Below are 57671 nucleotides of genomic sequence, written 5' to 3' on the forward strand. Positions count from 1 at the left end.
GGAATCCAGCAGCAATGCCAGAGCGCGTTTGGCAACCCGCGGCATCGCCAGCAGAGGGGCGACGAGCGCTTGCATCGGCATTAAGAACCATCCTGAGCGCGGCGTCTCAGTGGGGGTATTTTCGGGCATTGCTTACCAGCGTCTCGCGGATCAATCAGACAACCACCTTCTTGTCATTTTCTGCAACGAGCGCAACTGAAATAATCGGAAAGTAAGGTCCCCCGCCCCGCTTATCTATCAGAAGTAGGTAGCTTAATGCCTTATTCCCTTGCGGCGGATGACCTTCTCGGCCGTCATAAACAGGATGCTTATGTCGAAGCCGAACGAGCGGCGTTCGAGATATTCGACATCGAATTTTACCTTCTCCGGAATCGGCAATTCGTCCCGGCCATTGATCTGCGCCCATCCCGTCAGTCCGGGCAGGAGCTTGTCGACACCATGGGCCGTCCGCAACTCTATCAGATCATATTGATTGTAGAGTGCCGGCCGCGGGCCGACGAAACTCATCTTCCCCTCGAGAATGCACCAGAGCTGCGGCAGTTCGTCGAGGCTGGATTTGCGCAGAAACGTACCGATCGGTGTCAGAAAGCGATCCGGATCTTCGAGCAGATGCGTGGCAACCGTCGGTGTGTCGACGCGCATGCTGCGAAATTTCGGCATCAGGAAGATCTGATTGAAACGGCCGACACGTTTTGACCAATAGAGGATCGGTCCCGGCGAGGTAAGGCGAACACAAAGAGCGACGACAAGGATTGGAACGAGCAGGATCGCCGCCGCAATCAAAGCCAAGAAAAAGTCCACCGCCCGTTTCAAACCCATGCTCCGCAGTTCTTCCGCTCCACCGGCAATCATCCGCCATTTGTGCTATCGCCTTGCCGTATCGTCAAAAAACGTTTCGCGTCAACTGTCAGGACGTGGTGTTTTCTTCATCAACCGACGTGGTCGCCCACCCACTTGCGAGTGCCCCTTCGTCTCGCAGGTTTTCGTCAAACTCCTAACCCTCTGATCTGACAGTGAGAAGCTTCCAATCAGAAGTTATCTTGGCCTTCGTTTCCGTCACGCTTCGTTAACCATAACAATTTGCGCCAGGAAGACCACGAAGCGAATTTCATCCTGTCTTCCGACTTATCGGCGAATTGGTGCGGGCAAGGGCCATCAGCATCGGTCCGATGGCGAATTCCCCTCTCTCGGCGCGCCGTGTCAGATCGCGCAGGTAACCGCCGGCGGAGGTGATGTGCCCTGCCCTTTCGAGGACGCAGGCCATGACGGTGGCCGCATTTTCAGGTCCCATGATGTCGCAGGCCTGCTCATAGGCCGATGGGCTGACGCCCAGCATCGAACGAACGACCACAGCCGCGGCCATCAGCTCGCGCCACGTGCCGACCGAGCCCTGCGGTCCATAGGCTGCGATTTCCGGGCAGGCCTGCAGCACCAGCCCCAGTGGGAAGGATTTGAGCGCGGCGTTGGCAGCGGGGGCAGAACTTGTGGCCGGCACACGCCCGTTCTCCTCTTCATCTTTCTGTATTCGGACTGTCGGTTCGGCCCGACCCGCCGATCGATCGTCCGCCATTGCGCCCTGCTTCATTTCGGAAGCTGGTTCAAATTCAGTAATGGATTGTGGATTTGAATTCTGTATGTGCCGCTCATAATGTTGGGCATTGCCGCTATGATTTTGAGTTTTAACCTGCATTTCCAACTGATTGGTGATTTCTTCACGCAGCAGCTCCAATTCGTCGAGTGCGGCGGCGACCTGTTCGGCGGAAGGCGACCGTGGCAGCCGCTCGACGACATCGCGAAAATGCAGATGAATCCGGCTCCAATCGCCCGCGGCACCCTCCTCCAATGCCATCTCGATGAGCTTGGCGACATCGCGCCGGCAAAGCGTCAGGCGTTCTCTGAGCCGCTGCAGGTGCAACCGTTCCGCAACCACCTCCGCCGCCAACCGCTCGATCTCCTCAGCGCGCACCAGTAGCGGCGCCAGCGAAAAACCGAATGCCTCGCGGATCTCCCCACCCTGCTCCTTGCGGGCGTAGCGCTTGCCGTTCGGGCTGTCCTTGCGGATCAGCAGCCCGGCCTCGATCAGGCTCGCCAGGTGGCGACGGATCGTCTGCTCCGCCATCCCATGTGCGCGCAGCGAGAGCTGTGCATTGGAAGGGAACACCACGAGCCCGTTTTCCTCAGAGAGCTCCCCCTTGGGATAAAAGCTCAGCAAGGCGTTCAGAATAGCGAGCGCCCGGTCGGTGATGCCGAGCAGCGGCTTGGCCTCGCACAGGGCACGATAGAGTTTCCACTTGTCGATAGATTGGCCGGGCTCGATTTCTCGAGCAGCCGCCTGGCTTGCTAACATGCCAAGCGTCATCGGCCGCCGCCCGAAGGGCGTCGTCACATTTCCGCTTTCCATTTTCTTCGCCTTCTTCAAGGCAAAAGATCGCAGCTCACCAAATTCGGTGCCAAAGACTCTTGACTATGATTCGCGGAAATGTGATTCTCTGGGTGTCTAGATCAGAGAGGGCTTCCGCGACGGCAACGTTCGGGGGCCTTTTCTTTTGCTTATTGATCTCCGTTCTTGGTCAAATCCTGTGTCTTCTCGAACGCCTCGTAGAGGCGATCCAGATTGCTGGCGATGTAGGCTCCAAAGGCAGACGCCTTCTCCGCCTTCTCCGCCTTCAACGCGATGGTGAACTGTTTCCCGTCATCCTTGATCTTCGCCTTGACCGCGCCGTCCTTGCGCTGCCAGGCGTGAGCGGTGGGCTGAAGCGCCGCTATGGATGAGGCCTGTTGTTGCCTCCTGCTGATGAAGGCAACCAGCATATCGAATCGGGCATCCGGCTCCACCGCCTCGAATTCCGCCGATCTGGTGAACTCTATCGCTCGTGCGGCGATGTTTTCGGCCTCGAATTTCACGGACAGATCGTGCCACCGATCACGGCCGGTGGTCTTGGCCGCACCGATCGCGGTCAGGATTTCGGCTGGAATCCGCTTGGTAACGGACAGCATCTTGGAAACCGTCGTCTTGTCGGCGCTGAGCGCGGACATGATCGTTTCCCTGTCGAAGCCCAACGTGTCGAGTTTGTCGGCAAACATCGTCCTCTCGATGAAGGAGAGATCGGCGCGCGCCGAATTCTCCTGGCCCTGCGCAATGACATGGTCGCGATCGTCGAGTTTCTTGACCACGGCGCGGACAGGTCGGCCGAGTTCCTTGGCGGCCCGGGCGCGACGGTGGCCGAAGGCGATCTGATATCGGCCGTCCTTCTCAGGATGCGGCCGGACGAGGATCGGCGAATCCTGACCGCGCAACCGGATCGCCTCGACCAATTCGCGAAACTGTTCGTCGGTATGCGCCAGCCGGTCGGTCACGAAAGAATCTTCGATCAGGGCAGGGTCGAGATCAATCACCGTTTCACCGGTCGCCAGCTTCTCCTCGATCGCTTTGGCCGCATCGGCCTTGGCAGCCAGCGCATCGATACTGCGTGTCACGGCACCGAGAGCGCCGATCCCCTTATAGGTGAGCTGCTGCTTCTCGTCCCTGTGGAGTGGTTCGTCCTCATTGTTTACCGCAGTAAACTTCTTGGAATCGTCCATCAGGCCGGAGAGGAGATTCTTACGCGCCATCAGCCAGCTCCTCGCCCCAGTTTACCGCAGTAAACTTCTCGGTCATTTCCGCCCCCAAGCCTTGTGGATGAGATCGGCGATCTCGGTGTTGACGGAATCCATCGCCTCCATCGCGCGGTCATAGGTCGCGCGGGTAAACTGGTTCCGTTCGACCTCGTAAAGCGTCTGATTGGTCATCGCCGCATCGGAGATCGCGACGCTGCGCAACATCGGATTGGTGAGCACATGGTTCTTGAACATCGAACGCATGAAGGCGACCATTTGCGTCTGCGGCCCGTCCTGCGGATCGTAGCGGGTGACGAGATAACGCAACCAGTCGAGGTTCATGTTGCCGCCGGCACCTTTCAGCGTGTTCAGCACCTCGCCGAGCATCTGCAGGAATTGGCACATCGACATGACGTCGAGCATCTGAGGATGTACGGTGATCAGAACTGCCGTTGCCCCGCAAATGGCGCTCATGGTCAAAAAGCCGAGCTGGGGAGGGCAGTCGATGATGACGACGTCGTAATCGTCGGCGACGGAGGACAGCGCCTCGTCCAGCCGCGCGAAGAAGACGCGTCCATAGTCGCCCGCCTTGCCCTGAGCAAGGACGCGCGGCGTATCGTGCTCGAATTCCATCAGTTCGAGATTGCCCGGCACCAGATGAAGGTTCGGGAAATTCGTCGGACGGATGATCTCTCTCAGCGGACGCCGCTGATCGTCATAACGAATGGCGGCGTAGAGCGTCTCATTTTCGTCGACGTCGAACTCCGGCTGAAAACCGTGGATGGCGGAGAGAGAGGCCTGCGGATCGAGGTCGACGGCAAGGACACGGTGACCCGTCAAGGCAAGATGCTGGGCAAGGTGTGCTGCACTCGTCGTCTTGCCGCTGCCACCTTTGAAGTTGACGACGGCAACGACCTGCAGATGTTCGTTGCCGCGGCGATGACGCATATAATGCGTTCCGGCGCGGGCATTGTGCTCCAAGAAGCTGCGCATCTCTTCCATTTGCTCCGCCGTATAGGATCGACGGCCCGACGGCGTGACCTGGGGAAGGGCGCCTTTGCCTTCCAGCGACAGGTTGCGAAGATAGCCGCTGGTGACACCGAGGAAACGCGCCGCCTCGGCAAGCTGAAATTCCCTCAAACCCTTCAATGCACGCGGCGGAAACATCTCGAGCCGATGCTGCTTCAGCTTATCGGACAGTTCCTGCGCCTGGCCAATAATCAGCTGGTCGACATCAGAAATTGCTTTTTCTATCTGCGGTGCCATATTCATGGAAATCTCGAAAATGCGATTTAAAAGCCCTGGGCGCTGTGAAACCGCATTTAGCGCCGATTCTGGAGGGGTGGCAAGGCAAATAGGGTTAACAAGACCCTACCGCGAGGTTGTCCAATCTTTTTCAAAGGCTTGAACAGGCCGCCCGGTGCCGCTGTCCAGCGTGGCAATCGCGCATTCACTGACCGAATCGCAAGAGCAAGGCTGCACAACCGGCATCATAGCCGATCGGATACTTCGGAAGCGAGATATCGAGCGTGCACGGCTCTTTGAAGTACGTCCGCAATGGGTCCGCAGTGGGCAAGCACCTGGACAGTCAGTAGCTGTTCAGTGCCGCCGTGGCAGAGAACCGTCCTGATATCTGCCTGGGGGAGGGGACACGGCGCTTCTGTCGCGGTCCTGCAGCAGAGCGCCCAGCGCAAGATCCAGGCGATAGGCGGAGAATTCAGCGCCCAGCTCGGCGCCGTCCCTCAGATAGCGATCCGGCAAATGCCAAATCGCAAGCAGACCCTTTCGGGAAATGCCATTGATTGGCCGGTCGGCTCGCCAGGCGCAACGCTGCGATACCCGCCTATTCTCCGAGCGGAAGGGTGATATCCGCTACGGAGGCTCCCAATGTCAGACCTCGACTTTCCGCCTGCGCCATCGCCTTCACCAGCGCGATGACCGTTTCGCGGATATTGCTGTCGGCGATCTTTAGAAAGGCGCGATTGAGCACCAATCCCTCTTTCGTTCGCAGGAATTCAGCGACCGGGTCCATATTCGCGGATAGATCCAGCCCTTGCAGCGTCAACGGCTCGGAATTCTCCTGTTCGAAGAAGAAGCTCGGCGACGTGTGTAGCACCTCGGCGATCCGCTGCAGCCGGCTCGCGCCGATGCGGTTGATGCCCTTCTCGTATTTCTGAACCTGCTGAAAGGTCACGCCGATCTGCTCGGCAAGCCGTTCCTGGCTCATCCCGAGCAACTGCCGGCGCAATCTAATGCGCGCTCCGACATAGCTGTCTATCGCATTCGCTGTCTTGACATTCATCGTGTGTTTTCAGCCTCGATCGCATTTTCAATCGGTGCAGCTGTAGTATCCCCTGCATGGCTTTTCCATGGTTGTTTTCACATAGCCCACTGGATATGTGATCATCGCTGCTGACTGTGATATGAAAGCCCTCGCCCGGAAAGACGTGAAATCACGCAGAAATCACTCGGCGGAAGCGCAAATCGAACAAAAGCCGTACCAATACGGATAAAACTGGGCTGTAATTGCGTCCCGGCTTACGCTAAATGCAGTTCAGCGACCGTCGCACGAGAGTCTTCCCAGCCCCGATCGCCCGAAAATCCATCGAACAAAAGCGACGTGGCATGGCACCGGCCGTGCCTGTGCAGGAGAAGTATTGATGGCAACCGTTGCCGAGAGCCCGCCTCGTTTCGAAAAGACGACGATGTCTATCCTCATGGCGGTCAGCTTCTGCCACATGCTGAACGACATCATGCAGTCGCTGCTCGCCTCGCTTTATCCGCTGTTCAAGGCGAACTACGATCTCGATTTCGTGCAGATCGGTCTCCTCACTATGACTTTCCAGGTCACGGCTTCGCTGCTGCAGCCGCTCGTCGGCATCGTCACCGACCGCTGGCCGATGCCCTATTCGCTGCCGGTCGGTATGGCGAGTACCTTTTGCGGCCTCATTCTGCTCGGCAATGCCGGCAGTTTCACCCTGCTGCTGGTTGCCGCAAGCCTGATCGGCTTCGGCTCGGCGGTCTTCCACCCGGAATCTTCGCGTGTTGCCCGTCTTGCCTCTGGCGGCCGCCACGGTTTCGCGCAATCCTTCTTCCAGGTTGGTGGCAATGCCGGCCAGGCGATCGGCCCGCTGCTTGCCGCCTTCATCGTGCTGCCGCTCGGTCAGCACAGCGTCTCATGGTTCGCCGCCATCGCCATGGTCGGCATGGTCGTGCTGAGCTGGGTCGGCAACTGGTACATCAGCCACAGGCGCCAGAATGCCAGCAAGCCGGCAATAAGCCGGACCCTGCCGCTGCCGCAGAACAGGGTCGTCTGGGCGCTGCTCATCCTCGTGCTGCTGACGGCAACGAAGAATGTCTACATGGCCAGCGTATCGAGCTACTTCACCTTCTATGTCATCGACAAGTTTGCCCTCAGCGTGCAGCAGGCACAGCTGATGCTCTTCCTGTTCCTCGGTTCGGTCGCCGTCGGCACCTTCCTCGGCGGGCCGATCGGTGACCGCTTCGGCGCGCGTTTCGTCATCTGGTTCTCGATCCTCGGCGTCATTCCCTTCGCGCTCCTGCTTCCCTATGCCAACCTCTTCTGGACGGGTGTGCTCAGCGTCGTCATCGGCCTGATCTTCGCTTCGGCCTTCTCTGCAATCGTCGTCTTCGCGCAAGAACTGGTGCCCGGGCGCGTCGGGCTGATTGCCGGGGTCTTCTTCGGCTTCGCATTCGGGGCAGGGGGGCTTGGTGCAGCCCTGCTCGGCAGTTTCGCCGACACCCATGGCATCGATTTCGTCTACCGCATCTGCTCCTACCTGCCGCTGCTCGGTCTCCTCACGGTCTTCCTGCCGCGTATTCCCAAGCAGAAACCAGTTTGACGCGACATCGCTTATGGACAATCGATGGAGCCGGAATGTCACCGACACTCCGGCCCGGTTCATCATGCAGTTTCGCACGTCGCCTTCGCCCATAGGCCCGAACGTATTTTTCTCCTCCTATGGGGAAGAGGGATCACCATTCCTTTAATCCACTATTTTTATAGATAATATTCGTCCCAATAATGACGTCGGTCTCGGCACGATATTGGAAGGAAATGGCATGTCTGCTCACAAATTGGTCGGCCTTGCGGGTAGCTTCAACCGCCCCTCGAAGACATTTGCACTTGTTGAAAACGTTGCCGGTCTCGCCGGTGAGAAATACGGCTTCGACAACACCATCTACGATCTGACCGATGTCGGCCCCTCGCTTGGCCAGGCGCTGCGCCGTGACGATCTCGACAGTCGCGCCAGGGAAGTCATCGACGACATCGTCAATGCCGATGTGCTGGTCATCGGAGCGCCGACCTACAAGGGCAGCTATCCCGGTCTCTTCAAGCATCTGATCGACCTGATCGACCCGCATGAGCTGCGCGCCAAGCCAATCATCATCACTGCGACCGGCGGCGGTGACCGCCATGCGCTGATGGTCGAGCACCAGCTCCGGCCGCTCTTCGGTTTTTTCATGTCTCACACGCTGCCGACCGCGGTTTATGCATCCGACCGCGACTTCACCGATTACCGCGTCTCATCCGATCCACTTTCCAAGCGGATCGGGGAAGTCATCGGCGAGCTCGAGGCCTTCTTTCCCAGCCGGAGTCAGGCACTTATCGCTGCCGAGTGAAGAGCGTCGGGATAGGCTTGAAACGGCGCCACGGAGGCGCCGTTTTCATTTTTGCAACATGCTCACGAGCCGCAATTAATCCACAAAATTGATGGAAATTTATCCTGCCGATATCGATGGCAGGGCAAGAGTTTTTCCGGCCCTCCCTCCACATCAGACATTCGTGCTTCGCTCGCGATCCGCCCATTTGCCATGATCAGCCTGCTCGGGGCGTTCGGCCTCATTCAGTCAGACGGGATATACAATGACCAAGAACAAAAATCTTCACGGCTTCCACCTTTCGCGCCGCGCGGCTCTTGCCGCCGTGGTCGTTTCCGCTGCCGCGCTCTTCGCCTTTGCAGCACCCCACCCTTCCTTTGCCGAGGACAAGTCGATCAAGGTCGGCATCATGGCCGGCGAGGATGAGGATGTGTGGCGTGTCGTCACGAGCGAGGCGGGCAAGAAAGGTCTCAAGATCGAGACCGTCATCTTCAACGATTACACCCAGCCGAATGAAGCGCTGGAGCGCGGCGAAATCGATGCCAACGCTTTCCAGCACCAGCCCTATCTCGACAACCAGATCCAGCAGCACGGCTATCACATCGTTCGCGTCGGTTATACCGGGGTCTGGCCGATCGGCCTTTACACCAAGAAACACAAGTCCGTCGCAGAGATCCCGGAAGGTGCCGTCATCGGCGTGCCGAACGATCCCTCGAACGAAGGCCGTGCGCTGCGCGTTCTCCAGAATGAAGGCCTGATCAAACTGAAGGACGGCACCGGTATTCTCGCGACCGTCGCCGACGTCACCGACAATCCGAAGAAGATCGAGATCAAGGAACTCGACGCCGGCATCGTCGGCCGTTCGATCGACGATCTGGATGCCGGTATCGTCAACACCGACTGGGCGTTGAAAAGCGGTCTTTCGCCGGCCGAACGCATTGCCCAAGAGCCGATCGCCGACAATCCGTACCGCAACTTCATCGCCGTCAAGGACGACAACAAGGATGCCGAATGGGTCAAGACGCTTGTTTCTTCTTATCAGAACGACACCGTGAAGGCCGAGTTCGAAAAGGTCTATAAGGGAACGGGTCTCAGCGCCTATTGATCCGAGGCAGGGCTGGGGTTAAGGCCTGCCGAGAGGCGGTCCGGGCGTTCTCTGCCCGGACCGCCTTCAGTATTTGTAAGGAAAACCACATGAATTCCCTTGTTTCCACCACGGCGATCGAGGCACAGTCTCAAGCGGCGGCTTCCGAAGAGGTGGTGAGACTGACCGACGTGAAGCGACGGTTCGGAACCACTGCAGCCCTCGACGGCATTTCGCTGACGGTGAAGAGAGGCGAGATCCTTGGCATCATCGGCCGCAGCGGCGCCGGCAAATCGACGCTGATCCGCTGCCTGAACGGCCTGGAGCGCGCCGATAGCGGCGAGATCCTCATCGAAGGCCGAGACATCACCGGACTTTCAGAACAGGACCTGCAGCCGCTGCGCCGCCGCATCGGCATGATCTTTCAGCATTTCAATCTGCTTTCTGCCAAAACCGTCGAGGAAAACGTCGCGCTGCCCCTGAAGATCGAGGGTCTTGCAAAGGGCGAGCGCCTGAAACGAGCGCATGAGCTGCTCGAACTCGTCGGCCTTGCAGACAAGGCGAAGGCTTATCCCGCATCGCTGTCCGGCGGCCAGAAACAACGCGTCGGCATCGCCCGGGCGCTGGCGGCACGCCCGGCACTGCTGTTGTCCGACGAGGCGACATCGGCGCTCGATCCGGAAACGACCCGGTCGATCCTGGCATTGCTGAAAGACATAAACCGTAAGCTCGGACTGACCATTCTGCTCATCACCCACGAGATGGAAGTGGTCCGCGGCATTGCCGATCGCGTCGCGGTCATCGATGCCGGGCGGATCGTCGAGGAAGGGCAGGTCTGGTCGGTCTTCGCCAATCCGCAGGCTGATATCACCGGGAGCCTGCTCGGCGGCATCCGCCCGCAGCTTCCTGAACATATCGCCGGTCGGCTGTCGGCGACGGCCGGCAGGGAGGTCATTCTCAGCGTCGATCTCGCCGGGCCGCAGGCGCAGGGCGCGCTGTTTGCCGAACTCTCGGCGGCATTGCCGCATTGCTTCCGCCTCGTCCATGGCGGCATCGACCATATCCAGAACCAGCCGGTGGCGCGGTTCTTCATCGCCGTTCCCGCACGCGACCCCGCGCTTGCCGGAAAGGTCGAAAAATTCCTGACGGCCCGGTCCGCCCGGGTGGAGGTGCTTGGTTATGACACCGATCATGCTTGAACTGCTTATTCGCTCCCTTTGGGAGACGATCCTGATGACCCTCGCCTCGGGATTGATCTCGCTCGTCGCCGGCCTGCCATTCGGCCTTGCACTGGTCGCGACGGCGCGCGGTGGCATCGCCGAAAACCTCTGGATCAATCGCGTGCTCGGCGCAGTCATCAACGGCTTTCGCTCAGTGCCTTTCATCATCCTGCTGGTAGCGCTGATCCCGCTGACGCGGCTGATCGTCGGCACCGCGCTCGGCACCTGGGCGGCCATCGTGCCGCTCGCCATCGCCGCAACGCCCTATTACGCCCGTATCGCCGAAGTATCGCTGCGCGAGGTCGACCGCGGGCTGATCGACGCCGTGCGCGCCATGGGCGGCAATCGCTGGACGATCATCCGCGAGGTGCTGGTGCCTGAAGCGCTGCCAGGCATCGTCGCCGGTTTCACCGTCACGCTGGTGACGCTGATCGGCGCCTCGGCCATGGCGGGCGCGATCGGCGCCGGCGGCCTCGGCGATCTCGCCATCCGCTACGGCTATCAGCGTTTCGAAACCAGTGTGATGATCGCGGTGGTGGCCGTCCTCATCGTGCTCGTCTGCGGCATCCAGTGGCTTGGCGACCGGCTGGTTGCCGGGCTGGACCACCGATAAGTCAGCGCCGGAACTGGGCGGCGGGGTGAGCGGCGGGCAACCTGCCGTTCCCGCCGCCGAAAAGCTTCTGCCGCAAGGGTCCTGCAGCATAGTCCGCCTTGAAGACGCCGCGCTCCTGCAGCACCGGCACCACCAGGTCGACGAAATCGCGCAGGCTTTCCGGCGCCACTGTTCGCGCCAGATTGAAGCCGTCGATGCCACCCTCTTCTATCCATGTCGCGAGATGATCGGCGATCTGTTCCGGCGAACCCACTATCGGCCTCATCCGGCTGCCGAGCACCATCTGGTCGATGATGACACGCAGCGTCACTGGCTTTGGCGCCTGTTTCGTGATGGCCGCAAGTGCCGATTGATTGGCGTTGGTCGAGCTCTGGTCGATGACGTCGTCCAATCCATACTTCGAAAAGTCGATGCCTGTCGAAGCGGAGTAATGCGCAAGCGAAGCCTCGACGCTCGCATGGCGGCGATAGTCCTCCAGCTTGTCCCGTGCTTCCTTCTCCGTCCGCCCGACGACGACGGTGATCAGGCTGAGGATCTTCAATGCGTCGGCGCCGCGGCCGAATTCCGTCGCCTTCGCCCGCAGCGCATCGACAGTCGGCTTGGCCGCCTTGGGATTCGGCCCGGCAATGAAGACGCATTCGGCGTGGCGTGCGGCGAAATCCTGCCCGCGTGCCGAGGCGCCGGCCTGGAAGAGCAGGGGCGTGCGCTGCGGCGAGGGCTCGGAGAGATGGATGCCTTCCATCCGGTAATATTTGCCGTCGTAACCGACAGAGCGCACTTTGGAGGGATCGGCATAGACGCCGCCCGCCTTGTCGCGCACCACCGCATCGTCGTCCCAGCTCCCTTCCCAGAGCTTGTAGAGAATTTCGAGATATTCTTCGGCTGCGTCGTAACGCGCATCATGTTCCGGCAGCTTGTCGAAACCCATGCTGCGAGCCGCACTGTCGAGATAACCGGTGACGATGTTCCAGCCGATCCGTCCCTTGGTCAGGTGGTCGAGGGTCGACATCCGCCGCGCCAGCAGGAAGGGTGGCTCATAGGTGGTGTTGACGGTCACGCCGAAACCCAGATGTTTCGTCACATAGGCCATCGCCGAAATCGGGATCATCGGATCATTGACCGGGATCTGCGCGCCCGTCTCAATCACCGGCGAAGGGCTATCCCTGTAGACATCGTAGACACCGACGATGTCGGCCAGGAAAATGCCGTCCAGCTTGCCGCGTTCCGCGGTCTTGGCAAACTCCGTCCAGTAGTCGAGATCGGTATAGTGCGCTGAGCGGTCGCGCGGATGCGTCCACAGACCGTGGTTGATGTGCCCGACGCAGTTCATGTCGAAGGCATAGATCTGCATTGTCTTCATGAGGCGGGTCCCAAAGTCGGCAATAGAAATCAAGGATTTGCCGCATTAATTATCCAAAAGCATGATGCCGAAAAGTGTGAGCGGTTTTCGGACGACATCATGCTCTAACTATATAATGTAGAATAGGATTCAGATTTTAGCCGGCTCGGCCTAAAATCATCCTGTTCGGGCTCTATCGCACGAGGAGCCTGTGAAATGGTAGGGTGGGGATGAAAAAAGCCGGAGGAAACGCATGACGAAGAAGACGCTGTCGGATTGGGCGGAACTTGCGCAAAAGGAACTGCGCACCTCGCCCGAGAAGCTGACCTGGCAGACGCCGGAAGGCATTGCCGTCAAGCCGCTCTATACGGCCGAGGATCTCGACGGCGCCGGGCACCTTGGTTCGCTTCCCGGCTTTTCGCCTTTCACCCGCGGGCCCCGCGCGACGATGTATGCCGGCCGGCCTTGGACGATCCGCCAATATGCCGGCTTCTCCACGGCAGAAGAATCGAACGCCTTTTATCGCCGCAATCTCGCCGCCGGCCAGAAGGGCCTGTCGGTCGCCTTCGATCTTGCCACCCACCGCGGTTATGACAGCGATCATCCGCGCGTCGAGGGCGATGTCGGCAAGGCGGGTGTGGCAATCGACAGCGTCGAGGACATGAAGATCCTGTTCGACGGCATTCCACTCGGCGAAATGTCGGTGTCGATGACCATGAACGGCGCCGTCATCCCGATCCTTGCCTCCTTCATCGTGGCCGGCGAGGAGCAGGGCGTTCCACGAGCCGACCTTTCGGGGACCATCCAGAACGACATCCTCAAGGAGTTCATGGTCCGCAACACCTATATCTATCCGCCCGAACCCTCGATGCGGATCGTTGCCGACATCATCGAATATACGGCCAAGGAGATGCCAAAATTCAATTCGATCTCGATCTCCGGCTATCACATGCAAGAGGCCGGCGCGACGCTGGTGCAGGAACTTGCCTTCACGTTGGCCGACGGTCGCGAATATGTCAGGGCGGCGATTGCCAAGGGCCTAAATGTCGATGATTTCGCCGGCAGGCTCTCCTTCTTCTTCGCGATCGGCATGAACTTCTTCATGGAGGCGGCAAAGCTTCGCGCCGCCCGGCTGCTCTGGACCCGCATCATGGAGGAATTCCAGCCGAAGAAGACCTCTTCGCTGATGCTGCGCACCCATTGCCAGACCTCCGGCGTCTCGCTGCAGGAACAGGACCCCTATAACAACATCATCCGCACCGCTTTCGAGGCGATGTCGGCCGTGCTCGGCGGCACGCAGTCGCTGCATACCAACTCCTTCGACGAGGCAATCGCGCTGCCGACGGAATTTTCCGCCCGCATCGCCCGCAACACGCAGCTGATCCTGAGCCACGAAACCGGCGTCACCAAGGTGGTCGATCCGCTGGCGGGCTCCTATTACGTCGAGAGCCTGACGAAGGAGCTTGCCGACAAAGCCTGGGCGCTGATCGAGGAGGTGGAAGCTCTCGGCGGCATGACGAAGGCCGTCAATGACGGCCTGCCAAAGCGGCTGATCGAGGAAGCGGCCGCGCGCCGCCAGGCAGCCGTCGACAAGGGCGAGGAGGTCATCGTCGGCGTCAACCGCTACAGGCTCGACAACGAACAGCCGATCGACATTCTGGAGATCGACAATAGCGCGGTGCGCAAAGCGCAGATCAGACGTATCGAGGAAACCAAGAGGCGGCGCGATGGCCGAGCCGCGCGCGACACGCTGGCGGCCCTGGCCGAGATCGCACAGAGCGGCAAGGGCAATCTGCTCGAAGCCGCCATTGAGGCGGCGCGGGCCCGCGCCACGGTCGGCGAGATATCGGATGCGATGCGCGATGCCTTCGGCGATCATGCCGCCACGCCTGTGGTGATCAAGGGCGTCTATGGCCAAGCGTATGAAAATGAGCCGGAACTCGCCGTGCTCAAGACTCGCATGACCGAGGTGACGGAAGCCATGGGGCACCGGCCGAAGATCATGGTCGCCAAGCTCGGCCAGGACGGACACGACCGAGGCGCCAAGGTGATCGCCTCGGCCTTCGGCGATATCGGCTTCGATGTGCTCGCCGGTCCCCTTTTCCAGACACCGGAGGAAGCCGCCGGCGTCGCGCTCAGCGAAAAGGTCAATGTCGTCGGCGTCTCGTCATTGGCGGCCGGTCACAGGACGCTGCTACCGCAGTTGATCGACAGGCTGAGGGAACAGGGCGGTGGTGATATCATCGTCGTCTGCGGCGGTGTCATCCCGCGCCAGGACTATGAATTCCTGCATGAACACGGCGTCGCAGCCGTGTTTGGCCCGGGGACAAACGTTCTCGAGGCGGCAAACTCCGTTCTCGACCTGCTGCAGGGCAGGCGACGGAATCAGTAATTTAGAGAAGACCGCGCTTTGCCAGATTGCTCATCAGCGCCGAAATACCGAAGGTCCAGGGCGGGCATTCGGTGGAGAGCCGCACGGTGTTGACGAGCGCACCGAGGCCTGCCGAGGAAATCTCGACGACATCGCCGATCTTGTGGGTGAAGCCTTGCTTCGGCGCGTCCCGGTCCTGCGTCGGCGCAAACAGCGTGCCGAGGAAAAGCATGAAACCATCGGGATATTGATGATGGGCGCCGACCGTCTGTTTGACGAGATCGGTTGGATCGCGGCTGATCTGCGACATCGAACTCTTGCCGTGCATCACGAAGCCGTCCTCGCCTGACACCTTCAGGTCGAGTTCGGCCTTGCGGACGTCATCCAGGCTGTAGCCGGCATCGAACAGGCGGATGAAAGGACCGATCGAGCAGGAGGCGTTGTTGTCCTTGGCCTTGCCGAGCAGCAGTGCCGAACGGCCCTCGACATCGCGCAGGTTGACGTCGTTGCCGAGTGTCGCCCCCTTGATCTCGCCGCGGCTGTTGACCGCAAGCACGATTTCCGGCTCCGGATTGTTCCAGGTCGAGATCGGATGCAGGCCGACATCGGCACCCCAGCCGACGGAGGAGAGCACCGGCGCCTTGGTGAAGACTTCGGCATCAGGCCCGATGCCGACCTCGAGATATTGCGACCACATGCCCTCGTCGATCAATGCCTGCTTGACCTTGGCGGCCTCCGGCGAACCGGCCTTCAGATTGGTGAGGCTGCCGCCGATCAGCGTGCTGACACGCTCGCGGATCGAGGCGGCGCGTTCCGGACTGCCGGCGGCCTTCTCCTCGATGACGCGCTCGATCATCGACTGCGCAAAGGTAACGCCGCAGGCCTTGACTGCCTGCAGGTCGACGGGCGCAAGGAGATAAGGGCGCGTTTGATCCGGAGCTCCGGTACTGTTGGCGGCGATGTCCGCCAGCGAGCCAACCGCCTTGCCACTTGCTGCGCGGACAAAGCCGGCGGCATCTGACCTCTCCAGGAGAGCGCTCAGCGTCGGCGCCTCGCGCGACGTGATGTCGACCAGCATACCCTCGCGTAACATCACAATGCTCGGTCCCTGCACTTCGGGATTCCAGATGCGACCGACAAAAAGACCATCCGAAGCGGCGACATCGAGCAGAGGTTGAGACATGGTGATCTTCCGTCACAGGCGAGCGGGGAGCGCTCTTTAAAAACATTGCGGGGTGTTGCCGCCCTCCAGCCCGGCGGCAGCCGAAATCGATCACATTCACGGAGACGGGGCAAGATGCGTCGGGGAAAAAGACTTTCGCCTGATCGGCTCGGGCGGCGGGCTTCCTCTGGAATCCAATTGCAAAAGCCCACAAAATAACTATTTAGATACAAAATAACTGTTGAATTTCAAATATTTAAATACAGGCCGCGACGATTTTGCCCTCCATCTCGCCTTGACAGGAGCCGGCTTTCGTTATCTGTTTTGCCCAACATGGAGGAGGCTGGCATCGGCCGGCCGCACGAAAATCCCAGGAGGATATTGCAGCAATGTTGAGATTTGCCGTCGTCGGAATCGACCATGGGCATACGTTCGATCACGTGAAGGGATTGCTTGCTTCAGGCGGCGAGTTCGTCGGCTATTGCCCGCAGACCTCGGTGCCGGCACTGCGCGAGGCCTTTGAGAAGACCTATCCTGACGCGCCGCAGATCGATCGGGAAAAGCTGTTCGACGATCCGTCGATCGATGTCATCTGCATTTCCGCAATCCCCCGCGACCGCGCCGGACTTGCCATCCGCGCGATGAGATCGGGCAAGGATGTGATGACCGACAAGCCTGGCGTGACGACCTTCGCCCAGCTCGAGGAGGTCAGGCGCACCGTTGCCGAGACCGGCAAGATCTTCTCGATCTGCTTTTCCGAGCGCCACTGCGTGCGCTCCGCCGTCAAGGCCGGCAAGCTCGTCGCCGAAGGCGCAATCGGCAAGGTGATCCAGACGCTCGGCGTCGGCCCGCACCGGCTGCAGCTGCCAACCCGGCCGGACTGGTTCTTCGATCCCGAAGCCTTCGGCGGCATCATCGTCGATATCGCCTCGCACCAGGTCGACCAGTTCCTGTTCTATACCGGCTCGACCACAGGTGAGGTCATTGCAAGCTCGATCGGCAATTTCGGCATGCCCGACAAGCCCGCCTTCGAGGATTTCGGCGAGGTGCTTCTGCGTTCCGACAAGGCGGCGGGCTATGTCCGTGTCGACTGGTTCACGCCGGAGGCGCTGCCGACCTGGGGCGACGGGCGCCTGACCATTCTCGGCACCGAAGGCTACATCGAACTGCGCAAATATATCGATATCGCCGGCCGGCCGGGCAAGGATCACCTCTTCCTGGTCAATGGCAAGGAAATGACCCATATCGATTGCAGCGGCGAAAAGCTCGATTATTTCGACGCTTTCACCGCCGACGTCGGCAACCGCACGCAGACGGCGATGACCCAGGATCACGTTTTTGAAGTCTGCCGTCTTTCGCTCGAAGCCCAGGCGAAAGCCGCGCGCATCGGCGCTCGCTGAGGAGGATATCATGACCAGGAAATTGCGCGTCGGCGTCATCGGCGCAGGCATCGCTGCGCGGCATCTGGCCGGCTTCGGTTGGAACAAGGAGCTTTTCGAAGTTCCCGTGCTCTGCTCGCTCGATGAGGAGCGCGGCAGAGCGCTGTGCGAGGAGTACGGCATTGGCGAATACACGCAGGATGCGGATTCGCTGTTTGCCCGCGACGATCTCGACATCATCGACATTTCGACGCCGCCGAGTTCGCATTTCGAACTGTGCCGCAAGGGCATCGAGTCTGGCAAGCACGTGATCTGCGAGAAGCCGCTCTTCGGCTCGATCGCCGAGGTCGACGAGATGGGGCGCATCCTTGCCCGCTTCCCCAGCAAGAAGCTGATGCCGATCTTCCAGTATCGCTATGGTTCCGGCCTGCAGAAGCTGAAGCTGCTGATCGAACGCGGCCTGGCCGGCAAGCCGTTCCTGACCACGATCGAAACCCATTGGTGGCGCGGGCCGGATTATTATGCCGTGCCGTGGCGCGGCAAATGGGCGAGCGAACTCGGCGGTGGCCTTCTCGGCCACGCCATCCACGCCCATGACATGCTGAACTATGTGCACGGCCCTTGCGCCGAGGTGTTTTCCTATGGGGCGACGCTGGTCAATCCGATCGAGGTCGAGGATACGGCAGCCCTTTCGGTGAAGATGCAGAATGGCTCGCTGGCGACGCTGTCGATGACGTTGGGTTCGCGCAAGGAGATCTCGCGGTTGCGCTTCTGCTTCAACGACCTCGTCGCCGAAAGCATCATCGAACCCTATACGATGGGCCGTGATCCGTGGACGTTCACCGCCGGGACAGAGGAACATCAGGCGCGGATCGACGAAGTGCTCGCCGCCTATGTGCCTGGCGAGGATGGCTACACCCGTCAGTTCGAGCTCTTCCATAAGGCGATCGTCGAAGACACCGACCCACCGGTGACGCTGCAGGATGCCCGCAATTCGCTGGAACTGGTAACGGCCGCTTATTTCTCGCAGCGAACCGGACAACCGACGCCGATGCCGATCGCCGCCGATCATCCGCTCTATCGCTCCTGGCTTCCGGCAGGGGAATGGCGGGCTGCGGCCACCGTCTGAATCGGGAAGGGCTCTCCGATGCTGAAATCCTTCGAGCATGTCGGCATGACGGTCAGCGACATGGACCGCACCGTCGATTTCTACTGTGGCCTGCTCGGCCTCAGCCTCGTGCTGCGCAAGACGATGGCGAATGGCATGCAAGTCGCGTTCCTCGATGCAGGCGGCGGCATGCTGGAGGTCTTTGCGCCGCCCGGCGGCGCGTCGAGAGCAGTCGACGTGCCTGACGATACGGCCGGCGTCCGCCACCTCACCCTTCATTTCGACAATGTCGACGAGACCTTCGTCCGCCTCGAACTGGCGGGCGTCGAGATCAAGGAGCGGCCGCGCTTTGCCGTCCACTCCGAGATGCTGAACAAGATCGCCTTCGTTCGCGATCCCGACGGCATTATCGTCGAACTTGCCGAACGCTCTCAGAACCGCCAGGGCTGACACAGGTGTTGCCGATCGCTTCGCTGCGGGCGGCCAGACCGTCCCGCAGCAGATCGATCAGGCGCCAGACGAGTTTTGCCGCCATGTTAGGCCTCCTCTCAGCTCGCCAGCTTGGCGCTGATATAGTTGCGCCAGCCGCCAAGTGCGGTGATTTCCTCGGCACCTTTCACCGCATGCGCCTCGCAGACGAAGCCAGAGACGCTGGGACCGTCTTCGAGCGTCAGCTTACCGATGCCGAGGGGTGCCGGAATCTTCTGGACGAACCTGCCGAAAGCATCGGCCGGCAGTGCCCAGACCTCGACCTCCAGTCCCTGACCCTTGTGGCCGGGCTCGCGCAGCAGCCCGGGTTTCGGCGGCGTGGTATTGGGTAAGACGAAGAGGCGATAATCGCCGGCCGTGCGGCAGGTCTTGACCAGACGCCCGCCTGCGCCTGCCAGTTCGTGATTGAGCGGCATGCCGGTCAGATGCGCACCGACGACCGCAATTTCGATAAAACCGTCATCGCCGGGCACAACACGGCTTGCTTCGGGGATCGCAGCCTGCCGGTCGATGCCCATGCCGGAGCTTGCCGCGCGGTGCAGCGCGTCGGCAAGCGGCGCCAGCGCATCGTCGGTGAAGGCAGGTGCGATGACGGTAACGCCGCCCGGTAAGCCACCTTTTCCGAAGCCGGCCGGAACGGCGATCGCTGCGCAATCGAGCAGGTTGACGAAATTGGTGTAGCGGCCGAGGCGACCGTTCAGCACGACGGGATTGGCCAGCATATCCGCAACGGTGTAAGTGGTCGGTGCAGTCGGCAGCAGAAGCACGTCGGCCTTTTCCCATTCGGCCTCGGTCTTGCGACGCAATTCTTCCAGCCGGTATCGGCCGTTGAAAGCCTCGACCGCGGTCTTACCCTTGGCGCCCTCGATAATCCCTCTGACCGTCGGGTCGAAATCGGCCGCGTTGGTGGCAAGGAAGGTCTCGACCGCCGCCAGGCGTTCGGCGACCCACGGCCCGTCATAGAGAAGCGCGGCCGCCTCGCGGAATGGCGCGTAATCGAAAGGCACGATGGTCGCACCGAGCGCTTTGGCCCGTTCGATCGCCTGGTCGTAGAGCGCCTCCACCTCCTTGTCGCCGAAGAACTCCCGCTCGGCGTCGGTCAGGACGCCGATACGCAACCCCGATACCGGCAGGTTGGCCGGTTTGGCGCGACGGGAGAAAGGATCGGCAGCGTCGAAACCCTCGGCGACCTTGCGGATCGCGACGCCGTCGCCGACGGTCGCGGCAAAGATCGTGATGCAGTCGACGCTCCTGCAGGCCGGCATAGCGCCAGTATTCGGCAGAAGACCCGGCGTCGGCTTGATGCCGACCAGATTGTTGAAGGCGGCGGGCACGCGGCCGGAACCCGCCGTATCCGTGCCGAGCGCGAAGGCGGCAAGGCCGGAGGCGACCGCGACTGATGATCCGGAGCTCGAACCGCCTGAGATATAGGCTGCATCGAAGACCGAACGCGGCGCGCCATAGGGCGAGCGCGTGCCGTTGAGGCCGGTCGCGAATTGGTCGAGATTGGTCTTGCCGATGATGATGGCGCCAGCCGCCTTCAACCGGGCAACGACGGTGGAGTCGGCTTCCGGCCGATACGCATAGGCCGGGCAGGCAGCGGTCGTCGGCAGGCCGGCGGCATCGATATTGTCTTTGACGGCGAAGGGAACGCCCCAGAGCGGCAGGCTGTTTGCTTCAGGCGCGCGTGCCATCAAAGCTTTCGCGGCGGCGCGCAGCTCTTCATCCGGCACCGGCGTGATGAAGATTGCCGGATCTTTCGAGGCGGCGCGGCGGGCGATCACCTCTTCGATGGCGTCGAGCGGCGTCAGGCCGGATTGATAGGCGGCGCGAAGGCTTGAGAGATCGAGGATGGTCGGCAGCATGTCAGCATTCCTCCAGAACGACGATGATATCGCCGGCTTTGACGTTTCTTCCCGGCCCGGCACGCAGGTCGCGGACGCGGCCTGCCGCATGGGCGGTGACGTTGATTTCCATCTTCATCGATTCGATGATGGCGAGTGTATCGCCGGCCGCAACCGAGGCACCCGGCTCGACCAGCAATTTCCAGATATTGCCGGGCACGGCGCTGGCAACACCGAAGCAGCCGTCGGGAATATCCCCATCCGGACTTTCGCCCGTGCCTTCATCGGTGACGAAGCTGTCGAGCCCGGCTTCCTTCCAGCGCTGGCGCTCAGTATCGAAGGCGGCCTGCTGCGTTGCCTTGAAGCGACCGATCGACGCTGCGTTCGCCTGCAATTCTCTCTCATAGGCAGCATAGGAGAATTCCGTCTCCTCGATCCGGATCGGATAGCCGCCGTGCGGGAAGGCGGCGCGCGCCTCCGTCAACTCCTGATTACTAACAGGGAAGAAACGGATCTGGTCAAAGAAGTTCAGCAGCCAGGGCTTGCCCCTGGCGAAGGCCGGTGTCTCCCGCCATGTGTTCCAGACCTGGATGGTGCGGCCGAAGAGCTGGTAGCCGCCCGGTCCTTCCATGCCGTAGATGCACATATAGGCGCCGCCGATGCCGACGGCGTTCTCAGGCGTCCAGGTGCGGGCGGGATTATACTTCGTCGTCACGAGGCGATGGCGTGGATCAACAGGGGTCGCAACCGGCGCGCCAAGATAGACATCGCCGAGACCGAGCACCAGATAGCTGGCATCGAAGACGATATCGCGAACGGCCTGTTCGTCGGGAAGGCCGTTGATGCGGCGGATGAACTCGATATTCGACGGGCACCAGGGCGCATTCGGGCGCACGAGCTCCTGATATTTGCGCATCGCAAGCTCCGCATCCGGATCGTTCCAGGAAAGCGGCAGATGCACGATGCGGCTCGGCACCGTGACCTCCTGGGCTGCCGGAAGCGTCGCCTCGATCTCGGAAAGCAGTCCCAGCAGGCGCCGGCGCGTCAGCTGCGTGCCGTCATAATGAATCTGCAGCGAGCGGATACCGGGGGTGAGGTCGACGACGCCGGGCAGGCGGGCCTCGACAACGGCCTGCATCAGCAGATGCACCCGCAGCCGAAGCGCGATATCGAGCGCCATCCGCCCATATTCGACGAGCAGATTGTCGTCGCCCTGGCGGCGATAGACGACAGAAACCGGGCCATCCTCGCTGGTGCCGAGGATCGGCGAACCCGTCTCTTCCGCGACCCGCCGCACCGCCGGGCCGGCGATCGGGTCTTCCGGCCGCACTACTGCATGAAAACGGATGCGGTCGCCGGGCTTGAACTGGCCCATCTTCCACTGCTCGTCGCGGGCGATCACTGCAGGGCAAACGAAGCCGCCAAGGCTCGGACCGTCGGGGCCGAGAATGATCGGCATATCGCCGGTGAAATCGATCGCCCCGATCGCATAGGCATTATCGTGCAGGTTGGAGGGGTGCAGCCCCGCCTCACCGCCGTCGCTACGTGCCCAAACCGGGGCGGGACCGATGAGGCGAACGCCGGTGCGGGCGCTGTTGAAATGCACCTCGTAAGCCGTCGAAAACAGCGTCTCGATATCCCCATCCTGAAAGAAATCGGGAGCCCCGTGCGGGCCATAGACGACGCCGACATCCCATTCGCGCGTCAAGACGGCTGCCTCCGTCGCTGGTCTCACCGGTTCGGCCGGTACTTGGCGGGCAAAGTGCAGCACATGCCCTGTCTTCAGGGTGCCGGTGGCGTTGCCGCCGAACTGACCAAGACCGAAAGTCGCCCGCGAGCCGAGCACAACGGGAGCGGCAAAACCACCGGCGACGGCGAGATAGGCGCGTTGTCCCGGTCCTTCGATCGTACCGATCGACAGAACCTGACCGGCACGGATCAATACCGGGGTGTCATGCGGCAATTTTACGCCGTCGCATGTCATCGCCATCCGGGCGCCGGCAAGCGCGATCGTCTGGTCGGCATAAAACCGCAATGTCGGGCCGGAAACCGTCAATTCGAGCGCAGCCGTCACGTCGGCATTGCCGACCAACCGGTTGGCATGGCGGAAGGAGCGCTCGTCCATCGGCCCGCTCGGCGGCACGCCGACATGCCAGAGGCCGAGCCGGCCCGGCAGTTCCTGAATGCTTGACTGCGCGCCAGGCGCGAGAACCTCGACGACATCCGGAATGAAGGCGAAGTCGCGCAGCGCCGTCGTTGCCACCTTGGCGCCGGCAAGCAATTCGGAAGCGGCGATCGTTCTCAAATAATCGAGATTGGTCTCGATGCCTGATATCGACGTTTCGGCGAGTGCTGCCTTCAGCATCTCGATCGCCGCCGGCCGGTCTTCCGCCGCCACGATCAGCTTGGCAAGCATCGGATCGTAGAAGGGCGTCACCTCGGTTCCCGTCTCGATCCAGCCGTCGACGCGGGCGCTTTCCGGAAAAATGACTTCGGTCAAAAGGCCGGCACTCGGGCGAAAATCGGCATGCGGCATCTCGGCATAGATCCGCATCTCGATCGCCGCACCCTTCGGCGTCAGGGCCTTAGCACCCGAGAGCACGTCCTCGCCGGCCGCCTGCCGGATCATCCATTCGACGAGGTCGATGCCGAAGACGGCTTCTGTGACGGGATGCTCGACCTGAAGGCGGGTATTGACCTCGAGGAAATAGAATTCCTCGCGCTGGGGGTCATAGATGAATTCGACAGTGCCGGCCGATTCATAGGAGACCGAGCTTCCCAAATCGACCGCCGCCTTGTGCAGGCGCGCCCTTGTCTCCGCGGAAAGGCCAGGCGCAGGCGTCTCCTCGACGACCTTCTGGTTCCGCCGCTGCAGCGAGCAGTCACGTTCGCCGAGCGCAATCACTCCGCCCTTGCCGTCGCCGAAGATCTGCACCTCGACATGGCGCGCTTCAGCAACGAAACGCTCGATGTAAACGCGCGCATCCCCGAAGCTGGCGCGCGCGGTCCGCTGCACGCTTTCGAAGGAAGCCTTGAGGCCGGCCGCATCGGCGCAGAGCTGCATGCCGATGCCGCCGCCGCCGGCTGTGGTTTTCAACATGACGGGATAACCGACGGTCTCGGCAGCCGAAAGCGCCTCGTCAACACTCTGCAAGAGATCGGTTCCGGGCAGCAGCGGCACGCCGCTCGCTTTCGCCAATTCGCGCGCCGTATGCTTCAGGCCGAAGGCCGATAGATGCTCCGGCCGCGGGCCGATGAAGGCGATGCCTTCAGCGGCGAGCCGCTCGGCAAAACCGATATTCTCCGAGAGGAAGCCGTAGCCTGGATGCACGGCCTCAGCGCCCGTCGCCTTGCAGGCAGCAATGACGGCATCGACGTCAAGATAACTTTCGGAAGCAGGCGCCGGGCCGAGGCGGACGGCCTCATCAGCGGTCAGCGCCGGCTTCGAGAAGCGATCGGCATCGGAATAGACGGCGACCGAGGCAATGCCCATCCTCTTCAATGTGCGGATGACGCGGACGGCGATCTCGCCGCGATTGGCGATAAGAACCTTGGTGAACATCGATCAGTCCTCACCGTCCCAGATCAGCACCCGGATCGGCGTCGGATCGAAGCCGTTGCAGGGATTGTTGATCTGCGGGCAGTTGGAGACGACGCAGAGCACGTCCATCTCCGCCACCAGCTCGACATAGTCGCCGGGCGCGGAAATGCCGTCGACAATGGTCATCTCGCCGTTCGGCTTGATCGGCACGTTCATGAAGAAATTGATGTTTGGCACGATATCGCGCTTGCTCATGCCGTGTTTGGTCACCTCGATCACGAAATTGTCGCGGCAGGCATGCAGGTATTTGGTGCCGTGGCCAAAGCGCACCGTGTTGCTCTCGCAGGAGCAAGCGCCGGCTGATGTATCGTGGCGGCCGCAGCTGTCGGCCGTCATGACCAGCATGACGTTGCCTTCGTTCGAGATGATCTTCGTGCCGGTGCCGATATAGGCGCCACCTTGCGCCCGCATCGTATCCTGGTTGGAATACCGCTCGGCAAAGTCATCGGCGCGATAAAACAGCGTGTCGATCGCCTGTTGGCCGTAGCTGTCCTCGATGCGGATGGTCTGACCCTTGCGCACGATGCCGGACCACGGCGCTTCGGCCGGGATGAAATGTTCCTGCACGGCATTTTCCAGGCTGCGCGAAGCTGAAGTCTTGATGAAATCGGTCATCGTCATCCTCCCTCAGGCCAGCATCGAGGCGTTGTTCTCGAAGCCGCGAAGGGCTTCGGCGGTCGCCGTGCGCGAGAGGTCGTCGATTGCGGGGGCGGGGGCGCGAAAGCGCGTGACGATCACCGGCTTCGGAGCATAGACCGGGTCGGGATCGAGCGGATGCGGACAATTGGAAAAGCCGACGATCATGTCCATTTCGGCGCGCAGTTCGGCATAGTCGCCGCTGTTGGAGAGTTTGCCGCGCCAGTGGAAGCCACCGTCATCGTCGACGCGGACGGGAGCGAAGAGATTGAGAATTGCGGGAATATCGCGCCTGGTGAGACCAAGCTTGCCGGCGACGAGCACGAGATTGTCGCGGGTGTTGCGGCTCTTGACGCCAGGATATTTTGCAGCGTTCGAAGCTGCGGTCGAGCCGCCCATCAGGCAGTCGTGAGCGCCGGAGCTATCCTCGATCAGCGAAAACATCACTCGGCCCATGTCCGAGAAGATAACGCGGCCCTTGCCGAGGGCGGTTGTCCACTGCACCTTGACCGTATCGACGAGATTGAGCCGTTCACTCGTGTCAGCGGCGTTCCAGGCGACGAGCGCCACGGTCGATCCGCCTTCGCCCTGATCAATGCGGAGAGCCTCGCCGCGCTTCAGCGCGGTCGACCAGTACCAGCCGCCGGGGATGGTTTCCTGATGGATGATCGCAGCCGCATCGATTGCGGGGGCGGGAAGGGGGCTCGGCGCCGGCAGGGCCTTTGGGGCAAATTCCAGCCCCTTCTTCTGGTGTTCCTCGTAGCGCTGCCGGTTGGCGGCAATTTCTTCGGGCGAACGTCTGACATGCATCATGGTTTTTCTCCTGACGGACTGGAAGCCGGGTCGTCCCGGCGAAGGCCCAGAGAAATGACCGGGCCGTCCCGGTCGGGGCTGAAGATGGAGGGCGCGCCGGCAAGCCTGGGCGGCCAGATGGAAATGTCCTTGGTGATCGTCGCGCCGTAGCGCTCCTTTTCCTCCGGGCGGTCGCGCTTGCGCTCGAAGGCGACGACGCGCGTTGCCAGCGTGAAGGCCTCCCGCATGTCGTGCGTCACCATGACGACGGTCATCTGCGTTTCGTGCCAGAGCCGCTTCATCAATGTGTGGATCTCGGCACGAATGCCGGGATCGAGCGCGCCGAAAGGCTCGTCGAGCAGCAGCACCTTCGGCTTCATGATCAGGGCCTGCGCCAAAGCCAGGCGCTGCTGCATGCCGCCTGACAGTTGCGCCGGATATTTGCCCTCGGCACCGGATAGGCCGACCTCGCCGATCAGTCGCCGCGCTTCGTCGACGGCGTTGCGACGGGCAGCGCCGAAAAGCTTGGCTTTATAGCGAGACGCTGCGAGTTCCCGCCCAAGCAGCACATTGCCGAGCACTGTCAGATGCGGGAACACGGAGTAGCGCTGGAAGACGACACCACGATCCGGCCCTGGCTCCTGTGGCAGAGCTTCGCCGTCGAGCAGGATCGTCCCTCGCGTTGGCCGCTCCTGGCCGAGCAACATGCGCAGGAACGTCGACTTGCCGCAGCCGGACGGGCCGACAAGCGCGACGAAGGCGCGCGAAGCGACGGTCAGCGACACATCTTCGAGTACGATCTGGTCGCCATACTCTTTCCAGACCTTTTCGATCACCAACTCGCTCATGCCTGCTTCTCCAGCTCAGACCAGGGGAAGACGGCGATGCGGATGCGATCGAGGATATAATTCATGATCACGGCGAGCAGCGTGATCCAGACGACATAGGGAAAGATGACGTCCATCGAGAGATAGCGGCGGACGAGGAAGATGCGGTATCCGAGGCCGGAATCCGACGAGATCGCTTCGGCGGCGATCAGGAACAGCCAGGCAGGACCGAGCTGAAGCCTGAGGCAGGTGATCAGCCGCGGCAGGATCTGCGGCAGCACGACACGAAGACCGATCTGCCAGGAAGAGCCGCCGAGCGTTTCAGCCTTGACGATCTGTTCGCGCGGCAGTTCCAGCGCCTTCAGCGCAAGGTCGCGGATCATCGTCGGCGCAACGCCGATGACGATGAGCGCGATCTTCGAGGCTTCGCCAAGCCCCATGGCAATAAAAAGGATCGGCAGCAGCGCCAGCGGCGGCACCATCGAGATAACGGCGACGAAGGGCGAGAGCAGCGCCCTGAGATACGGCAGCATGCCGATCAGCATGCCGATGATGAGCGCGGTGACTGTCGAGATACCGAGGCCGGCCAACAGCCGGATCAGGCTCGCACCCGTATCGGACCAGAGCAGGTATTGTCCGGTGCGCGGATCGGCGATGAAGGCCAGGCGATCGATCGCATCGGCAAAACCGGCAAGACCGGGCAGCAGTTTGTCGTTGGCGTTTTCCGCCAGCCGTGCCGCCGAGCCGAAAGTGTAGGCAACGATCAGCAGCACGAAGGGCAGCAGCGTCAAGGCAAGCTGCGCGCCCCGGCTCGGCCTCGTGTTGATCCAGCGCATAGGGATAGCTCCGCTGATGAAGGGTAGGCGGTGCGGTCAACGCCGCACCGCTGCTTTGACATGGCTCAGAGCGAACCGTCGGCGGCGGCCTTCATGTAGGTCTCAGTGAAGCGCAGCTTGACGTTGCCGCTGTCGCCGAGGACCTTGCCATCAGGCATTTCGATGCCGATGACGTCGGCCGACGGCGCGCCATTGCCGAGCAGGCCTTTTTCGAACAGGAAGTTGCGGACAAGATCCATTGTTTTCGGCAGGCTGCCCGAGGCAGTGAAGGCAACGGCATCGGCCGGCTTGGCAAACAGCTTGGTGGCGGCAAGCTGGGATTCGAAGCCCTTGAGATCGGTGCCTGATGCCTGGCCCATCGCCTCGCGCGCAGCCTTGCCGTCGGCACTGTCCGCAGTCAGCAGTGCTGCGGTTTCATACCAGATGCCGGCGAGCGCCTTGCCGAAATTCGGATTGTCCTTCAGCACGCCTGAATTGGCGACCATCAGGTCGATGATCTCGCCCGGCACCTGCGAGCTGTCGAAGACCTTCTTGGCCGTGGGATCCTCGAGGATGGTCGAGACCAGCGGGTTCCAGGTGACGACCGCGGTCACGTCAGCCGTCTTGTAGGCGGCGACCATATCGGCGTCGGAGGTGTTGACCACTTTCACGTCGCGCTCAGTCAGTTTGATGCTCTCGAGCGCGCGAGCCAACAGATAATGCGAGACGGAAAATTCGACGAGATTGACGTTCTGGCCCTTGATGTCGGCAAGGCTCGCCTTGTCCTTGAGGATGACGGCATCATTGCCGTTCGAGAAGTCGCCGACAATCACGGCCGTGGTATCGACGCCGCCGGCAGCCGGGATCGACAGGCCGTCCATATTGGTCAGCGTCACGGCGTCGAAGGCGCCGGCGGTATACTGGTTCATCGATTCGACGTAGTCGTTGAACTGGGTCACCTCGATCTTGATGCCGTATTTGTCGGCCCATTTCTTGACGATGCCGTGATCGGCGGCGTAGCCCCAGGGCATCCAGCCGACATAGATCGACCAGGCGACCTTGAAATCGGTCTTCTGTTCGGCCTTGGCGATGGAGCCGAGCCCGAGCGCCAGGGACGCCGTCAGTGCGGTAATCGATAGGATCTTCGAAAAAGTCTGCATTGAAATTCCCCTTTTGCTTTTCTTCAAAAGGGATCGGCAATGACCATCGTGCCGCCAATCCCTTGGCTTACGAGGTCTCCCGGGCTTTTGTCCCGCCGTGCACCCGGCGGGATGTCTCCCCTGCCGGTGGTAGCTCTCGGACCAGCCACGCCTTGCGACGCCGGAACCCTAGCCACCAACTCTGCAACTATCGAAGCAAAGTGCGTGCCAAATTATAAATCATTGATTTTATTAAGAGTGCGATGGCACCAATTTCCTGGCAAATGCAATAGTGCATGCACTTGCACAGAAAATGGGCGTATTCTGCCGCCACCTTAGGCGTTGGCTCTTTTTTGCCCAGTGAAAAATAAGTCGCAGGCAGACGCACAGAACGCCGAATTGCGGCTGGCCCTGAGCTAGTTCCGGAAAGCGCCGGCCGGGACCGTGGTAACCAGCCGGATATCGCGGCGGAAGTCCGACGGCGACATGCCGGCGATGTGGCGGAAGGATTTGTTGAAGGCGCTGATCGAGCCGAAGCCGCTGTCCATAGCCACCTGCAGCACGTTGGCGCCCTCGCTCATCAGCATCGCCTGGGCGCGCGACAGCCGTAGCAGCGTCACATATTTGCTGAGTGTCATGCCAGTCGATCGCTTGAACAGGTTCATCGCATATTTCGGATGCAGGTCGGCGGCGCGGGCGATATCGACCGAATCGATGTCGTGCAGGAAATTGGCGGCGATGAAATCGCACATGCGCGCGACGCTGCGCGAGGAATGCGGATGCGGGTGATCGCCCTCGAGATTGATGGTCGCCTGCGACGTCATCGAATAGGGTTCGAGCGCAATGCGCTCGATGCGTAGCAGCAGCTCGTCGACGGCGTGCTGGGCCTTGGCGGGATCGCCGGAATTGGCATAGCGGAACCAGCGGGTGAAGTTTTCGTTGTCGGCGGCATCCGTTGCCGAGGTCAGCAGCGTCTCACCCTTCATAAGCCGGCTGGAAACGCTGATCGGCAGGCGCAGCCGGAAGAAATAGACGAGCGGCAGATGGGCGCCGGCATAGAGCGAATCGTCTGAGGATTCGTCCATCTGATGCGGCTGACCACCCCAGAAGAGGCACATTTCGCCCGCGTTCAGCCGGAATTCGTGATCGCTCATCCGGTAGTGCACGGTGCCGCGCATCACGTAGTTGACTTCGACCTGCGCATGCCAGTGCGGCATGGCCATGACGGGCGGATGGGCATGAAACATCTGCAGCGCTGTCGGCAAACCCTCGATGCTGCTCGCGCCGGGCTGGTAGATTGCACGTGTGCCGACCTTACTTTCCGCCAAATTCATGTTCCCTTTTTAGGAGACACCCGCTCCCTTACAGATAGTCTAACCGCGTTCGTGAAAGATCGGCAATTGAAAAGGGAGGATTTTCAATGCGCTTCAAACTTCTCGCTGCGACCGCAGCTGTCGCAGTGCTTGCTTCCGGCTCCGCATACGCGCAGTCGGCCAATCTCACCATCTGGAGCTGGAATGTCGCCGCGTCGGCATTGAAGTCCACGCTTCCAGGCTTCAACAAACAGTTTCCCGATATCAAGATCACCGTCGAGGACCTTGGCAACGCCCAGGTCTTCGATAAGACGCTCGCGGCCTGCGCCGCCGGCGGCGACGGCCTGCCCGACATCGTCAGCATCGAGAATTTCGAAGCTGAAATCTTCTGGAGCCGTTTTCCCGATTGCTTCGCCAATCTGAAGGAGCTCGGTTACACGCCCGACATTCAGGCGAAATTCCCCGAATTCAAGCGCACCGAGCTTGAAGTCGGAGACGTCGCCTATGCCATGCCGTGGGATTCCGGCCCTGTCGCCGTCTTCTATCGCCGCGACCTCTACGAAAAGGCCGGCGTCGATCCGAGCACGATCAACACCTGGGATGATTTTATTGCCGCCGGCAAGAAGATTTCCGCCGCCAACCCCGGCGTCGTCATGGCGCAGGCGGACTTCAATGGCGACAGCGAATGGTTTCGCATGATCGCCAACGAGCAGGGCTGCGGCTACTACTCGACCGACGGCCAGTCCATTACCATCAACCAGCCGGCCTGCGTTTCCTCACTGCAAAAGGTGAAGGAAATGAAGGATGCCGGCACGCTGACGGCGGCCAATTGGGACGAAAAGATCCAGGCCAATACCGCCGGCAAGGCCGCAAGCCAGCTGTATGGCGGCTGGTATGAAGGCACCCTGCGTTCGACCTCGCCCGATCTCAAGGGCAAGTGGGGCGTCTACAAGATGCCGAGCCTGACGGCCGATGGCCCGCATGCCGCCAATCTCGGCGGTTCGTCGCTCGCTATTTCCGCGACCTCCGCAAACAAGGACGCGGCCTGGAAATTCGTCAACTACGCCCTCGGCACGAACGAGGGTCAGGTAACGATGCTGAAGGAATTCGGTCTGGTGCCATCTTTGCTCTCGGCCGTTCAAGATCCCTTCGTCAACGAAGCACAGCCCTATTGGGGCGGTCAGAAGGTCTGGGCTGATATCCTCGCGACGCTGCCGAAGATCGTGCCGAGCCGCGGCACCGCCTTCCAGAGCGATGCCGAAGCCATCTTCAAGGCGGCGCAGACGAAGTTCTTCTCCGGCGGCTATCCCGATGCGAAGGCGGCTCTCGACGATGCCGCCAACCAGATCGCTTCGGCGACCGGCCTTCCGATCGCGCAGTGAATGACGAAGCCGGGCGCTTGACGCGCCCGGCTTTTTCCCCGCCGCGCGAGGCGGGCGACCATTCATTGGTTTTGTGAGGAGAAGGCTCGATGCCGTTCAGAACCCGGAGCGCCTATGCGTTCCTCGCCCCATATCTGCTGGTCTTTGCCACCTTCTGGGTCTGGCCGATCATCAATTCGTTCCTGATTTCCTTTCAGAACACCCGCATCAACCCGTGGAAATATAGTTTCCAGGCCAACTGGGGCCGGCTCTTCTACGACCCGGCCTTCTATAATGCCCTCTACAACACGCTGATCATCCTGGTGATCCAGGTGCCTGTCATGATCGCGCTTGCGACCGTTATGGCCGTCATGCTCAATTCGCCGCTCCTGAAAGCGCGCCCGCTCTTCCGTTTCGCCTTCTTCGCCCCTGTGGTCGTCGGCGAGGTCGCCTATGCCGCGGTGTTTCGGCTGATGTTCAGCCTCGATTTCGGGATCATCAACAAGCTGATCTCGGCCGTCGGTCTCAGCCCGGTCTCCTGGTTCGACAATGCCAATGCCGCCATGGCGCTGATCATCCTTGCCGTCACATGGCGCTGGGCTGGCTACAACGCCATCATCATCCTCGCCGGCCTGCAGTCGATTCCCGACGATGTCTACGAGGCAGCGACACTCGACCGGGTGAGCAAGATCCAGCAATTCTTTCATATCACACTGCCGCTCCTGAAACCGATCATCCTCTTCTGCGTGGTGCTCTCGGTGATCGGCACCATGCAGCTCTTCGCCGAGCCCTTCCTCATCACCAATCGCGGCGGTCCCGGCGGCGGCACGGAGACGCTCGGCCTGCTGCTTTATCGCCAGGGCTTCACCTCGCTGAACTTCGGCTATGCCTCGGCGATCGCCTATACGATGGCTGCCCTTGCCGTAGCGATCTCGCTTCTCAATCTCTGGGTCGGGAGGGATCCGAAATGAAATCCAAATCTCAATCCCTTCTGCTGCGCCAGATCGCGTTGCATGCCGCACTGGCGCCGCTTGCGATAATCTGGCTGTTTCCGCTCTGGATGATGTTCGTCTTCTCGACAATGCCCGATAACGGCATCTTCAGCCCTGACATCGTGCTTTGGCCATCGACCAATTTCGTCGAGAATTTCAAGAACCTGCAGGCCGATACCGATTTCATCGGTGCCATGGTGATCTCCATCGGCGTCGCGCTCATCTATACGGTCCTGTCGGTACTGCTGACCTCGATGGCGGGCTGGGCGCTGGCACGTTACCGTTTCGTCGGCCGCTCCATCGTCATCGCCATCATCCTCGGCACCATCACGCTTCCCTTCTCCGTGGTCGTCATCCCGCAATTCATCATGGTGGCGCGCGAGTTCAAACTGGCAAACACCTGGGTGGCTCTGATCGTGCCGCCGCTGTTCAATTCGCTCGGCGTTCTGTTCATGCGGCAGTCCTTCTCGATGATGCCGGGCGAGCTTTTCGATGCCGCCCGCGTCGAGGGCGTCAAGGAATGGCAGATCTTCCTGCGCATCGCCCTGCCGCTGGCGCGCCCGACCATGGCCGCACTGGCGATCATCCTCTTCCTTGCCTCCTGGAACAACTACCTCTGGCCGCTGCTGATCAATTCCAGACCGGGAATGATGACGGCGCCGGTGGCGCTCGGAACGCTGATCGGCCTCACCAAGGTCTCCTGGGGCGGCATCATGGCCGGCGCGGTGCTCCTGACGGCGCCGATCCTGGTCATCTTCGTGGCTCTTCAACGCCATTTCATCGCCGGCATCGCGGCCGGCGCAATCAAATAATCGGGCAAATAATCGGGAGGCTGCATGGCAGAGCTTTCACTCAGCAACATCGTCAAGCGCTTCGGCGGCTTTGAGATCATCCACGGCGCCAATCTGGAGGTGAAGGACGGCGAATTCGTCGTCTTCGTCGGCCCGTCCGGCTGCGGCAAGTCCACGCTGCTCAGGATGATCGCCGGCCTCGAGGACATTACGTCAGGCGAGCTTCAGATCGGCGGCAGGGTCGTCAACGACGTCGAGCCGGCCGATCGCGGCATCGCCATGGTCTTCCAGTCCTACGCGCTTTATCCGCACCTGACCGTCGAGGAAAATTTGAGCTTCGGCCTGCGCATGAACGGCAATCCGAAGGCCGACACCGAGCGGCGCGTGCGCCATGTCGCAGAGATCCTGCAGATCACCGAGCTGATGAAGCGCCGGCCGAAGCAGCTTTCCGGCGGTCAGCGCCAGCGCGTCGCGATCGGCCGCGCCATCGTCCGCGAACCACAGGTCTTCCTGTTCGACGAACCTTTGTCGAACCTCGACGCCGAACTGCGCGTGCAGATGCGCGTCGAAATCTCCAGGCTGCACAAGAAGCTCGGCACGACGATGATCTACGTCACCCACGACCAGACGGAAGCGATGACGCTCGCCGACAGGATCGTCGTGCTGCGCGCCGGCAATATCGAGCAGATCGGCGCGCCGCTCGACCTATACGATGATCCCGCCAATCAGTTCGTCGCCGGCTTCGTCGGCTCGCCGAAGATGAATTTCTTGAACGCCGTGGTGGTTGAAACGCAGCCGGGCAGGGCGGTGATCGCGCTGGAAAGTGACGCCAATACCCGCCTGACGCTGCCGGTCGCCGATCCCATCGAAGCCGGCGCAAAAGTGACGCTCGGCATCCGTCCCGAACATTTCGTCGATGCGGGCACGGGCGATGCCGACCTCACCGTCACCATCGACGTCGCCGAACACCTCGGCAACACCAGTTACATCTACGCCACCATTGGTCCCGAGCAACTGATCATCGAGCGGCCGGAATCGCGCGTCGCCGGCAATCGCGACACGCTGACAGTCGGCCTTCCCGCCAACCGCTCATTCCTTTTCGACGGCGCCGGCAAGCGGCTTCGCTGAACTAAAATCCCAGGACAGAAAGACGAAAGAGGATTTTCCATGACTTCAGATCAACCGATCCGCTGGGGCATCATCGGCCCCGGCACCATCGCCCGCACCTTTGCAGACGGCGTCGCTCATTCGCGCACCGGCAGACTGGTGGCGATCGCCACCCGCAATCCTGCAAAGCCAGGTCTTGCCGAAAATTTCCCCGGCGCCCGCATCGTCGATGGTTACGAGGCGTTGCTCTCCGATAAGGAGATCGATGCGATCTATATCGCCGTCCCGCACACAGGCCATGCCGAATGGGCGATCAAGGCGGCACGTGCCGGCAAGCACATCCTGGTGGAAAAGCCGATCGCGCTGTCGGCCTACGATGCCGAAGCGGTTTACTACGAGGCGAAAAAAGCCGGCGTCTTTGCCGGGGAAGCTTTCATGTACCGCGTACATCCGCAGACGGAGAAGCTGGTCGAACTCGTCAAAAGCGGCGCCGTCGGCACCGTTCGCATCATCCGCTCGAGCTTCGGCTTCAACATGGGCAGCTATAAGCCGGAACACCGGCTTTTCGCCAACGACACCGCCGGTGGCGGCATTCTCGATGTCGGCGGTTATCCGGTCTCGATGGCCAGACTGATATCAGGCGCCGCGGAGGGCAAGGCCTTCCTCGAACCGGAGAAGGTCTCGGGCGTCGCCCATCTCGGCCAAAGCGGCGTCGATGAATGGGCATCTGCCGTCCTCAAGTTCCCGAACGAGATCATCGCCGAAGTCTCCTGCTCGATCATGGCGCAGCAGGACAATGTGCTGCGCATCATCGGCTCGGAAGGCCGGATCGAGGTCCAGGACTTCTGGTTCGCCTCCGGCCACAAGGGCGGCGTCGGCAAGATCGAGATCTTCAAGGGCGGCAAGCAGGAGACCGTCGAACTCAGGGAGGATCGCTGGCTCTATTCCTTCGAGGCGGATGCGGCGGGCGATGCCATCCACGCCGGCAAGACCGAATTCAGCTCTCCCGGCATGAGCTGGGCGGATTCGATCGGAAACCTGCGTGTACTCGACCAGTGGCGCGCCTCGGTCGGTCTTGAATACGGCGTGGAAAAAGCCAGCAAGCGCACGGTAAACATTGCCGGCGGCACGGTCGCGCGCGGCAACAGCGTTCCGCAGCGTCAGATTCCCGGCATTTCCAAGCCCGCCTCGGTGGTGACGCTGGGCTTCGAGTTCTTCCCGAATTTTGCCTCCGCCTCGCTGACGCTCGACGCCTTTTACGAAGCCGGCGGCAACGCCTTCGACACGGCCTATGTCTATGGCGGCGGCAAGACGGAGGCGATCTTCGGCGACTGGCACACGAGCCGCAAGGTGGCTCGCGAGGAGATCGTGCTGATCGGCAAGGGCGCCCATTCGCCGCTCTGCTATCCCGATATGATCGCAAAGCAGCTCGACCAGTCGCTTGCCCGGCTGAAGACCGACTATGTCGACATCTACTTCATGCATCGCGACAATACCGACGTGCCCGTCGGTGAATTCGTCGACGCCATGGATGCCGAGGTCAAACGCGGACGCATCCGCGGCATATTCGGTGGCTCGAACTGGACGCGGGCGCGCTTCGACGAGGCGATCGCCTATGCCGAAAAGACCGGCAAGACGGCGCCGGCAGCACTTTCCAACAACTTCTCGCTCGCCGAGATGCTCGATCCGATCTGGGCCGGCTGCGTTGCCGCTTCCGATGACGACTGGAAGAAATGGCTGAACGAGAAGCAGATCCCGAACTTCGCCTGGTCGAGCCAGGGCCGCGGCTTCTTTACCGACCGCGCCGGCCGCGACAAGCGGGACGACGAGGAGATCGTCCGGGTTTGGTATTCCGAGCGCAACTTCGGACGCCGCGACCGCGCTATCGAGCTTGCCAACAAACTCGGCCGCAATCCGATCCACATCGCACTCGCCTATGTGATCGCCCAGCCTTTTCCGGTCATTCCACTGATCGGGCCGCGCACCGTCGCCGAGTTGGAAGACAGTCTCTCGGCGCTCGACATCAAGCTCACACCCGATCAGGTGAAGTGGCTGGAAGGCTGAAGCAACAGCAAAGGGCGCGGTTTGAACCGCGCCCTTTGCTTTTCTACTTGCGCGGCTCGGAAGCTTTCTTCCTGGCCGCGTCGTCCATCAGCTCATACCACATGGCGTTGAGGACGGCGAAGGCTGCGGCCAGCGGTAGGCCGAGGATCCATGCAAAATACCACATCGTTTGGTCTCCCTCAGAGCAATTCCAGGAAAAGTGCGAAGCGGTTTCCCGTCCGGAATTGCGTAAAAACAAAAGGTTAGAGCGGTTCTACTGAATCGCTCTAGTAAGCGTGGCTATTTTCATCGGTGATGGACTTCTCATCGACCTTGCCCCACAGAACCTTGTAGACCCAGGCTGTGTAGGCGAAGATGATCGGCAGGAAGATCACCGTCACGACCAGCATGATGAACAGCGTCATGTGGCTGGAGGATGCATCCCAGACCGTCAGGCTCGATCGCGGATCGAGCGAGGAGGGCAGGATGAACGGGAACATCGATAGGCCGACTGTCGAGATGATGCCAAAGATCGCGACCTTGCTGAAGAGCAGCGTCATGACCTCGCGCCTTGCCCGCATGGCAATGAAGGCCAGTGCCGCGCCGACGAAGCCGAGGACCGGCGCGATGATCATCCACGAATGGGCGGCATAATTGGTAAGCCACGCGCCTTTCTCCAGCGCCACGGTCTTCAACAGCGGATTGGAGGGGCCGATCGGGCTGATATCGCTGGTGATGCGATAGCCACCGACGCCGATCCACAGGAAGAGACCGCCGAGTGCGAAAAGCAGAATAACGGCAAGGGCGGCGATGCTGCCATAGCGTCTGGCACGTTCGGCCACCGGGCCACTCGACTTCAACACCAGCCATGCCGCACCATGCATCGTCAGCATGGCTAGGGAAAGCAGGCCGCAGAGCAGCGCATAGGGGTTGAGCAGGGCGAAGAACGAGCCCTCGTAGAAGATCCGCATATCGTCGGCAAAACGGAAGGGCACGCCCTGCAGCACATTGCCGACGGCAACGCCGAAGATCAGCGACGGCACGAAACCGCCGACGAAGAGCGCCCAGTCCCAGCCGCTCCGCCAACTGGCGCTTTCCCGCTTCGACCGGTATTTGAAGCCGACCGGCCGCAGGATGAGCGCGAAGAGGATCGCGAACATCGCCAGATAGAAGCCCGAGAAGGAGACCGCATAAAGCGGCGGCCAGGCGGCGAAGATGGCGCCGCCGCCGAGGATCAGCCAGACCTGGTTGCCCTCCCAGGTGGCGCCGATGGTGTTGATCGCCACGCGCCGTTCCGTATCGGTCCGGGCAACGAAAGGCAGCAGCGTGCCGACGCCGAGATCGAAACCGCCTGTTGTCGCAAAGGCGATCAGCAGGACGCCGAGCAGCAGCCACCAGATGAGACGCAGGGTTTCATAGTCGATGAGTTCGTGAAGGATCATGGCAGGTCACTCCGCGGCCGGGACGAGGGTTTCGGAAATCAGAATCGCTTCCGGCTCGTCGTCCGGCTCCGGTCCTTGCTTGATCGCCTTGATCATCAGGCCCATCTCGATGACGATCAGCGTCGTGTAGAGTGCCGCAAAGCCGATGATCGTCAGAAGCACGGTGCCGGCGCCGAGGCTGGAGACGGCGGCTGCCGTCGGCAGCACGCCTTCGATCACCCAAGGCTGGCGGCCGAACTCGGCGACGACCCAGCCGAGTTCGATGGCAACCCAGGGCAGGGGAATGGCAATCACGGCAATCCTTAAAAGCAGCGGGTACTTGTCGAGATGGCGCCGCGCCGACAGCCAGAAGAAGGTGGCGGTCAGCAGGATGAAGAAGATACCGAGGCCGACCATGATGCGGAAGGACCAGAAGAGTGTCGGCACGTGCGGGATCGTATCACGCGCAGCCTGAACGATCTGCTCCTCGGTCGCCTGGCGCGGATCGTCGACGTAGCGCTTCAGAAGAAGAGCATAGCCCAGATCATGGCCGAGATCCTCGAAGGAAGTGCGCACTTCCTGCGCAACCTGACCCTGTCCCGGGACCGAGCGGATCTGCATCAGCGCGTCGTAAGCCTTAATGCCGTCGCGGATGCGGGTTTCGGCCTGCTGTTCGAGCTTGTCGATGCCGGGGATTTCGGTCGTCAGCGACCGCGTGCCGATCAGGCCCATGACCCAGGGGATGTGCACGGCAAAATGCGTTTCGCGCGCCTCCTGATCGGGGAAGCCGAAGGCGGTGAAGGCCGCCGGTGCCGGTTCCGTCTTCCACATGCCCTCGATTGCCGCGAGCTTCATCTTCTGGTTCTCGGTCGCGAGATAACCGCTTTCGTCGCCGAGCACGACGACGGAGAGTGCCGAGGCGAGGCCGAAGGAGGCCGCGACCGTCATCGAGCGCTTCGCAAGCTCGATATGCCGGCCCTTGAGGATATACCAGGCGGAAACGCCGAGCACGAAGATCGAGGCGCAGACGTAACCGGCCGACACAGTGTGGACGAATTTCGCCTGGGCCACCGGATTGAAGACCACGTCGAAGAAGCTTGTGATCTCCATGCGCATCGTCTGCGGATTGAGCGCCGATCCCACCGGGTTCTGCATCCAGCCATTGGCGATCAGGATCCAGAGCGCGGAAAAATTCGAGCCGAGTGCCACCGCCCAGGTGGCGACGAGATGGCCGACCTTCGACAGCTTGTCCCAGCCGAAGAAGAACAGCCCGACGAAGGTCGCCTCCAGGAAGAAGGCCATCAGACCTTCGATCGCCAGCGGCGCGCCGAAGATGTCGCCGACATAATAGCTGTAATAGCTCCAGTTCATGCCGAACTGGAATTCCATGACGATGCCGGTGGCGACGCCGAGCACGAAGTTGATGCCGAACAGCGTGCCCCAGAATTTGGTCATCTGCCGCCAGATCTGCCGGCCGGTCATGACATAGACGGTTTCCATGATCGCCAGGAGCACGGACAGGCCGAGCGTCAGGGGCACGAACAGGAAGTGGTAAAGCGCCGTCAGCGCGAATTGGAAGCGCGAAAGTGCTACGATATCTAGTTCCATTGTCTTTCTCCCACGGTCCCACGGGGTACAGGGCGTTCCTCAGCGCCGACGGCGCGTGAGGGCATGCAGTCTCGCTCAGTCCGGCCGAAGCCGGTCGAGTGCCTTTTCGAACGCCGCCTCTCCGCGGCGCGAAACTTCTATGATGCGGCCGCCTTCAATGACGGCGATGCGGTCGGCGATTGATGCCTCCCGGCGGATATGCGTGGCGATCACCAATGAGCGGCCCGCCGCCATGGCTGACAGACGGCTGAGCACGTCTCGGGCGGTGACGCCGTCAAGGCCCTCTGTCGGCTCATCGAGCAGCCAGAGCGGCGTGTCGCGGAGGAAGAGCCGGGCAAGCGCTAGCCGGCGCGACTGGCCACCGGAAAGACCGAGCCCGCCTTCGCCGAGCCGGGTATCGATCCCCCCAGGCATGGCCTCGATATCGGCAAGCAGGCCGGCGGCGGCGAGCGCTTCGAGAAGACGAGCCTCGTTCGCATCCGGGTTTGCAAGGAGCAGGTTGCCGCGCAGGCTGTCCTCGAAAAGCTCTGTCCGTTGCGTCAGCAGCGTCGCCGTCATCGCGGCAACATTTCCCGTCCTTGCCGGCAATTCGCCGGAAAGGAGAGCAAGCAGGCTCGACTTGCCGGCGCCGCTGCTGCCGATGACGGCCAGTCGTTCACCCTGTTGAAGCGCTAGTTCGATATCCTCGAGCGCCGGCACGGCGGAGTTTTCATGGAAGGCTGACACTTTCACCAGCGAAATGGCGTATCCCGGCAACGGCGCCGCCAATGGTTCGGGTGCCGCCGCGACGGCAAGCCGCGGCGCGATGCGCCTTGCCGCAAGCAGCGTCCGGCCGAGTTCCAGGGCGCCACGGCGCAGCGCTGCGAAGGGTTCGACTGCCGCAAAGGCAACGAGCAGGCCGAGTGCGGCGACAGGAGCGGTAATCAACTTCGTTTCCGCAAGTGCCGCGACGGCAAGCAGTGATGCCGTCAGCAGCAGGGTGGATACGAGGCCGAAGCCGAATGTCAGGCCGGTCTCGACGCGGTTCAGCCGGTCGTCGGCGCGGGCGCAGTATTGGTCTGCCGCGGCAATCGTCTCCCTCTGTGCGGCAAGTCGGCCGGCCATCAGCAGATCGGTCTGGCCGGTAACGAGATCAATCGTCCGCGACCGCAGCGCCTCGATGCCATGGGCGCGTTGGCGGGCATGTTTGCGCGCCGCCCGCCCGGCGATGACAGGCAGGCCGAGGCCGGCACCGGCGAGAAAAAGGCCGAAGCACAGGCCGAACACGGGATGCATCAGCCCCAGGACAACGCTTGCCGCCAGTGCTGCGCCAATCGCCACCGCGGCCGGCACCAGGATGCGCAGATAGAGGGAGTCGAGCGCATCGATATCGGCCGTCAGCCGGAAGAGCAGCCGTGCGGGACGGTGCGCGAGCGCACGGGCAGCACCCGGTTCGGCAAAGCCGCGAAACAGCCTCTCACGCAGGGCGGCGAGCACGCCGAGCGTTGCGTCATGGGTCGCAAGCCTTTCGCCGTAGCGTGCGGCCGTACGGACGATGGCGAGCAGACGGATGCCGGCAGACGGCGCAAAGACGTCGAAGGTGACGGCGGCAGCGGCCGAAAGGCCGGCGAGCGAGGTGGCGGTGATGAACCAGCCGGACAGGCCGAGCAGGGCGATGCCGGCGGTCACCGTCGCCGCCGAAAGTGCTGCGCCGAGCAGCAGCGCACGCCGGCGCTCGGCAAGGAACAGGCGCAGGATCGGCTTGAGGTCTGCAGCAGATCCGTTCATTCGGCGGCCTCCCTCATAACGATGTCGGCATCGACGCGCATGGCGCGATGCATGCGGGCGGCAAGCAGCGGATCGTGGGTCGCAACAATAAGGGTGCGGCCCCTGGAGAGCGAAAGCAGGCTCTCGGTAACCTCGGCGGCGGTGGCGGCGTCGAGATGCGCGGTCGGCTCGTCGGCCAGGATGATCCGGAGATGCGGATTGCAGGCCGCCCGCGCGATCGCAAGCCGTAGCGCCTCGCCGCCGGAAAGTCCGATCCCGCCCTCGCCAAGCGGCCGCATGCCATAGGTGGCGGCGACTTTTCCGAGCCTGGCGGCGTCGAGCGCATCCGTCACATCGCCATGCAAGATACCGGGCCTGCCGAGCGCGATATTGCCGGCGATGGTACCCGCGAAAATATGCGGTCTCTGACCGATCCATGCCATGCTGGCGCGCAAGGCAGCTGCGGTGTCATCCGCAAGTTCGATGCCGCCGATGATGATGCGGCCGCCGGTGCAGGGCGCCAGCCCTGATATGAGCGAAAGAAGCGTCGACTTGCCGGAACCGCTGGCGCCGAGAAACGCCAGATGTTCGCCGGCCGCGATATCGAGGTTGAGACCGTCAAGGATCAACGGCTCGGCGGCGTTGTAGCGGAAATCAACATTCTCAAGTCGGATGGCCGGCGCTTCGACGACGGCAGATACCGCTGGCGCAACGTCGGCTGCTCCTTGGATGGACAGCCCGCCGGCAGCGAGTGAGTCCAGGGCTTTCAGCGCCGCTTCGCCGGCCGCCCGGTCATGCCAGACGGCCGAGAGTTCGCGCAGCGGCTCGAAGAAGGCCGGCGCGAGCAGCAGGATGAACAGTCCCTCGGTCAGGTCGAGCCGTCCCACCCATGTGCCGAAGCGGATCTCGCCGAGCAGGCTGAAGCCGACATAGACGGCAATCATCGCCACGCCGAGTGCGGCGAAAAGCTCGAGCACCGCCGAGGACAGAAAGGCGATCTTCAGCACCGCCATGGTGCGCGCACGCAGCGATTCCGCCTCCGACCGCAGGCGCCGTGCCGTTGCATCCACCGCGTCGAGCGCACGGATGGTCGCCAGTCCGCGCAGCCGATCGAGCAGGAAGCCGTTTAGGCCGCCGGTCGCGACGAGTTGCCTTTCGCTGGCCGCCTGGGCACGCCACCCGATCAGCGCCATGAAGATCGGGATCAGCGGCGCGGCAAACAGCAAAACCAGAGCGGCGATCCAGGAGACCGGAAGGATAAAGGCAAGGATAATGAGCGGCACGAGGCTGGCCTTCATCCGTGCCGGCTGGAAACGGGCGAGATAAGGCACGATCAGCTCGGCCTGTTCGCCAATGACACTTGTCGCTTTGCCGGAGGCAGATCGGTCGCGATCGACCGGCGACGACACGGAAAGTGCCGCGGCGGCGATCTGCCGCCTGCGGCTGAGTTCAGCGCGGGCGGCTTGAAAAGCCAGGCGGCCGCCAGCCGCATCGAGACAGCTTCTTGCAAATCCGAGGGCGAGGATACCGAGGGCGGGCCAGAGAACGTCATGCAATCCGCCGCCATCGGCGATCCGGCCGACCGAGACAGCCAGCAATGCCGCCTGCGGGATCCAGATGGCGGCGGCCATCGCCTGCAGTATTGCCGCTCTGCGCAGCCCACCTTTGACATTATCGGGGCCAGTGACAGGCGAGACAGTATCGCCGTCCGGCACCGGCTTGGCGCCCCGTCCGTCCTTCGCGTCGAAGAAAGCAGTGCCCATGGCGCTAACTCTTGTTCGCAGGATTTGGCCGGCGGCTGCGGCCGAGCGAAACGACCCGGTCCTTGGCCTCCAGAAGCTTGGTCACTTTCGCGCCAAGCGAGAGTAGCGTTGCGAGCCTTTCTGTTTCAAGTTGTTTTACGTCTTCATACCAATGCGTCAGCTGCTCGATCAGCGTGTGCATCTCGCTCATGCGTTGCTGCGCATGCCGCTCGGCTTCGCTGGCCGGCCGCTGCATCAGGATCTCTCGAAGAACCGACAGCGTCGGATCGACTTCGCGCTTCTTTCTCTCTTCGGCAAGCGTCCTCAATATGTGCCAGACATCATCCGGTGTGGTGAAGAAATCGCGACGGTCGTCCGGCTTGTGTTTCAGGATGACGAGGTTCCAGGCCTGCAGTTCGCGCAGGCTCATCGAAACATTGGAGCGCGAGATGCCGAGCGACTCTGCGATCTCCTCGGCGCAGACCGGCGCGGGCGAAACGAAGAGCAGGGCATAGATCTGGCCGACCGTGCGGTTGATTCCCCAGCGCGACCCCATTTCGCCGAAGTGGAGAACGAAGGACTGGACGAGAGGCGGAAGGTTCATGGTCGTTTCCGTTGCGTCTGTGATTTCAGAAATTTCTGAAATCACTATACTGACTTTCACGTCTCGCCGACAATCGGCAAGGCATGCCTGCGTCAATTTGGATGTCCGTTCGTTGATCGTTGGCTAGATATAGCCTGGTACGACGTGGCTGGATTTGACTTGGGTCAAGTCCACAGCACTTTACCGCAATCACGCAGAAACGCCCGGCGATGCGCTTGCCTGCCGGGCGTTCTGGTCGGATTGAGATGTCTAGGCCGCTGCTGCTGCCCAGTTTTCGTTCAGGAATGCCGTCCGGTTCAGATCAAGCCGGCCAGGATGCCGACGCCAGCAATGGCGGCAATGCCACCTGCCGTGCGCGTCACGAAGACGCCCTGGCGTTCACCGGCGCGGCCGATGACGTAACCAAGGACGAGACCGGCGACATGCAGAAGCGCCGTCGCGGCCATGAAGCCAGCGGCATAGGCGGCACCGGCGGCATTTTCCGGCATTTCGGCGCCATGTGCATGACCGTGGAAGATGGCGAAGAGGCCGATCATGCCGAGTGCTGCGGCGAGCGGCGCCTTGACGTTGAGCGCAACAACGGCGCCGAGGACGACGACGGAAAGCGCGATGCCAATTTCAACGAAGGGAACATTGATGCCGGCAACGCCGAGAGCACCACCGAGTGCCATCACCAGAACGAAGGTCGTCGGCACGAGCCAGGTGGCGCGGCCGCCGAGCTGAAATGCGAAAACACCGACCATCACCATGGCGAGGACATGATCGAGGCCAGACATCGGATGGGCAAAGCCATGGCTGAAGCCGGCAGCTTCGCCGATAGCGGGATGGGCCGAGGCGACGGCTGGAAGCACTGCGGCAGCCAAGGCAAGCAGGCCGCTCTTGATTGCTGATTTCATTGCTCATTCCCCTCGTGAGTTTTCGAATATCCTGCGGCCGCCGAACACAGGCATGGTTCCAAGTCGCGTGCATCACGCTAGTTCAAAGAATTCGCGTCGTCAACGAAAATGCCATGAAATAACAAGCCAATTCAATTGCTTATCTGATAGGCAGATGCCGCTTTCGATAGCGCCTCCCAGCGCCCCAGCGACTCAAGATCGAACTGGAAACGGTCCCCCACAGAGGCTATCAATCGTCCGGCAGAGACGGCGCAGACCGCCGTGATGGAGGAGACGCCATGACGAATACCGAACGGCCGCTGGCGATCAGCGCGCCCGAGCCGCGCACGCTCGATCTGATTTTCAGCGACAAGGCGCGCGCCGAATTGCAGGCGAAATATGAGATCGTCGAGGCAGATCCCGAGAATATCGCCGGTCTCGGCGACGAAGTCCTCGGCAAGGCGCGTTACATCATCGGCCAACCGCCACTTTCGGCGGAAACGCTGGCCAGAATGCCGGCCTTGCGTTCGATCCTCAATGTCGAAAGCAATCTTCTCAACAACATGCCCTATGAGGTGCTCTTTGAGCGCGGCATCCATGTGGTGACCACAGGCCAGGTCTTTGCCGAGCCGGTCGCCGAAATCGGTCTCGGTTTCGCGCTGGCCTTGGCGCGCGGCATCGTCGATGCGGATGTCGCTTTTCGCCAAGGCAACGAACTCTGGGGAGGGGAGGGGAATGCAAGTGCGCGGCTGCTCGCCGGCTCCGAGATCGGCATCGTCGGCTTCGGCGATCTCGGCAAGGCGCTGCGGAGGCTGCTGTCCGGCTTCAGAGCCCGGATCAGGGTGTTCGATCCCTGGCTGCCACAATCGATCCTCGAGGAAAACGGCGTCGAGCCGGCGAGCCTCGAGGATGTCCTGACGAAGAGTGATTTCGTCTTCGTCGTCGCGGCCGTCACCAGCGAGAACAGAAGATTTCTCGGCGCTGAGGCCTTCGCCAGCATGCGCAGGGGCGCGGCCTTCATCCTGCTCAGCCGCGCCGATGTCGTCGATTTCGATGCGCTGATGGCGGCCGTCTCGTCAGGCCACATCGTCGCGGCCAGCGACGTCTATCCTGAGGAGCCGCTGCCGGCCGATCATCCGGTGCGGAGCCTGAAAGGCTTCATCCGCTCGGCCCACCGGGCCGGCGCGCTCGACAGCGCTTTCAAGAAGATGGGCGACATGGTGCTCGAAGACATGGACCTGATGGATCGCGGCCTGCCGCCGATGCGCTGCAAGCGAGCGGAACGCGAGACGGTCTCCCGCATGCGTTCCAAACCGGTGGCGGTGAATTAGAACAGAATGCCGACGTGACGCGTCGCTTTAGGCGGCGCGCTGCTCGGCACCCTGGATCGCCGCAAGCTTCCAATCGGCGCCAGACTTGCGCACGAAGGTCCAAACCTCGGTGCTTTCGCTCGGACGGCGGTCGTCGCCGGAAAGGACGCGGCCGCTGTCGCGTTCAACCATCGCGTCGATCGAGGAATAGCGCATGGCGAGCGTCGCATATTCCTGGCCGTCTTCGCGCCAGGCCTCGGCAATATCCCCCTGCAGCAGCTTGACGTCGGAGACGCTGTTGCGCACACCGTTGGTGGCGTTTTCGCCAAGCTCCTCGGCAAGATAGGACATCGCCTCGGGCGTCGTCAGCCGGCGCAAGGCGCCGTAATCCTCGGCGCCGTAAGCGGTCTGCACTTGGGTCAGCAGTTCCTCGAACTGATCGAGATCGGCCTGCGCCAGCCCGATCTCGTCGCTTGGCCGATTGCCGCGCGACTGCCCGCCGAAACCGCCCCCCGAACCGATCGTCGGGATCTGGAAGGACGAATTATTCGTGGGCGACATGTTATAGGATGGGCTCTGGCCTCCGACGCCGTAGGAAGGCTGGCGGCGGTTGGCGAAATAACGCATGGCGAGCATGACGGCGCCGCCGATCAAGGCGATCTGCAACAGCATGCCGAGCAAGCCGAAGCCGCCGCCGAAACCGTGACCGAGCAGCATGCCGAGAAGACCGCCGGCAATCAGACCGCCGATCATCGAACGGCCGAAGCCACCGAAGAAACCGGGGCGCTGAGCGCCGAGAGGCTGCTGCGCGGTGGCGGGTGCCGTGGTCTGCGAACGCGGCGTCATCGACCGTTCGATCGGCGCGGCGGTTCCAGGCGCAGTGCTGGTGACAGGCGGTGCCTGGAAGGTGCGTGTGCCGCGGCTGCCAAAACCGCCGCTACCGGCGCGGCGCGCTTCGGCATCGTCAAGGGAAGCAAAAACGGTAGCGCTCGTCAGAGCGGCAATTGCCGCGATCTTGGCAAAACGCGAAACGGCACTCGGCATTCCTGATCTCCTGTCATGCGCAATCACGGCATGTCGAGATGTAATATAGGGACTCTTTCCGCCGTGTGAAGCTCTTCGCCGCCATTACTGGCAGACATCGACCCAGCTGGCGCCGGTCAGCTCCGCCAGCCGTCCGGTTTCGATGCGCACGGCCGAGTTTGTCGAGCCGGCCGCCGGCACGACTTCATCGAAGCGTTTCAGCGAGATATCGCAATAGATGGGCAACGGCGACGGCAGGCCGAAGGGGCAGACGCCGCCGACCGGATGGCTGGTGACGGCCACAACCTCTTCGGCATCGAGCATGCGCCCCTTGGCTCCGAACCTGTCCTTGAACTTGCGATTGTCGAGCCGCGCCGTGCCGCCGGCAACGACCAGCATCATCTGCTCGCCGACACGCAGGCAAATCGTCTTGGCGATCTGGGCCGGCTCGACGCCATGGGCTTCGGCGGCAAGCGCCACCGTCGACGAACTCTCGGCGGTTTCGATGATTTCAATATCGGGTGCGTGGGCGCTGAGGAAGGCGCGGACGGATTCAAGGCTCATGACGGTGATGCTAGACCAGGAAACACGCAATTTGAAGCGTAAAAGACGCCTGTCGAAAACCGCCGCTTGCAAGTCGTGCGGACATCGTCATAATAATTTTGCACACGTGCTCAATTTTGTCATTCGGCCGTTACGTTCAACCCCTAGAGCGGGATACGCCACGTTTTCGTGGGGTTTTCGGAACGGCCATCACGCAACAGTGATGACCCATCAAGAGGCCTCACACTGCTCTTCTAGGGAGACGAAGAAGATGACCATTTTGCCGACATTGAAATCCCTTGCCGTCGCAGCCGCCATCCTGGCTTCGACCTCCGCAATTGCACTCGCCAAGGACGTTCACATCAGCGTCTGGGCCGGCGGTACCGGCCCGAACGACGTCTATCGCCTCGACGCCATCGAGATCGCAGCCCAGCAGCTGCAGCGCGAAGCCGCCCTCAAGGGCGAAGAGCTGAAGATCACCGTCGAGAAGAAGCCCTATTCGGCCTGGGAGGACTTCAAGCAGGCGCTGACCCTTGCCGCCGAAGCCAAGACCGCTCCGAATATCGTCGTCAGCGGCCATGAAGACATCGCACCCTGGTCGCAGGCCGGGCTGATCGTTCCGATCGAGGATTATGTCGATCTCGACTCCTGGCCGCTCAGCGACATCTATGAAAACCTGCTGCAGATCGCGTCCTATAACGGCACCGTCTACGGCATCCCGCAGGATGCCGAATCCCGTCCGATGTTCTTCTGGAAGCCTTACATGAAGGCGATCGGCTACAGCGACGCCGATCTGGATGCGCTGCCGCAGAGCGTCCAGGACGGCAAGTACACGATGAAGAACCTGCTCGAAGACGCCAAGAAGATGCAGGACAAGGGCCTCGTCCAGGCCGGCTACGGTTTCTATCCGCGCACCAGCAACGGCCCTGATTACTGGCAGTTCTACACCAGCTTCGGCGGTACGATGGAAGAAGGCGGCAAGCTCGTTTTCGACAAGGCCGCGATGACCCGCACCTATCAGTTCTTCGCCGATGCCGTGAAGACCGGTGTTACCAAGAAGAACCATATCGGCATGCCGGGCGACCAGTGGTGGAAGGAAGTCGCCACCGGCAAGGCCGGCATCTGGGATGGCGGCACCTGGCACTATGCCCGCCTCGTCAACCAGGAAGGCCTGAAGGACTTCTTCGGCAACGTGATCTTCACGCTGATCCCCGCCGGCGAAGGCGGCAAGGCCAACACGCTGACCCATCCGCTCGTCTACCTGCTGACCGCAGGTCACGACCAGGAAGACACCGAGATCGCCGCCCAGCTGGTCAAGATCGCCTCCGAGCCGCGCACCAACGCGCTGCATGCGGTCAAATCAGCCCATCTCGGCATCTCCAAGTCGGAAGCCACGGTCGACTTCTACTCGGCCGACCGCTGGACCCGCGAAGCCACCGAGCGCCTGCTGCCGCATGCCAATGCGATGCCGAACAACTCCGATTTCGGCAAATATTGGAACATCATGTGGAAGAACCTCGAGGCATCCTGGACTGGCGCCAAGACTGTAGACGCCGCGGTCGGTGATGCGGAGAGCGAGCTGAAGAGCACGCTCGGCGACAAAATCGTCATCCGCTAAGATTGAAGCACTCTTCCGGGCGGCGGCAACGCTGCCCGGTCGGTCCGCGAGGAGGCTTCCATGAAATCGTCCAGAACGCTCGGACTGGTGATGATCGCGCCTGCGGCGATCATGATCGTTCTTTTCTTCCTGATGCCGGTCGTTCTGACGGCGGTCTTTTCGATGACCAGCATGACGACGGCGACCGGTATTTCCGGCGGTGTCTATCAGATCGCACCCAACTCCATGATTGCGCTAAAATCGGCAATCCCAGACATCGCCGCCGAGATGGCCGAGCCGCGCTACACGATCGACGAGGCGGGCCTCAAGGCCGTCGAAGGTCTCGGGCTTGCGCCGGGGATCGCCACGGAGTTGCGCGCCAAACATGCAGGTGAGGTGTTCACGGCGCGCCGCGACGTCGAGCGCATGATCAAGGATCTCGCCGACCGGCCTTCGACGCGCGACGTCAAACAGATTTCCGAACAGTTCAACCGCTCTGTTCTCAACACCCGCTTCGACAGCAAGGAACAGCTCTTTTCGGCGCTGGACAGCCTGGGGTTTAAACTCACACCCGAGCAGAAGGAAACCGTCGCCAAGGCCACTTATACCGGCTGGGTCTGGACGACCGACAATTTCTCACGCATGACCACCTCACCGGACATGGCGCGCGTGCTTTTCAATACCGTGCTCTACGTCGCGCTGGTGCTGATGCTGTTCAATGTCGGTTATGCGCTGCTGCTGGCGATCTGGACGCATTACATGCCGCCGACGCCGGCTTCGATCTTCCGCGGAATCTGGCTGCTGCCGCGCATCACCCCCGTCGTCATCTACGTCATGCTATGGAAGTGGCTCGCCTGGGACACCGGGTTCATTTCGATCCTAATGGGCAAGTTCGGCTATCCGCCGAAGAACTACCTGCTCGACAACGCCTATAACGCCTGGCTCTTCGTCGTGCTGATCAACGGCTTCATCGGCGCCTCGATGGGCATGCTGGTGTTCTCCTCGGCGATGAAGGCCATTCCGAAGAGCCAGTTCTATGCGAGCGAGGTCGACGGCGCCTCGCGCTGGCAGCAGATCCGCTACATCATCCTGCCGCAGATGCGCTGGCCGATCCTCTTCGTTACCTGCTATCAGACGCTGTCGCTGCTTGCCTCCTTCAATGAAATCCTGCTTGCGACCAATGGCGGACCGGGCAATGCGACCGAGGTCTGGGCGCTGTCCGCCTATCACACGGCGCTGAGGAACTATGCCGGCAATCTGGAATACGGGTTGGGTGCCGCCATGGCATTGGTGCTCGTCGTCATCGGCGTGATGCTGTCGCTCCTCTATCTGCGCGTCTTCAACTACGGCACGCTTGTCGCCAAGCCCTTGATCGAGGATTGACCATGGCCGAACGATCGCAGCCCTCGGAAAATTACCGCAGCTGGCCTGTCATAACGGCCCTGACTATCGTCAGCCTGCCGCTGCTGCTGATGTATGTCTATCTCTTCCTCGACACCGTGACCGTGAAGCAGGCGGACGCGTTGCTGCCCTCCGGCTTGACGCTTAGTCACTGGCGATTCCTCTGGCAGACGACGGAGGGCAAGGCAAACATCTGGCAGGTGACTGTGAATACGCTGCTCTTTGCGGCCTGCACCACCAGCCTCGTGCTCATCGTTTCGTCGATGGCGGGCTATGTTCTGTCACGACTGAACGTGCCGGCGCGCGGCTTCTTCCTTGCCGGCGTCATGGTGCTGCATGCCTTCCCGTCGGTGACGCTGATCATCGCCATCTTCATCGTGCTGCAGATGATCGGCCTCTACAATTCGCTGATCGGCGTCATCCTGGTGAAGGCGGCGATCGATTTGCCGCTCGGCATCTGGCTGATGAAGGGCTTCTACGACACGGTGCCGTGGGAAATCGAAATGGCCGGCGTCGTCGACGGCGCCTCGCGCTTCCGGGTCTGGCGCAGCCTCGTCTTGCCGCAGGTCAAGCCTGGGATCATGGCGCTCGGCCTGTTTTCTTTCCTCTCCGGCTGGGGCGAGTTCATCCTGCCGCAGGTGCTGGCGCCTGGTAATCAGGTGCAGGTACTTTCGGTCTATCTTGCGGCCTTCCTCGCCGACGATAACAATTATGACTTCAACATGTTCAAAGCAGTCGGCGTCTTCTATCTCGTTCCGGTGCTGATCGTTTACGCGCTCTTCAACAAATACCTCATGAACATCTATGGCGGCGGGAGCAAAGGCTGATGCGCATCCTCCTCGACAATTTTTCGAAGAGCTTCGGCTCCACCAAAGTCATCGAGAACATGACGCTCGAAGTCGGCAACGGCGAGATGCTGGCGCTGCTCGGCCCTTCCGGCTGCGGCAAGTCGACGACGCTGTTTTCTGTCTGCGGCATCCACCGGCCGAGCGGCGGGCGCATCCTCTTCGGCGACCGCGACGTCACCGACCTGCCGAGCCAGGCCCGCAATGTCGGAGTGGTCTTCCAGTCCTATGCACTCTATCCGCACATGACGGTTACCGAGAACATCGGCTTTCCGCTGAAGGTGAAGGGCATGCCGGCCGCCGAAATCCGCAAGGAAGTCGACCGCATCGCCGCCCTCGTTCAGATCGGCAACCTGATGGGCCGCAGGCCGGCCGAGCTTTCCGGCGGCCAGCAGCAGCGCGTGGCGCTGGCCCGCGCGCTGATCCGCAAGCCCGATGTGCTGCTGCTCGACGAGCCGCTCGCCAATCTCGACGCCAAGCTGCGCCTCGAAATGCGCTCGGAAATCCGCCGCCTGCAGCGCGAGACCGGCATCACCGCCATTCTCGTCACCCACGACCAGGTCGAGGCGATGAGCATGTGCGACCGCATCGCCATCATGAAGGAAGGCGAGATCGTTCAGATCGCCACGCCTGCCGAAATGTACAATGATCCGAAGACCGCCTTCGTCGCCGGCTTTCTCGGCAATCCGCCGATCACCTTCCTGCGCGGCGTCGTGGACAAGGGCGCCTTCATCATCCCGCAAAGCGAGATCCGCGTGCCGCTGCCGGATTCTGTCGGCGCCGCCGAGGGCACGAAGCTGATGCTCGGCGTCCGGCCGGAGCATTTTACGCCGGCAGGCGACATCGCCGTGCCGGGCAAGGTCACCTTTGCCGAAACACAGGGTCGCGAGAACCTCTACGACGTGGCTCTTGCCGGCGGACCGCTGCTGCGCTCGATCCAGCCGGTGCGCAGCGATATCCATGTGGGCGACGACGTCCGCTGGGCGATCGACAGCCGCGGCATATTCGTCTTCGACGAAAATGGCAGGAGGCTCTGATGACCCGCGATTTCTCGGCATTTTTTGAGCGTTACGGCTGGCCATCGGGCAAGGGCCGGCTTCCCTTTTGCATCGGCCATCGCGGCGCCAGCGGCCATGAACGCGAAAATACCATCGCCGCCTTCCGCCGCGCCGCCGAGCTCGGCGCGGAAATGTGGGAACTCGACACGCAGCTGACCAAGGACGGCGTGGTCGTCGTCTCGCATGACGACCATCTCGAGCGCGTCTTCGGCATCGACCGCCGCATTTCCGAGATGACGGCGGCGGAGCTTGCCGGCCTCGACGGCGTCGACGTGCCGAGTTTTTCGGAGGTGGCCGCACTCGGCCGCGAGACCGGGACCGGCCTCTATGTCGAATTGAAGGCGCCTGGGACCGGCATGCGCTGCTGGCAGCACCTTGCCGAGATGAACCAGCGTTTCGCCTGTCTCGGCTCCTTCGACACAGCACAGGTGCGCGAACTTAGCGACGCGGCCTGCGATTTCCCGCTTTCGGTGCTGATCCGGGTCGGCCACGATCCGCACGCGCTCGCCGACGAGGCCGGCGCCGATATCGTGCATCTATGCTGGGAGAGGGCAGGCGAACGTCCGCAGGATCTGGTGACCGACGCGCTGATGCGCCGTGCCTTCGATGCTGGCCGCGAGATCGTGCTCTGGCACGAGGAGCGGCCGGCCATTCTCGATGACATCATGAAGCTTCCGGTTCTCGGCATCTGCACGGATCTGCCCGATCTGATGCGGCCGCCTGCGGCTAAGGAAAAAGCAGTTGGCAGACAGGGATAAGGGACCGCGCAAGGTAACCTCCTTCGACGTGGCGCGTGTGGCCGGCGTCTCGCGCGCCGCCGTGTCGCGCGCCTTCACGCCGGATGCCAGCGTCTCGCCGAAGACGCGCGAGAAGGTCTATCAGGCCGCCAAGGAACTTGGCTACCGGGTGAATTATCTTGCTCGAAGCCTGACCAACAAACGCTCCGATCTCGTCGGCGTCGTCGCCGCCGGCCTCGACAATCCGTTCCGCACGCTGCAGATCGAGCATCTGGCAAGAATGCTGCTCGCCCGCAATTTCCGCCCCATCCTGCTGCCGACCTCGCCGGAGGCGGATACTTCGACGGTCATCGGCCAGCTGCTGCATTACGCCGTCTCAGGCGTCATCGTCACCTCGGATGCCCCGCCGACCGAGATCTGCGAGCAGTGTGCGGCTGAGGGTGTGCCGATCGTGCTGATCAACAAGGGCAATGACATTCCCTTCGTCGACCGCATCATCTCCGATGATCGCATGGCCGGCCATCTCGCCGCCACCCACCTGATCGACAGTGGCGCGCGAAAACCCGCCGTGATGGCCGCCCCTGCCATATCCTATACGGCGCGGCGGCGCAGCGAGGCCTTCATTGCACGCTGCAAGCAGCTCGGCGTCGAGGCGCAGTTTCTGCAGGTCAGAATCAACGACTACCGGAGCGGCTACGATGCTGCAGCCGAACTTGCCGCATCCGGCATAGACGGGCTGTTTTGCGCCAACGACTACATGGCCTGCGGCGTCATCGACCGCGTCATGCAGGGCCGCGGCCGCGATGATACGCCACCGCTCTCCATCATCGGCCATGACGACATTCCTCAGGCGAGCTGGACCGCCTACGATCTCACGACCATCCGCCAACCCTGCGACGTCCAGGCCGAAAAGACGGTCGACCTGCTGATGAGCCGCATCGTCGAGCCGGACCTGACGGCGCGTGTCGAATTCACACCGGTGACACTGATCAGAAGAAGGACTGCCTGATGAATACCGCTTTCGACACCGCCGCCATCCGCGCACGGGCGGAGGCCGCGATCATCGTTGCCCTCGAAGTCGGGCGGGAAACGGCCCGGTTTCGGCACGACTCTGCCCCCGGCTCGCTTGCCGTCGAGAACAAGGGATTGCAGGATTTCGTCACCATCGCCGACAGGAGGGCCGAGCAGGCGATCAGCGACGGCCTGCTCTCGCGCTTTCCGGATGACACTTTCATGGGCGAAGAAAGCGGCGGACGGTCGGGCGAGGGCGGCACCTGGGTCGTCGATCCGATCGACGGCACGACCAACTATATCAGAGGCTTCCGGCACTGGGGTGTCTCGATCGCCTTCGTCGTCGGCGGCAAGGTGGAGATCGGCGTGGTCTACGACGCCGCCGGAGACAAAGTCTTTCACGCCGTCCGCGGCGGCGGCGCCTTCAAGGACGGGCTTCCGGTGCATGCGGCTGCGACCGTCGATCCGGCCAATGCGCTTGTCATTCTCGGCCATTCCCGCAAGACGAGCTTCGACGACCATCTCGCGCTCTCGCGGCGGCTCCACGAACGCGGTATGGATTATCGCCGCATGGGCGCGGCCGCAATCGACCTCGTTCGCGTCGCCGAGGGGGCTGCCGATCTCTATTACGAACGCCATCTCAATGCCTGGGACATGCTCGCCGGCGCGCTGATCGCCGAAGAGGCCGGCGCGGTGGTGGCGATGCCGCCGGTCGACAGGCTGCTTGCGCAGGGCGGGCCTGTCATCGCCCATTCGCCGGGGCTTGCCGGCGAATTCGCATTCATCCTCGACATCGAGGGACTATAGATACACCGTCCCAGAGACGCGATCCGCCTGATTGGCGAAACTGCGAGCGTTACCCAACAACGCGATTGCGGCCGCTCTTTTTCGCCGTGTAGAGATTCTGATCGGCGATCGCCAAAATCTCGTTCGGAGACTTGGCAGACAGGGTACCGGCAACACCGATGCTGATCGTGACGTGCAGCCCGTTGCAGATCTCGGACCAGTCCCACTGTTCAATGGCCGAACGCAGCTTTTCGCAGACATCGGCGGCGCCTCGGGGAGCGCCGGCGAGCAGGACGACGAATTCCTCGCCACCAAAACGAACTGCCTGATCGGTAATTCGCAACTGGCTGCGCAATATGGCTCCAATGGTACTCAGGACCCGGTCGCCGATCATGTGAGAGAAGTTGTCGTTGATCGACTTGAAGTGGTCGACATCCAGCATCGCGATGGAATATGGGCGCTTCTCAGATGTCAGCGCTTTAAAGCGGCTGTCGAGATATTTGCGGTTATAGAGCCCGGTCAGCGTGTCCAGATAGACGGCACTGGCAAGGATATCGGTTTGCTCCTGCAATTTCTGATAGGAGGCCTCCAGCGTTTCTGCGCGCTTCGTCTCCGTTTCGGCAACTTCCTTGAACCGCCTGGTTTCATAGTAAATTTCGGCGAGACGTGCGCGCTGCTGGGTTCTCTCGGCGCTATTGCGCAAATAGGCCTGATGGTATTTCTTATGAGCCGCCAGCGCCGGATCGAACTGTCCCAGCCCTTCATAGGCCTGCGACAGATAGAGATAGATCTGGATACAGGAATCGAAACTACCGCCGTCGTCGATCAGCTCCGTCGCCTCGAGCAGCGGCGACAGGGCTTCCGCGAATTTTCCGGAATTGTTGTAGATCTGGCCCAAGGTGTAGAGATATTGCTGCCTGTCCCTGACATAGCTGTTCTCTTGAAATAGCCGGTAGCGGACCATGCACTAGAGCGCCTTGTCATGTTCGCCCAAGTGGCTGTGGAATTCGGCTTTATTGCCGAGACAGATGCGAGCAGCCCAGCTGTCGCCGGTCTCGGTTGCAATGTCGAGCGCCTGTTCGGTCAGTTCCAGCGCTCTCACCAGCATCTGGCGTCCTTCCCCCGGCTGGCCGAGCGCCTCCGCGATATATCCGCCTTCCGAATGAGCGCCGCCGAGATTGATGAGCCACCAGCATTCGTAGGTCTTATTGCCGATTGATCTGGCGAGTTCGACGGACCGCTCACTCATCAAAATGGCCCGGTCGGGCTGTTTGTTGTACCAGAAGATAATTCCAATGACGTTGGTCGCCAGGCTTTGCGCTTTCAAGTCTGCGGTCTTGTCGGCCAGATCCAACGCGCGGGTGGCTTCTTCGATCGCTTCCTCGGGCAGGCCTAGTTCCAAGAGCAACCATCCGGAATACGCCCGGGCGCAGGATTCCTGTTTGGGCTCCCCGCTCAATTTCCAGAAGTCTACCGCCCGGCGGACATGCGTCAGTCCAAGTTCGGCCTTGCCGATCTGAAAACAGTACCAGGCAATGTCGGTGTCGCATTGCGCGGCGAGCCGATCGTCACCCCGCGCCTTGGCATCGGCAAGAATTTCGCCGGCCAGTGTGAGTGCCTCAACCGACCGGCCCGTACACCCAAGATGCCACGCTTCCTGCAAGCTGGAATTTGCTTGTTGCGCAATTGCTTTAGTATCAACAACTTGCATATCGGACACCAACATTTGTCTGCTGGATATGGATAGCATCAGAAGTTTAAAATGATGCAAACTGCAAAAAAACAGGCGACAAACCCAGAACCAGGGTATCGAAAGCTTCTCATACCTTTCGGCATTATGCTCCAATGTCCGCCGGTTAATCCGCCATGCGGCGGCGCCAGGCGCGTTCTGTCGCCGGTGCCTCGTCGGTGGTGATCTGATCCGGCTTCAGGGCCATCAGCGCCGAAAAGCCTCGCCATTCCTCTTCGCTGAAACCGGCCTCCGGATCCTTCAGGGTGAAGGTCCAGGCATCGACGCGTTTGCCTTCGTCCTGGCAGAGCGCGATCATATCCAGCCCCGCATTGGCCGCATCAAGGATCAGCGGCCAGTGCAGATAGATCGTGTCCGGCTCGGTCGGGCCGCGCAGGTCAGCGCGCAGTTCCGTCTCGACCGCCTTCCAGCCGCTGGCCTTCCTGATGCCGTAGAGCTTGTCAGTCGGATCGATGCCGCGCAGGAGATCGGGAAGTTTCTCCTTGACCGCGACGATGAGGTCGAGACTGTCGCCGCTGACAATCACCGAGGCGGCGATATCCCTAAAATGCGCGGCCAGATGCGCGACGCCCCTGGCGCCGATCGCTTCAAAGTCGTCCTTCATGTCGAATTGCAGCAATGCGGCTGGATGCGTCGATTGCATCATGGCAGCGAGATCCTCGCTGAGGATCAGCGGCCGGTCGCCCTCTTGCATCCTGATATCCCTGAGGTCACTGGCGCTCTTTTCGGCGACCGGTCCATGTCCTGTCGTCTCGCCTTCGAGTTCCTTGTCGTGCAGCACGACGAAACCGCCGTCGGCGCGCACGCGCAGATCGAGCTCCATCGAGGCGCCCGCCGCAAAGCCTTCCGCCATCACCTCGGCGGAAAACAGCGGATCGGCACACTGCTTGCGCAACCGGTGCCATTTCAGGCGGGTACGATGCCCCTCATGCGAAATCTCCAAGCCCTGCGCATCCAGCAATCTCGTCATCTGCATCAAGTCTCCGCGATGCCACTCTCCTGCCTTGACGAGCCGTGATTATCAAGGGCCGAATAGGGCTTTCGTCGGGGTGCCGGGAAGTTTTCGTCAGGCCGGGCTTAAGTCGGGCTGGCGGCCTTGTGGTCGCCGACAGGCCTTCCCGGCTCTGAGAACATCCTATCAGCGGCTATAGGCCGCCGACATCGCCTCCGAAGCGGCTGCGATATCCGCGGCATGGCCGGCCTGCCTGAGGGCCGCACCATACGCCACGACATTCGAGAGCACCGTCTGGAATGCGGCGCGCGGACCAGTGTGGTTCAGCCGCACGAGACGGGCCGGCGCGGTTCCGACGCCTTCGCTCAGCTCGACCCCGAGCTGCCCGGCGGTTGCGATCAGCGCGGCAGGCGCCA

The 57671-nt window shown here is 61.7% G+C and carries 49 protein-coding genes, 1 pseudogene and 1 riboswitch (1 of these 51 running past the window's edge); of the genes and pseudogenes, 23 read left to right on the forward strand and 27 right to left on the reverse strand.

What is annotated here, in order from left to right:
• On the forward strand, positions 1–199 hold a 199-nt coding region (locus tag G9X67_RS34750), incomplete at its 5' end, for a hypothetical protein (protein ID WP_210258946.1).
• Between the two features lie 53 nt (positions 200–252).
• Here the strand turns inward: G9X67_RS34750 and G9X67_RS20215 are convergent.
• From G9X67_RS20215 to G9X67_RS20235, 5 genes are all read right to left on the reverse strand, one after another.
• Positions 253–819, reverse strand: a complete 567-nt coding sequence (locus G9X67_RS20215) for a sugar transferase (protein ID WP_138333937.1) — start codon at positions 817–819, stop codon at positions 253–255.
• 289 nt (positions 820–1108) lie between these two features.
• Complete coding sequence (gene repC, locus G9X67_RS20220) at positions 1109–2401, reverse strand: plasmid replication protein RepC (RefSeq protein WP_171599509.1); 1293 nt, start codon at positions 2399–2401, stop codon at positions 1109–1111.
• A gap of 149 nt (positions 2402–2550) precedes the next feature.
• Positions 2551–3612, reverse strand: a complete 1062-nt coding sequence (gene repB, locus G9X67_RS20225; RefSeq protein WP_138333941.1) for a plasmid partitioning protein RepB — start codon at positions 3610–3612, stop codon at positions 2551–2553.
• 42 nt (positions 3613–3654) lie between these two features.
• Positions 3655–4869 (reverse strand): plasmid partitioning protein RepA, encoded by a 1215-nt coding sequence (repA, locus tag G9X67_RS20230; RefSeq protein WP_062941826.1) that lies wholly within the window; start codon positions 4867–4869, stop codon positions 3655–3657.
• Positions 4870–5440: 571 nt separating this feature from the next.
• Positions 5441–5899 carry a helix-turn-helix transcriptional regulator gene (locus G9X67_RS20235; RefSeq protein ID WP_062941828.1) on the reverse strand — a complete coding sequence of 153 codons (459 nt, stop codon included), beginning with the start codon at positions 5897–5899 and terminating at the stop codon, positions 5441–5443.
• A gap of 358 nt (positions 5900–6257) precedes the next feature.
• Here G9X67_RS20235 and G9X67_RS20240 point away from each other — a divergent pair, with 358 nt between their 5' ends.
• The 5 genes from G9X67_RS20240 (at position 6258) to G9X67_RS20260 (ending at position 11137) form a co-directional block, all read left to right on the forward strand.
• The gene (locus G9X67_RS20240; protein WP_138333943.1) at positions 6258–7460 is read left to right on the forward strand and encodes an MFS transporter; all 1203 of its coding nucleotides are present in this window, start codon (positions 6258–6260) and stop codon (positions 7458–7460) included.
• A 220-nt stretch (positions 7461–7680) separates the two neighbouring features.
• Positions 7681–8241, forward strand: coding sequence for an FMN reductase (msuE, locus tag G9X67_RS20245; protein WP_138333945.1), 561 nt, complete (start codon positions 7681–7683; stop codon positions 8239–8241).
• A 244-nt stretch (positions 8242–8485) separates the two neighbouring features.
• A complete protein-coding gene (locus G9X67_RS20250) occupies positions 8486–9325 on the forward strand; it encodes a MetQ/NlpA family lipoprotein (protein ID WP_138333947.1) in 840 nt (279 codons plus the stop codon).
• Positions 9326–9414: 89 nt separating this feature from the next.
• The gene (locus G9X67_RS20255; RefSeq protein ID WP_138333948.1) at positions 9415–10503 is read left to right on the forward strand and encodes a methionine ABC transporter ATP-binding protein; all 1089 of its coding nucleotides are present in this window, start codon (positions 9415–9417) and stop codon (positions 10501–10503) included.
• Positions 10484–11137 (forward strand): methionine ABC transporter permease, encoded by a 654-nt coding sequence (locus tag G9X67_RS20260; protein WP_138333950.1) that lies wholly within the window; start codon positions 10484–10486, stop codon positions 11135–11137. Before G9X67_RS20255 ends, G9X67_RS20260 begins: the two co-directional genes overlap by 20 nt.
• 1 nt (position 11138) lies before the next feature.
• On the opposite strand, the gene G9X67_RS20265 is transcribed toward G9X67_RS20260, so the two are convergent.
• Complete coding sequence (locus tag G9X67_RS20265; RefSeq protein ID WP_138333952.1) at positions 11139–12497, reverse strand: LLM class flavin-dependent oxidoreductase; 1359 nt, start codon at positions 12495–12497, stop codon at positions 11139–11141.
• A 232-nt stretch (positions 12498–12729) separates the two neighbouring features.
• Here G9X67_RS20265 and scpA point away from each other — a divergent pair, with 232 nt between their 5' ends.
• A complete protein-coding gene (gene scpA / locus G9X67_RS20270; protein WP_138333954.1) occupies positions 12730–14868 on the forward strand; it encodes a methylmalonyl-CoA mutase in 2139 nt (712 codons plus the stop codon).
• A gap of 1 nt (position 14869) precedes the next feature.
• On the opposite strand, the gene G9X67_RS20275 is transcribed toward scpA, so the two are convergent.
• On the reverse strand, positions 14870–16030 hold the full coding sequence (locus G9X67_RS20275; RefSeq protein WP_138333956.1) for a fumarylacetoacetate hydrolase family protein: 1161 nt from the start codon (positions 16028–16030) through the stop codon (positions 14870–14872).
• A 368-nt stretch (positions 16031–16398) separates the two neighbouring features.
• Here G9X67_RS20275 and G9X67_RS20280 point away from each other — a divergent pair, with 368 nt between their 5' ends.
• The 3 genes from G9X67_RS20280 to G9X67_RS20290 are packed head-to-tail and all read left to right on the forward strand — an operon-like array spanning position 16399 to position 18946.
• On the forward strand, positions 16399–17409 hold the full coding sequence (locus G9X67_RS20280; protein WP_171599510.1) for a Gfo/Idh/MocA family oxidoreductase: 1011 nt from the start codon (positions 16399–16401) through the stop codon (positions 17407–17409).
• 10 nt (positions 17410–17419) lie between these two features.
• Positions 17420–18517: a Gfo/Idh/MocA family oxidoreductase gene (locus G9X67_RS20285; RefSeq protein ID WP_171599511.1), complete on the forward strand. Its 1098-nt coding sequence runs from the start codon at positions 17420–17422 to the stop codon at positions 18515–18517.
• An 18-nt stretch (positions 18518–18535) separates the two neighbouring features.
• Positions 18536–18946, forward strand: coding sequence for a VOC family protein (locus G9X67_RS20290; RefSeq protein ID WP_171599512.1), 411 nt, complete (start codon positions 18536–18538; stop codon positions 18944–18946).
• Between the two features lie 98 nt (positions 18947–19044).
• On the opposite strand, the gene atzF is transcribed toward G9X67_RS20290, so the two are convergent.
• The 8 genes from atzF to G9X67_RS20330 all read right to left on the reverse strand — a co-directional run bounded on the left by atzF (position 19045) and on the right by G9X67_RS20330 (position 29973).
• A complete protein-coding gene (atzF, locus tag G9X67_RS20295) occupies positions 19045–20850 on the reverse strand; it encodes an allophanate hydrolase (protein ID WP_171599513.1) in 1806 nt (601 codons plus the stop codon).
• A 1-nt stretch (position 20851) separates the two neighbouring features.
• Positions 20852–24391, reverse strand: a complete 3540-nt coding sequence (gene uca, locus G9X67_RS20300) for an urea carboxylase (protein ID WP_171599514.1) — start codon at positions 24389–24391, stop codon at positions 20852–20854.
• A gap of 3 nt (positions 24392–24394) precedes the next feature.
• Positions 24395–25045 carry an urea amidolyase associated protein UAAP2 gene (locus G9X67_RS20305; RefSeq protein ID WP_138333968.1) on the reverse strand — a complete coding sequence of 217 codons (651 nt, stop codon included), beginning with the start codon at positions 25043–25045 and terminating at the stop codon, positions 24395–24397.
• Between the two features lie 12 nt (positions 25046–25057).
• Positions 25058–25879, reverse strand: a complete 822-nt coding sequence (locus tag G9X67_RS20310) for an urea amidolyase associated protein UAAP1 (protein WP_138389977.1) — start codon at positions 25877–25879, stop codon at positions 25058–25060.
• Complete coding sequence (locus G9X67_RS20315) at positions 25876–26706, reverse strand: ABC transporter ATP-binding protein (RefSeq protein ID WP_138333972.1); 831 nt, start codon at positions 26704–26706, stop codon at positions 25876–25878. The genes G9X67_RS20310 and G9X67_RS20315 overlap by 4 nt, the downstream gene beginning before the upstream one ends.
• Positions 26703–27521, reverse strand: coding sequence for an ABC transporter permease subunit (locus G9X67_RS20320; protein ID WP_138389976.1), 819 nt, complete (start codon positions 27519–27521; stop codon positions 26703–26705). The genes G9X67_RS20315 and G9X67_RS20320 overlap by 4 nt, the downstream gene beginning before the upstream one ends.
• A gap of 65 nt (positions 27522–27586) precedes the next feature.
• Positions 27587–28660, reverse strand: a complete 1074-nt coding sequence (locus G9X67_RS20325) for a putative urea ABC transporter substrate-binding protein (protein ID WP_138333976.1) — start codon at positions 28658–28660, stop codon at positions 27587–27589.
• A 74-nt stretch (positions 28661–28734) separates the two neighbouring features.
• Positions 28735–28843: riboswitch (guanidine-I (ykkC/yxkD leader) on the reverse strand.
• Positions 28844–29055: 212 nt separating this feature from the next.
• A complete protein-coding gene (locus G9X67_RS20330) occupies positions 29056–29973 on the reverse strand; it encodes a helix-turn-helix domain-containing protein (protein ID WP_138333978.1) in 918 nt (305 codons plus the stop codon).
• Positions 29974–30059: 86 nt separating this feature from the next.
• On the opposite strand from G9X67_RS20330, the gene G9X67_RS20335 reads away from it, so the two are divergent.
• The 5 genes from G9X67_RS20335 to G9X67_RS20355 all read left to right on the forward strand — a co-directional run bounded on the left by G9X67_RS20335 (position 30060) and on the right by G9X67_RS20355 (position 36267).
• Positions 30060–31334: an extracellular solute-binding protein gene (locus G9X67_RS20335; RefSeq protein ID WP_138333980.1), complete on the forward strand. Its 1275-nt coding sequence runs from the start codon at positions 30060–30062 to the stop codon at positions 31332–31334.
• 89 nt (positions 31335–31423) lie between these two features.
• On the forward strand, positions 31424–32284 hold the full coding sequence (locus tag G9X67_RS20340) for a sugar ABC transporter permease (RefSeq protein WP_138333982.1): 861 nt from the start codon (positions 31424–31426) through the stop codon (positions 32282–32284).
• Entirely contained in the window at positions 32281–33117 is an 837-nt protein-coding gene (locus G9X67_RS20345) for a carbohydrate ABC transporter permease (protein ID WP_138333984.1), read from the forward strand. Before G9X67_RS20340 ends, G9X67_RS20345 begins: the two co-directional genes overlap by 4 nt.
• A 24-nt stretch (positions 33118–33141) precedes the next feature.
• On the forward strand, positions 33142–34224 hold the full coding sequence (gene ugpC, locus G9X67_RS20350) for a sn-glycerol-3-phosphate ABC transporter ATP-binding protein UgpC (RefSeq protein ID WP_138333986.1): 1083 nt from the start codon (positions 33142–33144) through the stop codon (positions 34222–34224).
• 39 nt (positions 34225–34263) lie between these two features.
• Positions 34264–36267 (forward strand): aldo/keto reductase, encoded by a 2004-nt coding sequence (locus G9X67_RS20355; RefSeq protein ID WP_138333988.1) that lies wholly within the window; start codon positions 34264–34266, stop codon positions 36265–36267.
• A 43-nt stretch (positions 36268–36310) separates the two neighbouring features.
• Here G9X67_RS20355 and cydX read toward each other — a convergent pair whose 3' ends face one another.
• The 7 genes from cydX to G9X67_RS20390 all read right to left on the reverse strand — a co-directional run bounded on the left by cydX (position 36311) and on the right by G9X67_RS20390 (position 44263).
• Complete coding sequence (gene cydX, locus G9X67_RS20360; protein ID WP_017957645.1) at positions 36311–36433, reverse strand: cytochrome bd-I oxidase subunit CydX; 123 nt, start codon at positions 36431–36433, stop codon at positions 36311–36313.
• Between the two features lie 100 nt (positions 36434–36533).
• Positions 36534–37688 (reverse strand): cytochrome d ubiquinol oxidase subunit II, encoded by a 1155-nt coding sequence (cydB, locus tag G9X67_RS20365; protein ID WP_138333990.1) that lies wholly within the window; start codon positions 37686–37688, stop codon positions 36534–36536.
• Positions 37689–37694: 6 nt separating this feature from the next.
• Complete coding sequence (locus tag G9X67_RS20370; RefSeq protein WP_171599515.1) at positions 37695–39275, reverse strand: cytochrome ubiquinol oxidase subunit I; 1581 nt, start codon at positions 39273–39275, stop codon at positions 37695–37697.
• A gap of 75 nt (positions 39276–39350) precedes the next feature.
• Positions 39351–41042, reverse strand: coding sequence for an ATP-binding cassette domain-containing protein (locus G9X67_RS20375; RefSeq protein WP_171599516.1), 1692 nt, complete (start codon positions 41040–41042; stop codon positions 39351–39353).
• The gene (gene cydD, locus G9X67_RS20380) at positions 41039–42784 is read right to left on the reverse strand and encodes a thiol reductant ABC exporter subunit CydD (protein ID WP_171599517.1); all 1746 of its coding nucleotides are present in this window, start codon (positions 42782–42784) and stop codon (positions 41039–41041) included. The genes G9X67_RS20375 and cydD overlap by 4 nt, the downstream gene beginning before the upstream one ends.
• 4 nt (positions 42785–42788) lie before the next feature.
• Complete coding sequence (locus tag G9X67_RS20385) at positions 42789–43367, reverse strand: GbsR/MarR family transcriptional regulator (RefSeq protein WP_018448951.1); 579 nt, start codon at positions 43365–43367, stop codon at positions 42789–42791.
• 296 nt (positions 43368–43663) lie between these two features.
• Positions 43664–44263 carry a HupE/UreJ family protein gene (locus G9X67_RS20390; protein WP_171599518.1) on the reverse strand — a complete coding sequence of 200 codons (600 nt, stop codon included), beginning with the start codon at positions 44261–44263 and terminating at the stop codon, positions 43664–43666.
• Between the two features lie 278 nt (positions 44264–44541).
• Between G9X67_RS20390 and G9X67_RS20395 the strand changes: the two genes are divergently transcribed.
• The gene (locus tag G9X67_RS20395) at positions 44542–45573 is read left to right on the forward strand and encodes a hydroxyacid dehydrogenase (RefSeq protein ID WP_171599519.1); all 1032 of its coding nucleotides are present in this window, start codon (positions 44542–44544) and stop codon (positions 45571–45573) included.
• A gap of 27 nt (positions 45574–45600) precedes the next feature.
• On the opposite strand, the gene G9X67_RS20400 is transcribed toward G9X67_RS20395, so the two are convergent.
• Together G9X67_RS20400 and G9X67_RS20405 are read right to left on the reverse strand one after the other, a co-directional pair.
• Positions 45601–46596, reverse strand: coding sequence for a Tim44 domain-containing protein (locus G9X67_RS20400; RefSeq protein ID WP_171599520.1), 996 nt, complete (start codon positions 46594–46596; stop codon positions 45601–45603).
• A gap of 84 nt (positions 46597–46680) precedes the next feature.
• Positions 46681–47139 carry a YbaK/EbsC family protein gene (locus tag G9X67_RS20405; protein WP_171599521.1) on the reverse strand — a complete coding sequence of 153 codons (459 nt, stop codon included), beginning with the start codon at positions 47137–47139 and terminating at the stop codon, positions 46681–46683.
• Positions 47140–47389: 250 nt separating this feature from the next.
• Here G9X67_RS20405 and G9X67_RS20410 point away from each other — a divergent pair, with 250 nt between their 5' ends.
• From G9X67_RS20410 to G9X67_RS20440, 7 genes are read left to right on the forward strand one after another with little or no spacing between them, the layout of a single operon-like run.
• The gene (locus G9X67_RS20410; RefSeq protein WP_151519583.1) at positions 47390–48736 is read left to right on the forward strand and encodes an extracellular solute-binding protein; all 1347 of its coding nucleotides are present in this window, start codon (positions 47390–47392) and stop codon (positions 48734–48736) included.
• Between the two features lie 60 nt (positions 48737–48796).
• Positions 48797–50098 (forward strand): sugar ABC transporter permease, encoded by a 1302-nt coding sequence (locus G9X67_RS20415; RefSeq protein WP_171599522.1) that lies wholly within the window; start codon positions 48797–48799, stop codon positions 50096–50098.
• A 2-nt stretch (positions 50099–50100) separates the two neighbouring features.
• Complete coding sequence (locus G9X67_RS20420) at positions 50101–50943, forward strand: carbohydrate ABC transporter permease (RefSeq protein WP_138334008.1); 843 nt, start codon at positions 50101–50103, stop codon at positions 50941–50943.
• Positions 50943–51998, forward strand: a complete 1056-nt coding sequence (locus G9X67_RS20425) for an ABC transporter ATP-binding protein (RefSeq protein WP_138334010.1) — start codon at positions 50943–50945, stop codon at positions 51996–51998. Before G9X67_RS20420 ends, G9X67_RS20425 begins: the two co-directional genes overlap by 1 nt.
• The gene (locus G9X67_RS20430; RefSeq protein ID WP_138334012.1) at positions 51998–52777 is read left to right on the forward strand and encodes a glycerophosphodiester phosphodiesterase; all 780 of its coding nucleotides are present in this window, start codon (positions 51998–52000) and stop codon (positions 52775–52777) included. Before G9X67_RS20425 ends, G9X67_RS20430 begins: the two co-directional genes overlap by 1 nt.
• Positions 52761–53765: a LacI family DNA-binding transcriptional regulator gene (locus G9X67_RS20435; protein ID WP_138334014.1), complete on the forward strand. Its 1005-nt coding sequence runs from the start codon at positions 52761–52763 to the stop codon at positions 53763–53765. The genes G9X67_RS20430 and G9X67_RS20435 overlap by 17 nt, the downstream gene beginning before the upstream one ends.
• Complete coding sequence (locus tag G9X67_RS20440) at positions 53765–54574, forward strand: inositol monophosphatase family protein (RefSeq protein ID WP_138334015.1); 810 nt, start codon at positions 53765–53767, stop codon at positions 54572–54574. The genes G9X67_RS20435 and G9X67_RS20440 overlap by 1 nt, the downstream gene beginning before the upstream one ends.
• Before the next feature lie 49 nt (positions 54575–54623).
• Here the strand turns inward: G9X67_RS20440 and G9X67_RS35440 are convergent.
• From G9X67_RS35440 to G9X67_RS20455, 3 genes and pseudogenes are all read right to left on the reverse strand, one after another.
• Positions 54624–56279: pseudogene (locus tag G9X67_RS35440) on the reverse strand (GGDEF domain-containing protein).
• A gap of 130 nt (positions 56280–56409) precedes the next feature.
• Entirely contained in the window at positions 56410–57273 is an 864-nt protein-coding gene (locus tag G9X67_RS20450) for a glycerophosphodiester phosphodiesterase family protein (protein WP_171599625.1), read from the reverse strand.
• A gap of 168 nt (positions 57274–57441) precedes the next feature.
• Positions 57442–57671 carry the 3' end of an aminotransferase class V-fold PLP-dependent enzyme gene (locus tag G9X67_RS20455; RefSeq protein WP_138389957.1) on the reverse strand. Its footprint extends 865 nt past the window's final position, so 230 of the gene's 1095 nt are visible here — the last part of the coding sequence; its start codon lies beyond the right edge, outside the window — the gene reads right to left on this strand; the stop codon is at positions 57442–57444.

Source organism: Rhizobium sp. WYCCWR 11152 (assembly GCF_013087615.1).
In the GTDB taxonomy this organism is placed as follows: domain Bacteria; phylum Pseudomonadota; class Alphaproteobacteria; order Rhizobiales; family Rhizobiaceae; genus Rhizobium; species Rhizobium indicum.

Coding starts and splice junctions, on each gene's coding strand:
- G9X67_RS20420 (WP_138334008.1), top strand. CDS start 50,101: ATGGCCGAACGATCGCAGCCCTCGGAAAATTACCGCAGCTGGCCTGTC.
- uca (WP_171599514.1), bottom strand. CDS start 24,391: ATGTTCACCAAGGTTCTTATCGCCAATCGCGGCGAGATCGCCGTCCGC.
- cydD (WP_171599517.1), bottom strand. CDS start 42,784: ATGGGCACTGCTTTCTTCGACGCGAAGGACGGACGGGGCGCCAAGCCG.
- G9X67_RS20215 (WP_138333937.1), bottom strand. CDS start 819: ATGGGTTTGAAACGGGCGGTGGACTTTTTCTTGGCTTTGATTGCGGCG.
- G9X67_RS20290 (WP_171599512.1), top strand. CDS start 18,536: ATGCTGAAATCCTTCGAGCATGTCGGCATGACGGTCAGCGACATGGAC.
- cydX (WP_017957645.1), bottom strand. CDS start 36,433: ATGTGGTATTTTGCATGGATCCTCGGCCTACCGCTGGCCGCAGCCTTC.
- G9X67_RS20330 (WP_138333978.1), bottom strand. CDS start 29,973: ATGAATTTGGCGGAAAGTAAGGTCGGCACACGTGCAATCTACCAGCCC.
- G9X67_RS20390 (WP_171599518.1), bottom strand. CDS start 44,263: ATGAAATCAGCAATCAAGAGCGGCCTGCTTGCCTTGGCTGCCGCAGTG.
- G9X67_RS20415 (WP_171599522.1), top strand. CDS start 48,797: ATGAAATCGTCCAGAACGCTCGGACTGGTGATGATCGCGCCTGCGGCG.
- repC (WP_171599509.1), bottom strand. CDS start 2,401: ATGGAAAGCGGAAATGTGACGACGCCCTTCGGGCGGCGGCCGATGACG.
- cydB (WP_138333990.1), bottom strand. CDS start 37,688: ATGATCCTTCACGAACTCATCGACTATGAAACCCTGCGTCTCATCTGG.
- repB (WP_138333941.1), bottom strand. CDS start 3,612: ATGGCGCGTAAGAATCTCCTCTCCGGCCTGATGGACGATTCCAAGAAG.
- G9X67_RS20355 (WP_138333988.1), top strand. CDS start 34,264: ATGACTTCAGATCAACCGATCCGCTGGGGCATCATCGGCCCCGGCACC.
- G9X67_RS20320 (WP_138389976.1), bottom strand. CDS start 27,521: ATGCGCTGGATCAACACGAGGCCGAGCCGGGGCGCGCAGCTTGCCTTG.
- G9X67_RS20410 (WP_151519583.1), top strand. CDS start 47,390: ATGACCATTTTGCCGACATTGAAATCCCTTGCCGTCGCAGCCGCCATC.
- G9X67_RS20440 (WP_138334015.1), top strand. CDS start 53,765: ATGAATACCGCTTTCGACACCGCCGCCATCCGCGCACGGGCGGAGGCC.
- ugpC (WP_138333986.1), top strand. CDS start 33,142: ATGGCAGAGCTTTCACTCAGCAACATCGTCAAGCGCTTCGGCGGCTTT.
- G9X67_RS20240 (WP_138333943.1), top strand. CDS start 6,258: ATGGCAACCGTTGCCGAGAGCCCGCCTCGTTTCGAAAAGACGACGATG.
- G9X67_RS20285 (WP_171599511.1), top strand. CDS start 17,420: ATGACCAGGAAATTGCGCGTCGGCGTCATCGGCGCAGGCATCGCTGCG.
- G9X67_RS20250 (WP_138333947.1), top strand. CDS start 8,486: ATGACCAAGAACAAAAATCTTCACGGCTTCCACCTTTCGCGCCGCGCG.
- G9X67_RS20400 (WP_171599520.1), bottom strand. CDS start 46,596: ATGCCGAGTGCCGTTTCGCGTTTTGCCAAGATCGCGGCAATTGCCGCT.
- G9X67_RS20425 (WP_138334010.1), top strand. CDS start 50,943: ATGCGCATCCTCCTCGACAATTTTTCGAAGAGCTTCGGCTCCACCAAA.
- G9X67_RS20280 (WP_171599510.1), top strand. CDS start 16,399: ATGTTGAGATTTGCCGTCGTCGGAATCGACCATGGGCATACGTTCGAT.
- G9X67_RS20315 (WP_138333972.1), bottom strand. CDS start 26,706: ATGAGCGAGTTGGTGATCGAAAAGGTCTGGAAAGAGTATGGCGACCAG.
- G9X67_RS20255 (WP_138333948.1), top strand. CDS start 9,415: ATGAATTCCCTTGTTTCCACCACGGCGATCGAGGCACAGTCTCAAGCG.
- G9X67_RS20430 (WP_138334012.1), top strand. CDS start 51,998: ATGACCCGCGATTTCTCGGCATTTTTTGAGCGTTACGGCTGGCCATCG.
- msuE (WP_138333945.1), top strand. CDS start 7,681: ATGTCTGCTCACAAATTGGTCGGCCTTGCGGGTAGCTTCAACCGCCCC.
- G9X67_RS20260 (WP_138333950.1), top strand. CDS start 10,484: ATGACACCGATCATGCTTGAACTGCTTATTCGCTCCCTTTGGGAGACG.
- G9X67_RS20275 (WP_138333956.1), bottom strand. CDS start 16,030: ATGTCTCAACCTCTGCTCGATGTCGCCGCTTCGGATGGTCTTTTTGTC.
- G9X67_RS20370 (WP_171599515.1), bottom strand. CDS start 39,275: ATGGAACTAGATATCGTAGCACTTTCGCGCTTCCAATTCGCGCTGACG.
- G9X67_RS20310 (WP_138389977.1), bottom strand. CDS start 25,879: ATGATGCATGTCAGACGTTCGCCCGAAGAAATTGCCGCCAACCGGCAG.
- G9X67_RS20345 (WP_138333984.1), top strand. CDS start 32,281: ATGAAATCCAAATCTCAATCCCTTCTGCTGCGCCAGATCGCGTTGCAT.
- G9X67_RS20375 (WP_171599516.1), bottom strand. CDS start 41,042: ATGAACGGATCTGCTGCAGACCTCAAGCCGATCCTGCGCCTGTTCCTT.
- G9X67_RS20325 (WP_138333976.1), bottom strand. CDS start 28,660: ATGCAGACTTTTTCGAAGATCCTATCGATTACCGCACTGACGGCGTCC.
- G9X67_RS20335 (WP_138333980.1), top strand. CDS start 30,060: ATGCGCTTCAAACTTCTCGCTGCGACCGCAGCTGTCGCAGTGCTTGCT.
- G9X67_RS20235 (WP_062941828.1), bottom strand. CDS start 5,899: ATGAATGTCAAGACAGCGAATGCGATAGACAGCTATGTCGGAGCGCGC.
- G9X67_RS20405 (WP_171599521.1), bottom strand. CDS start 47,139: ATGAGCCTTGAATCCGTCCGCGCCTTCCTCAGCGCCCACGCACCCGAT.
- G9X67_RS20450 (WP_171599625.1), bottom strand. CDS start 57,273: ATGACGAGATTGCTGGATGCGCAGGGCTTGGAGATTTCGCATGAGGGG.
- repA (WP_062941826.1), bottom strand. CDS start 4,869: ATGAATATGGCACCGCAGATAGAAAAAGCAATTTCTGATGTCGACCAG.
- G9X67_RS20395 (WP_171599519.1), top strand. CDS start 44,542: ATGACGAATACCGAACGGCCGCTGGCGATCAGCGCGCCCGAGCCGCGC.
- scpA (WP_138333954.1), top strand. CDS start 12,730: ATGACGAAGAAGACGCTGTCGGATTGGGCGGAACTTGCGCAAAAGGAA.
- G9X67_RS20340 (WP_138333982.1), top strand. CDS start 31,424: ATGCCGTTCAGAACCCGGAGCGCCTATGCGTTCCTCGCCCCATATCTG.
- G9X67_RS20265 (WP_138333952.1), bottom strand. CDS start 12,497: ATGAAGACAATGCAGATCTATGCCTTCGACATGAACTGCGTCGGGCAC.
- atzF (WP_171599513.1), bottom strand. CDS start 20,850: ATGCTGCCGACCATCCTCGATCTCTCAAGCCTTCGCGCCGCCTATCAA.
- G9X67_RS20305 (WP_138333968.1), bottom strand. CDS start 25,045: ATGACCGATTTCATCAAGACTTCAGCTTCGCGCAGCCTGGAAAATGCC.
- G9X67_RS20385 (WP_018448951.1), bottom strand. CDS start 43,367: ATGAACCTTCCGCCTCTCGTCCAGTCCTTCGTTCTCCACTTCGGCGAA.